Origin of the sequence: Bacillus sp. LJBS06, from assembly GCF_016924995.1 — a bacterium.
In the GTDB taxonomy this organism is placed as follows: domain Bacteria; phylum Bacillota; class Bacilli; order Bacillales; family Bacillaceae; genus Bacillus; species Bacillus stercoris.
The window spans coordinates 2,962,786-3,020,456 of the sequence record NZ_CP070483.1 but is presented as its reverse complement, the minus strand read 5'-3'; the positions used below and the strand labels follow the sequence as shown (position 1 = coordinate 3,020,456).

Below are 57,671 nucleotides of genomic sequence, written 5' to 3'. Positions count from 1 at the left end.
GCAAGGCGACCTGATAAAGGGGATACGCATTAAACAAATGTACAACTTCGGCATTCCGCTGGTTGTCGGCCTCTTCCACAGTTACTTTGCCGTCCAATCCGGCTGGTTCTTATTTGGATCAGAGGTGTGGACGCCTATGATTATGGTGATGGTATTATATACTGCGCTTTATTCCATTTTTGGTTTTCTGTCAGTTCTTTATTATAAGAAGGTCATTAAATCGTCGTTGTGAAACAGAAAAAGCTCCAGACATTCTGGAGCTTTTTGTTTATCGTTTTGGCGCCCGGTAACCGGCGGCTTTAGCCTCTTCAACTGAGCAAAACATTTCCGCCGGATCGGTTGTCCGGTCATAGTATGTACTGCCTGGCGTGTGGTAGATGCCGTTTTTGCTTCCTTTAATATTACAGCCTTCTGCTTTGTCAGCTGTTTTGGTTTCATCACTTTTATTCGTATTGCTTGAAGAACCTCCAGCGTCTTCATGAGAACTGGCAGTTTGGCTATTTGCCTCTTTTAATTGCTTTTCAAGCTTTGTTTTATCTTGTCGGAGTGTTTCATTTTCAGCCTTTACCGTTTTTGTATCTTCTTTGAGCTGCTTTTGATTTTCTTGAAGCTCTTTCAACTCAGTTTTTAATGATTTCTGAGTCTTTTTTAGTTCGCGATTTTCTGTTTCAAGCTTCTCAAGCTTGTCTTGATCTTCTGTATTGTCTTTTAATTTCTTTGCTTCAGAGCTGACAGATTTATATTCTTTTTCAAGTTCCTCATGCTCTTTTGTGAGACTTTTATATTCGGCGTTTAGCGCTGAATATTTTTTCTCAGCATTTGCTGCGGCAGCATCAGGTTCTGACAAGCCTGCACCGGTGAATAGCAGCACCAGGCCCCCTATCAAAAGCGGCCAAAAAAGTTTTTTAGAGAAAAGTTTTTCTTTTTTTAAAACATATCTGGCGAGGTGATACAATCCGTAGCCAAGCGAAATGAGACATGCAAGAAAACCTAAGAATGCTAATACCATTTCCATATTATTACCCCTTTTTCTATTTATTTTACATTTTTTGAACCATATTTGTTAGATTTTTTCACGCTCATCAGTTGAAAAATGTGAGATAGACAGATAGAATGAATGTGCTATGATAACTGGATTCATACGGAGCCGTTTTAGGTTTCGTTTTTTTCATGAGCTTTTTTAGGGAAGAAAGGGGGATGAGTATGCCGCGTGCTCTTAAAATATTAGTTATTGGAATGTTTATCAATGTGACGGGTGCTTCTTTTTTATGGCCGCTGAATACGATTTATATCCATAACCATTTGGGAAAATCGTTAACAGTAGCCGGACTTGTCCTGATGCTGAATTCCGGCGCCAGTGTAGCTGGAAATTTATGCGGCGGTTTTTTGTTTGATAAAATTGGCGGCTTTAAATCGATTATGCTTGGGATTGCGATTACGTTAGCAAGCCTGATGGGCCTTGTCTTTTTTCATGATTGGCCAGCCTATATTGTGCTGCTGACGATTGTGGGCTTTGGCTCCGGTGTTGTTTTTCCGGCCAGCTACGCAATGGCAGGATCGGTATGGCCTGAAGGGGGAAGGAAGGCATTTAATGCGATATACGTCGCGCAAAACGCAGGTGTGGCCGTCGGTTCAGCGCTTGGCGGTGCCGTTGCATCTTTCTCGTTTTCATATGTATTTTTGGCGAATGCCGTATTGTATCTGGTCTTTTTCTTTATCGTATATTTCGGATTTCGAAATATTCAGACGGGAGATGCGTCCCAAACATCTGTGCTTGATTATGATGCTGTGAACAGCAAAGCAAAATTTGCCGCGCTCATCATTTTAAGCGGAGGTTATGTACTCGGATGGCTGGCTTATTCTCAGTGGTCCACCACAATTGCTTCGTACACACAAAGCATTGGAATCTCTCTTTCCTTATACAGTGTGCTCTGGACGGTTAACGGAATTCTCATTGTGCTTGGCCAGCCGCTTGTCGGTTTTGTGGTGAAAAGATTGGCCGAGTCGCTAAAAGCGCAAATGGTCATCGGCTTTATCATTTTTATTGTGTCTTTCAGCATGTTGCTGACAGCAAAGCAATTTCCAATGTTTCTGGCTGCGATGGTGATCCTGACGATCGGAGAAATGCTTGTTTGGCCTGCAGTGCCGACGATTGCCAATCAGCTTGCCCCTAAAGGGAAAGAAGGCTTTTATCAAGGCTTTGTCAACAGTGCGGCGACTGGCGGCAGAATGATTGGCCCTCTGTTCGGAGGAGTGCTTGTCGACCATTACGGCATTAAGGCTCTTGTTTTATCTCTGTTGGTATTGCTGCTGATCAGTATTGCCACAACGCTTTTATATGACAAACGGTTAAAATCAGCTAAAGAAACAAAAAAGCAGGCATCAATCTCTTCATAAATAAAAGATCCCGCCGGATGAGCGGGATCTTTTTACATAATCGGAAGCACTTTAACGGCATCCTTTACATTTGAATATGTCTTCAGCGACGAAAAATTGGCATCCAGTTTATTCATTTTCATGGCCAATTCAGGCTTAATGCCGGTAATGATTAACTCAGTTCCGGTCAATTTCAGCAGATGGCTCAGCTTGAAAATTTGGTCGGCCGTTTGTTCGTTCACTTGGGCCAATCCAGATAAATCAATGATCAAATAATCATCTTTGGATGTTGATAAGATATTCGTCAATGTGCAAACGATGGAATTAAATCGCTCCTCTGTCAGGTTTCCGACTAGCGGAAGAGCCGAAATGCCATTGCGAATCGGGACAATAGGAGTTGAAAGTGCAGTAATTTCTGTGAGGGAATCCTCGAGAAGTTTTTCATACTCTTTTTGCTCGGTGATATCTTTCTGAATTCCGACAAAATACGTTTTGTCCTCTATTTCCATTGGATCAATATTTAATTCATTCCAGAACATCGTTCCGTCTTTTTTATAGTTTTTGATCTGAACGGTGACTGGCTCTTTATTTTGTAAAGCGGTTCTGATGTTGTCTACTTCAGCGGGGTTTGTGTGTTTCCCCTGTAAGAAACGGCAGTTCTTTCCTAAAATTTCCTCGGCCTCATAGCCGGTGATTTGAACAAAGCCTTGATTGACGTAGACAATAGGATTATCTTCAAGTGCGGGATCTGTAATTACCACACCGACTCGCGCGTGATCAAGCGCTTTTTTGATGATTTCCAGCTGTTCTGGTATCCCAAATGATTGAAAACTAGCCATATAAATCCCCCTTAGGCCGTCAGCTTGCTTTGCGAAAGCCTGATATTCCCCTTTTTTAAAATGAATTCTACAGTAACCCTAGCACAACACATGTTCTGATTCAAGCAAGCGCAGTTTGTTGTTTGTCATTAGGGCTTGTCCTCGTATACACTAAAAATAAGAATAGAATTTGAACATATGAACGGAAAGGTTTTTTACATGCTAAATAGGTGACTAGGTCAATGTCACTGGGTGAAAAATGAATCCAATGCATCAAGCTTACCGATCATGTGTTCACATATAATGGAAGAAACAAGCTTTTTTCAGATTTGCCGGTATGTAGATATCGAAAATCATCGGAATCGTTTAAGGGGGCTGGATGGCCTGAAGTCGCTTTACGAAATAAGGGCTTTAGGAAGGTGATGATGAAGATGCTGCATCAGGTACTTATTGCTTGTGTAATTGGAGGAATCATGGGGATTCTCGGTCACGTTAAAAAGAGAGGCAGGCTGGAGAAGCCCAGAATGACGAAGCGGTTTATCTACCTTGGATTTTTGGAAGATTGGTTTATCGGAATGACAGCTTCCATTTTACTTGTACTATCCGCTGACCCCGATTCAGGAATTCAACTTGTCATCTTATCCATTATCTCAGGCTACGGCGGTGAAGCTGTTCTCAGAAGTTTTGACTTTGTGAGAGAAATGAACAGCGGAGGCGAACCGGCCGAGTCCAAACGTCAAACCAAAACTCCACCCGAATAATTGTCCTCAATCTTCGCCCGTTCAGGGTACATTCCCATTGTATACAAACCTGCTTGCACTTATGAACAGAATTCTATAAAATACAGTTAGATTACGGTTGCGATAAGAACAATGAAGAGGAGCAGTAAGAAACAGATATTGTTGCAGAGAGTTGACGGCTGGTGAAAGTCAATCAAGTTTGTTTCCGAACTCACCTCAGAGTTGCAGCGGTGAAAAGCCGCTGACGCATAACTGCGTTAAAAGTATCAAGTGAGTGCGGTGTATGCCGCGCTAACGAGGGTGGTACCGCGGGAAAACGAAAGTCTCTCGTCCCTTTTAGGGATGAGGGAGTTTTTTTTAGTTTGGGAATATTCTGAATATAATCCTCTCCTTCCCGTCAATACTTGAACCATACACGCCGTATTCAATCAGAAGGAGGTTTTTACTTTGAGTTTTCAGCACAAAGAGATAGAAAAGAAATGGCAAACATATTGGCTTGAAAACAAAACATTTGCCACTCTTGATAATAATGAAAAACAAAAATTTTACGCGCTGGACATGTTCCCTTATCCGTCTGGAGCTGGGTTGCACGTCGGCCATCCTGAAGGATACACAGCAACGGATATTCTGTCCCGCATGAAGCGCATGCAGGGCTACGATGTCCTTCATCCAATGGGCTGGGACGCATTCGGCCTGCCGGCTGAACAATACGCGCTTGACACAGGGAACGACCCCGCTGTGTTTACGAAGCAGAATATTGATAATTTCCGCCGCCAAATTCAAGCGCTTGGCTTCTCATATGATTGGGATCGTGAAATCAATACGACTGACCCTGAATACTACAAATGGACGCAATGGATTTTCTTAAAGCTTTATGAAAAAGGCCTTGCTTACGTTGACGAAGTGCCTGTAAACTGGTGCCCTGCACTCGGTACGGTTCTTGCCAACGAAGAAGTCATTGACGGCAAGAGCGAACGCGGCGGCCATCCGGTAGAGAGACGCCCAATGAAGCAGTGGATGCTGAAAATCACAGCCTATGCGGACAGGCTCCTTGAAGACTTGGAAGAGCTTGATTGGCCGGAAAGCATTAAAGATATGCAGCGCAACTGGATCGGCCGTTCGGAAGGCGCTCACGTTCATTTTGCTATAGATGGACATGATGAATCCTTTACGGTGTTTACAACAAGACCAGATACGCTGTTTGGCGCTACATACACTGTCCTAGCTCCGGAACACGCATTGGTGGAAAACATCACAACGGCTGAGCAAAAAGAAGCTGTTGAAGCTTATATCAAAGAAATTCAATCAAAGAGTGACCTTGAGCGTACGGATCTTGCAAAAACAAAGACAGGCGTATTCACAGGAGCGTATGCGATCAATCCTGTAAACGGAGAAAAACTGCCGATTTGGATTGCGGATTATGTGCTTGCATCATACGGAACAGGTGCTGTCATGGCTGTTCCTGGCCACGATGAGCGTGATTTTGAATTCGCCAAAACATTCGGCCTTCCGGTGAAGGAAGTCGTAAAAGGCGGGAACATTGAGGAAGCAGCCTACACTGGCGACGGCGAGCATGTGAACTCTGATTTCCTGAACGGCCTTAACAAACAGGAAGCGATTGAGAAAGTGATCGCGTGGCTGGAAGAAACGAAAAACGGCGAGAAGAAAGTGACGTACCGCCTTCGTGACTGGCTCTTCAGCCGCCAGCGTTATTGGGGCGAGCCGATTCCGGTCATTCACTGGGAAGACGGAACGTCAACAGCTGTCCCGGAAGAGGAGCTGCCGCTGATTTTGCCGAAAACGGATGAAATCAAACCGAGCGGAACGGGCGAATCACCGCTTGCGATCATTAAAGAGTGGGTGGAAGTCACAGACCCTGAGACAGGGAAAAAAGGAAGAAGAGAAACGAATACAATGCCGCAATGGGCGGGAAGCTGCTGGTATTTCTTGCGCTATATTGATCCGCACAATCCGGATCAGCTGGCATCACCAGAAAAATTGGAAAAATGGCTTCCGGTCGATATGTATATCGGCGGTGCAGAACATGCCGTGCTTCACCTTCTGTATGCCCGTTTCTGGCATAAGTTCCTTTATGATATCGGCGTAGTGCCGACGAAAGAACCGTTCCAAAAGCTGTACAACCAAGGAATGATTCTCGGCGAAAACAACGAAAAAATGAGTAAATCTAAAGGGAACGTTGTCAATCCTGACGAAATCGTGGCCTCTCACGGTGCTGATACACTGAGATTGTACGAAATGTTCATGGGACCTCTTGATGCTTCAATCGCCTGGTCTGAATCAGGATTAGACGGTGCGCGCCGTTTCCTTGACCGTGTATGGCGTCTATTTGTTGAAGACAGCGGTGAGCTTAATGGCAAAATCGTTGAAGGCGCTGGTGAAACATTGGAGCGCGTGTATCATGAAACAGTCATGAAAGTCACAGACCATTATGAAGGCCTTCGTTTCAACACGGGTATTTCCCAGCTGATGGTCTTTATTAATGAAGCGTATAAAGCAACAGAACTGCCGAAAGAATATATGGAAGGCTTCGTGAAGCTTCTTTCTCCTGTCGCGCCACATTTAGCGGAAGAGCTTTGGGAGAAGCTTGGCCATTCCGGCACAATTGCCTACGAAGCTTGGCCTGTATATGATGAAACAAAACTTGTGGATGATGAAGTTGAAATCGTTGTTCAGCTGAACGGAAAAGTAAAAGCGAAATTACAGGTTCCTGCCGATGCAACGAGAGAACAGCTGGAACAGCTTGCTCAAGCTGATGAAAAGGTCAAAGAGCAGCTTGAAGGCAAAACGATTCGGAAAATCATCGCGGTGCCTGGCAAGCTTGTCAATATTGTGGCAAACTAAGCCTAGAAAAAATCCCCTTTGCCAAAAGGGGATTTTTTTCATCAGTCTCAGAATAGCAATCGTTCAGCTGACTTTGATATACTGAACATGATCACTGTGAATAGGAGTGTTTTCTTTGGAAATAAAAGAAATCAGCACAGCCGCTTTGAAAGAAAAAATTGAGGCGGACGAAGAATTATATTTAATTGATGTCAGAGAAGATGAAGAGGTAGCGGAAGGCATGATTCCGCAAGCCGTTCATATTCGCATGGGGGATATTCCTGAAAAAATGGACACCCTTGATAAAGACAAAGAATACGTATTTATCTGCCGCTCAGGAATGCGCAGCATGAACGTCTGCAAGTACCTGGATGAGCAAGGCTTTAAAACAGTCAATGTTGAAGGCGGCATGATGGCCTGGGAAGGCGAAACAAAACCAAAAAACTAGGGGAGAGCGATCCCCTAGTTTTTATTTGTATTCCGGAAGCCAATCGCCATGTGCTGCAAATAAATCGTCACACATGGAAATGATGTCCTTCATGGAAAGCTCCGCACTTGTATGCGGATCAAGCATTGCAGCTTGGTAAACCGCTTCTTTTTTCCGTGTGATAGCCGCTTCGATTGTCATCAGCTGTGTATTAATATTCGTCCGGTTTAAGGCTGCAAGCTGCTCAGGAAGTTCTCCGGCGAAGCACGGTGTAATTTTTTTTCTGTCGGCGACGCATGTCACTTCCACAACCGCTTTTGAAGGAAGGTTGGTGATCAGTCCTGTATTCAAGACGTTTCCTCCGAAGGTGAATGGCTCGTTTGTTTCCATTGCTTCTATAATTCTAGAACCATATTCCTTTGAGCGTTCGTGCGTAAGGTTTTTATTGTTGACAATGTCATCCCGCATTTTCTCCCAACTTTCAATCTGCTTGACGCACCTTCTCGGATATTCGTCGAGCGGGATTTGCAGCTCGTTGATCAGTTCAGGGTAATTCCGTTTAATAAAGTACGGGTGATACTCTGCGTTGTGTTCGGATGATTCTGTGACATAATAGCCGAACTTATCCATTAATTCAAACCGCACCATATCATGATGCTTTGTTTTTTGTTTTTCTTTCGCTCTCCTTTTGATTTCTGGATACAAATCCGCGCCGTCTTTTTTGACTTCCAAAAGCCAAGCCATATGATTGATGCCCGCAATGCGTTCCTCAATTCCGTCATGCTCCATTCCGAGAGCTTTACATAAATCCTTTGTGCATACTTGAACACTGTGGCAGAGCCCGATTGTTTTGATATTGGTATAGCGGAGCATGGCGCCTGTAAGAGAAGCCATAGGATTTGTATAGTTTAAAAACCACGCATCCGGGCACATTTCTTCCATATCTTTAGCGATATCAAATAAGACCGGGATGGTTCTGAGTGATCTGAAGATCCCGCCGATGCCGACTGTATCGGCGATCGTCTGGCGCAGCCCATACCGTTTAGGAATCTCGAAATCAATGACTGTGCTTGGTTTGTAACCTCCAACCTGAATCGCATTGATGACATAGCCTGCGTTTTGCAAGGCAAGTTTTCTGTCATCATAGCTGTTGATCGCCACACTCGGGTTATAGCGGTCTCTTAGATTTTCGAGCATGAGCTGGGATTCCTGCAGGCGTTTGGGATCAATGTCGTAAAGCGCGAACTCAAATCCGTTCAGTGCCTCTGTTAACAGGCAGTCTCCCAAAACATTTTTGGCGAAAATCGTGCTTCCTGCGCCGATAAATGTAATCTTTTTCATAATGCTTCCTCCTTTAGTGTTAACCCTTTACCGCTCCGGAAGACAGGCCGGCAATAAAGTATTTTTGCAGCGCCAAAAACAGAACAACCATTGGCAGCATTGCCATAAGCGCCGCTGCGGCAACTAAATGCAGGTTGTTGGCGTTTTCTCCGAAAAAACCTGCCATGGCTACTGTTAATGTCTGAACCTTTTGATCTTGTAAAAAGAAAATGGCAAATTGATAGTCGTTCCATATAAAAACACAAGAAATAATACAGATGGTTGCAGTGATCGGCTTCAGCAGAGGAAACACAATCGTAAAAAAGATTTTCAGCATCCCTGCGCCGTCAATTCTTGCGGCTTCTTCAAGCTCTTTTGGAATGGTCGATCGGATAAAGCCCGAATACAAGAATACGGTTAACGGCATGTAAGCCGCTGTATTGATCAAAATGGCGATGGCGTGTGTATTGACCATTCCGGCGTCCACGACCATTCGGTACAAAGGGACCATGGATGTTAACGGAGGGATGATCATAATGGAAATCAGCAAGGCAAAAACGGCTTTATTCAGTTTTGTTTCCCGCCGGGCAAGCGGGTAGGCGGCAAGTGAGCCGAATATAATTAATAACAAGGCAGAAAAACCTGTGATGATCATGGTGTTCATAAAAGAGTTTTCTAGCGAAGCACGCTCCCACGCCTCTGAAAAATTGTGAAAGGAGATGTCGGCTGGAAATATCCATTTCGAACTGTAGTCTCCTTTTGCTTTCAATGAAGTAGTCAGCAGAATATAAAAGGGAATAAAATGCGCACAGGCTACAATGGCGGCAAGAAGCGTAATGATCCGCATGTTTTTTGAACGGGCGGCTCTCATGACATTTCCGTCTCCTTTCTTTTAAAGTACGCAAGCGCGCAAAAGCTGATGATCAAAATGACAAATGCCATAAATATGCCTTGTGTTGCAGCATAGCCGGCATCCTGTCGCTTGAAATACAAATCATACATAAACGTGGACATGGATTGTGATGCATTTCCGGGACCGCCCGCGGTGAGCGCAATGATGACGTCGAACAGCTTTAAGCCTCCGATAATGTTAATGACCATATTAATGGTAATGGAGGGCATTAACAGCGGCAGCGTGATGGTGAAAAACTGCTGGCCTTTTTTCGCGCCATCCATTTGTGCTGCTTCATAGTAATCTTTCGGAATGCTTTGCAGCCCGGCTAAGTAGACAACCATAGCGATCCCGACATATTGATAGGTGTTAATCATGACAATAATCCATGGATTGAGCGATGGGCTGGCGAGCGCATTAATAGGGCTGATGCCGAAGACACCGAGCAAATCGTTGAGCGCGCCTCCGTCATAGGAGAAGAAAAAGTACCAAATGTAACCCATAATGAGCGGGCTGATCATCACCGGCAAATAGACAATTGTTCTTGTTAGCGCTTTCGTTTTAATGCTTTGGTTCAAGAGGAGAGCGTACAGAAGCCCGACCACATTTTGAAAAAAAGTGCTGCCAAGCCCATAAAGCAGGGTGTTTTTTAAGATGTGCCACGTGTCAGGGTCAGAAAACAGCCTTTCATATTGCGCGAATCCTACCCATTGGTAGACTTGTGAAAAGCCGTTCCAGTTTGTAAAGGTAATCAATGTGCCTTTCACAAACGGGTAAATCATAAAGACCAGAACGGAAAGCAAAGCAGGAATGTACATCCACCAAAGTGAGGACTGCTTTTTTGGCTTAACCTGTTTCACATGAACGTCCCTTGCGATCTCACTCATTGTTTTCAGCCCCCTGTGTTTCCGATTGCTCCCGGAGTCGTTTATATTCTCTTCCCAGCTTCTTCGAAATATCTTGAGGCGCCAGAATGTCAGCCGTAAGCTCCTGTCCGACCGTGCCCAGGACGTCCCACATTCCGTTTGGCAAGTATAAACGGTCGAAGTAAGGCTCAACTTTGACATTTTGATAATGCTCATAATCATTTGCGTAGAAAATATCAGCCTTCACACTGGTCAGCCCTGAAGGAAGCGATGTGGCCTCAGCCATTTGTTTGGCATTGGCCGGGCGGGCCATAAATGTGATAAATTCTTTTGCCTCTTCTAAGTGAGGCGAATCTTTCCATGCTGCAAGCGTGTAGCGTTCACCGCCAATCCATATTGGGTCATCACCGGGATGTATGGCAGGTGTCGGGATAATGCCGACCTTGACGTTCGGATTGATCTGGGCAACGTCTTGGCCGAGTGTGCCGCCTTGCATTGTAAAGGCGATTTTGTTTTGGGCCATTAATTCAATAAGCTGTGATTTTTTTGCCGTGACGGCGTCGATGTTTATCAATTTTTCTTTCTGCATTTGTTTGAGGGTCTCTGATAAATAAGTGAATTTACTCCATTGAAAAGTGCCGTTGATGAGCTGTTTTTTTTCATTATGGGCAGGGTCTGTGATGAGAAGAGGTGTAGCGAATTGGTCGTAATATTGAGCGAATGAGCTTTTGTCATAGCCGGCAAACCAGAAGGGCACAATCTTTCCCTTACTCTTTTCTTTAATCGTTCTCAGCGCTTTGATAAAGTCATCGATGGTTTCCGGCGGGGCAATGCCATAACGGTCTAAAACATTGCGGTTATACGCCAGACCGTCTTTTGCCTGATTGATCGGATAGGCATACACCTTTCCGCTTTTATTTTTGAGGATGCTGTTTAAATTGGGATCGAGATCCTGAGTCCATTCCATCTTCCGGAGATCCGCTGTATATTCTCCGTACCTGATTTTCCCCCAGCCATGTGTATCGAATAGATCAGGCAAATCATTGGCCGCCATTCTGACACGCATCATATTTTCATAGTCATTGCCTGGGAAATGAAGGCTGACATGAATGTCACTGTGTTCCTTTTCGAATGCTGCCGCCAGTTTTCTGAACGTATCTCTTTCACTGTCGGTTGACATTGTGGAATAAATGGTTAACGTCTTTTTTGCGGTATCAGCTGAGCTTTTCTCTGCTGAGCATCCGGGCAGAATAAGCAGAATAAGAGAGAGAAATAAAACAAAAGTGTGTTTCATCTTTTCCTCCTTATCATCGTGATGAATATTTGCTTATGTCACCTCCTTAGCTGTACATCCGCAGCTTTGTCTTACGATTAATGTTGTGGGCAGGGTGACATGGTGGGGAAGGGTTCGTCCCTTAAGACGGTCAAGCAGCAGTTTTACGCCTGTCCGGCCCATTTCCTCTGTGTATACCTTCACCGTCGTTAAAGGCGTGCTGGCAAATTCAGCTTCCTCAATCCCGTTAAAGCTTACGATTGCAGTATCCCGCGGCACTTGCAGCCCGGCTTCCTGGAGCGCTTTCAATGCACCGATCGCCATGGAATCGCTGGCAATAAAGAATGCTTCAGGCAGATGGCCTTGAGCGATTGCTTTTTTCATCAGGCGATAGCCCTCACGCATGCTGTATTCTCCAATCAGCACATGCTCAGGCTGGGGGGCGGCTGACTCCAAAAAAGCGGTGAGGCGTTTGTCTTCAATGGTTCTGCGAATGCTTTGGCCGTCCTTCAGCGTATGCTCTTTTTCCTGTCCGCCAATGTAGCCTAACCGTTTGTAGCCTAAGTCGAAAAGGTGATCAATCGCCTGGCGTGAAGCCGATTCAAAATCGATGCTAATCGAATCGTATGCTTGCGGATCAGGAGAATGATTGATGAATACGGCATGTTCCAGCTTTCCGCTAATATGCTTAACCGCTTCATCATGAACACGGCCGATGACAATGACACCATCCAATTCCCGAAAGATATGTTCCTGAAAGGATCCGAGATGAATCGAGTTTGTAATAAAAATTTCCTGTTCAAAGCATTCCTTTTCAATGCCTTTGCGAATGGAAGAAAAATAAGGGTCCTGCCTTTCCTGATCAGGGGACAGACAGCTCAGCACGCCGATCAGCGGCTGGGCCCGCGGTTTTTGCCCGCGGGCTTTCCGGCGTTTGGCAACGGTTTGATAACCAAGCTCTTCAGCGATATTGATGACTCTTTGTCTCGTTTCGCCCGCAACAGAAAGCGACTCATCTTCATTTAAAATTCTGGAAACAGTTGCACTGGAAACATTAGCTTTCAAAGCGATATCTTTAATACGAACCATGGAAATCCCTCTCATCTATTTAGTAAAATATTAACTCACCTGTTTTTGATAAATTGATACTATCATATAAAAGTAAGCGGTTACAATGATTATTTTCGGAATATTTCGTTATATTTACTAAATATTTAGTAAAAGATGTAATTTGTTTTGGAAAAATAAAGGGGAACCCAGAACTGTCTCGTAAATGTGAAGTAAGCGAATAAGGAAGGGTGATGGGATGAGAGCTGAAAGAAGAGAGCAACTGTTTCGATTGCTTGGTGATTTGCCTGACCGGGGGCCAATAAGTGTTGAGACATTACGTATTGAAGAAAGAGGAGAAAATATCGTTGAAACGCTCCTGCTCGATTTAAATGGACTTGAAAAGGTGCCCGCTTATTTTGTGAAGCCGAGGATAACAGAAGGAGCTTGCCCAGCCGTATTGTTTCAGCATTCACATGGGGGCCGGTATGACAGGGGGAAAAGTGAACTGATAGAGGGAGCGGATTATTTGAAAACGCCTTCTTTTTCTGATGTGCTTACTTCTCTCGGATACGGCGTGCTTGCGATTGATCATTGGGGATTTGGAGATCGGCGGGGAAAAGCGGAAAGCGAGATTTTTAAAGAAATGCTTCTGACCGGAAAAGTGATGTGGGGGATGATGATTTATGACAGTTTAAGAGCGTTAGATTATATGCAGTCACGCTCTGATATTCAGCCTGACAGGATCGGTACCATCGGCATGTCTATGGGAGGGTTGATGGCGTGGTGGACAGCGGCGCTCGATGACCGGATTAAGGTGTGTGTTGATTTGTGCAGCCAGGTAGATCATCACGTGCTGATCAAAACACAGAATCTTGACAGGCACGGCTTTTATTATTACGTCCCATCGCTTGCAAAGCATTTTTCCGCATCGGAGATCCAAAGCCTGATCGCGCCGCGCCCGCACCTTAGTCTTGTTGGAATACACGATCGGTTAACGCCGGCCGAGGGCGTGGACAAAATCGAAAAAGAACTGGCAGATGTCTATGCTGGACAGGGAGCTTCTGATTGCTACCGGGTGGTCCGTTCTGCTTCAGGACATTTCGAAACAGCAGTCATGAGGCATAAAGCAGTCCGTTTTTTGCAAACATGGCTGTGACGGTTACAGGAAACAGGCGGAAAGGCGCAGAATTGAAGCGAGGGAAGTGGAACCAATGGAATGACAAGACATAATGGATTGGGCTTTCCGGCGGCATCTCAATCCATTCAGCTGGTATATTCGACCCCTTTTTTTATTAGTATTGGTTTATGCTGCGTATAAGCGCAGCTGGAAAGGAGTCATCGTCACTTTTGTATTGATGATGAGCAGTATGGTCTGGTTTCCGGAACCTGAGAAGATTGATCTGCAAATGAAAAAAGTGCTGGAATTCGAGCAAATGCTTTTAAGCAGTCCGGTCTCGGCTGTTTTAACAATTGCTTTCATGCTGGTTTTTCTCGGTTTTATTTTGGCTGCTTTCTGGAAGCGGTCACTTGTATTTGGTTTAATCCTATTGAATGTGACACTTGTTGGGAAGGTGGTCCTGTCCTTATTATTCACAGGTGAGAATGGTTGGGCACCGTTAGGCAATACGATTTTTGGGCTGATGATGGTCAATGGAATCGGCCTGTTCATCAAGTATCGAATTCAAAAAAAACGCAGAGGAATAGACATCTAAGGCTAGGACCGTTTTACTGTAAAACGGTCTTTTTTGCTCGTTTCAGGTCCGGCCCCACAATTCCTATATTGACAGAATCGTATGTGAATAATAATATTCTAATTGTTAACTTTAATTTATAAATGGTTAACATTTAGAATAGGATGTGATATACGTTCTTTAGTTATCAGTGAAAGGGCGAGGAAACATGCAAGAAGAAACATTTTATAGTGTCAGAATGAGAGCTTCTATGAATGGATCTCATGAAGACGGCGGAAAGCATATATCCGGCGGAGAACGGCTTATTCCTTTCCATGAGATGAAGCGTACAGTCAATGCCTTATTGGAAAAAGGGTTATCCCATTCAAGAGGAAAGCCTGATTTTATGCAAATTCAATTTGAAGAGGTTCATGAACCGATAAAAACCATTCAGCCATTGCCTGTTCATACGAATGAAGTGAGCTCCCCGGAAGAAGGACAAAAGCTCGCCCGATTGTTATTGGAAAAAGCAGGCGTTTCACGAGACGTGATTGACAAAGCATATGAACAAATGCCTGAATGGTCTGATGTCAGGGGAGCGGTGCTGTTTGATATTCACTCAGGCAGGCGAATGGATCAAACAAAAGAAAAAGGCGTGCGGGTCTCCAGGATGGACTGGCCGGACGCTAATTTTGAAAAATGGGCGCTTTACAGTCACGTGCCGGCACATTCAAGAATAAAAGAGGCCCTTGCGCTTGCTTCAAAGGTAAGCTGGCACCCGGCAGCCATTGCAGAATTATGCTGGTCAGATGATCCGGATTACATAACAGGCTATGTTGCGGGGAAAAAACTGGGCTATCAGCGTATTACAGCAATGAAAGAATATGGAGCTGAAGCGGGCTGCCGAGTCTTTTTTATTGATGGCTCCAAAGATGTAACCACATACATACATGATCTGGAGAAACAGCCTATTTTAATAGAGTGGGAGGAAGATTATGACTCATGATTTGATAGAAAAAAGTAAAAAACATCTCTGGCTGCCATTTACCCAAATGAAAGATTATGATGAAAACCCCTTAATCATCGAAAGCGGCAAGGGAATCAAAGTCAAAGACATAAACGGCAAGGAATACTATGACGGTTTTTCTTCAGTTTGGCTAAATGTCCACGGGCATCGTAAAAAGGAATTAGATGACGCCATAAAAAAGCAGCTCGGAAAAATCGCGCACTCCACGTTATTAGGCATGACCAACGTTCCTGCAACCCAGCTTGCTGAAGCATTAATCAACATCAGCCCAAAAAAGCTTACGCGGGTCTTTTATTCAGACAGCGGTGCAGAAGCGATGGAAATAGCCTTAAAAATGGCGTTTCAGTATTGGAAGAACATCGGGAAGCCCAAGAAACAAAAATTTATCGCCATGAAAAACGGGTATCACGGTGATACGATTGGCGCCGTCAGTGTCGGTTCAATTGAACTGTTCCACCACGTATACGGCCCGTTGATGTTCGAGAGTTACAAGGCTCCGATTCCTTATGTGTATCGCTCTGAAAGCGGTGATCCTGATGAGTGCCGTGATCAGTGCCTTCGAGAGCTTGAACAGCTGCTTAAGGAACATCACGAGGAAATTGCCGCGCTTTCCATTGAATCAATGGTACAAGGGGCTTCCGGTATGATCGTGATGCCGGAAGGATATTTGGCAGGGGTGCGAGAGCTGTGTACAACATACGATGTCTTAATGATTGTTGATGAAGTTGCTACAGGCTTTGGCCGTACAGGAAAAATGTTTGCGTGCGAGCACGAGAATGTCCAGCCTGATCTGATGGCTGCAGGTAAAGGCATTACAGGAGGCTATTTGCCAATTGCCGTTACGTTTGCCACGGAAGACATCTATAAGGCATTCTATGATGATTATGAAAACCTAAAAACCTTTTTCCATGGCCATTCCTATACAGGCAATCAGCTTGGATGTGCGGTTGCGCTTGAAAATCTGGCATTATTTGAATCTGAAAACATTGTGGAACAAGTAGCGAAAAAAAGTGAAAAGCTCCATTTCCTTCTTCAAGATCTGCATGCTCTTCCACACGTGGGGGATATTCGGCAGCTTGGCTTTATGTGCGGTGCAGAGCTTGTTCAGTCGAAGGATACCAAAGAGCCTTATCCGGCTGATCGGCGGGTTGGATACAAAGTTTCCTTAAAAATGCGAGAGCTGGGAATGCTGACAAGGCCGCTTGGGGACGTGATTGCATTTCTGCCTCCTCTCGCCAGTACAGCTGAGGAGCTCGAGGAAATGGTTGCCATTATGAAACAAGCGATCTATGAGGTTACGAGCCTTGAAGATTGATTCATGGCTGAACGAACGGTTAGACAGAATGAAGGAAGCCGGCGTACATCGTAACCTGCGGTCAATGGATGGAGCTCCGGTTCCGGAGAGGGACATTGATGGCAAGAATCAAACGGTCTGGTCCTCAAACAATTATTTAGGACTTGCAAGCGATAGACGTTTGATCGATGCAGCCCAAACAGCATTGCAGCAATTTGGGACAGGAAGCAGCGGCTCACGTTTAACGACAGGCAATTCGATCTGGCATGAAAAGCTAGAAAAGAAGATTGCCTGCTTTAAACGGACAGAAGCGGCGCTATTGTTTTCGAGCGGTTATTTGGCCAATGTCGGTGTCCTTTCATCTTTGCCAGAAAAGGAAGATGTCATTTTAAGTGACCAGCTCAATCATGCAAGTCTGATCGATGGCTGCCGACTTTCTAAGGCTGATACAGTTGTTTATCGGCATATTGATATGAATGATCTTGAAAACAAGCTGAATGAAACGCAGCGTTATCAGCGCCGTTTTATCGTAACAGACGGAGTATTCAGCATGGATGGCACGATTGCTCCTCTAGACCAGATCATCTCGCTTGCGAAACGCTATCATGCCTTCGTGGTCGTTGATGATGCCCACGCAACAGGAGTTTTGGGTGATTCAGGGCGAGGAACGAGTGAATATTTTGGTGTTTGTCCCGACATTGTGATCGGCACCTTAAGCAAGGCTGTTGGCGCGGAAGGAGGTTTTGCGGCAGGATCAGCTGTCTCCATCGACTTTTTGCTGAACCATGCCAGAACATTTATCTTTCAAACCGCTATTCCGCCAGCCAGCTGTGCGGCTGCTCACGAGGCTTTCAACATGATTGAAGCCAGCAGGGAAAAACGGCAGCTTTTATTTTCTTATATCAGCATGATCAGAACCAGTCTGAAGAATATGGGTTATGCCGTGAAAGGAGATCACACGCCGATTATTCCCGTGGTCATCGGCGATGCCCATAAAACGGTCATATTTTCTGAAAAGCTGCAGGGCAAGGGAATTTATGCTCCTGCCATTCGGCCGCCGACCGTTGCGCCAGGTGAAAGCCGGATTCGAATCACAATCACGTCGGATCACAGTACGGGTGATATTGATCATTTGCTGCAAACATTTCATTCAATCGGAAAGGAGCTGCACATCATTTGAGGGGTTTTTTTGTGACAGGAACAGATACAGAAGTGGGGAAAACGGTTATATCCAGCGGAATCGCCGCATTATTGCGAGAACATAACAAAGATGTTGGGGTGTATAAACCATTTTTAAGCGGTATATCACGCCATCATCCAGATAGTGATACAAGTCTGCTGAAAGACATGTCGCAGACCGGTCTCTCTCATGAAGACATTACGCCTTTTGCCTTCAAAGCGCCCCTTGCACCATACGTTGCAGGGAAACTCGAGGGAAAGACTGTCACCATGGAAGAGGTTTTAAGCCATTGGGAGCGGATTAAAGAAAAACATGAATGCTTCATCGTAGAAGGTGCGGGCGGTATTTCTGTGCCATTGGGAGAGGATTATTTGGTCAGTCATGTCATAAAAGCGTTACAGCTTCCCATGATTATTGTGGCGCGTCCAAACCTTGGAACCATTAATCATACCTTTTTAACTGTCAAATATGCAGAAAGCATGGGACTTCCAATCGCCGGAATTATCATCAATGGAATCAGTGATTCTCCCGATCAAGATGAAAAAACCAATCCTGAGATGATTGAACGCTTATGCGGTGTGCCGGTTTTAGGGATTACGCCAAAGCTTGCCAACGTGACGAAAGAAACGGTTCTACATATGGTAAAAGACCATATCAATCTATCATTACTGATGAATCAAGTGGGGGTATGAGAATGAATCAATGGATGGAACTCGCAGACCGGGTGCTGACTGGAGCAGAAGTGACAGACGAAGAGGCGCTTTCAATATTAAATTGTCCGGATGAAGATATTTTGCTATTAATGCACGGGGCTTTTCACATCAGAAAACACTTTTACGGAAAAAAAGTAAAGCTCAATATGATTATGAATGCGAAATCAGGGCTCTGCCCGGAAAACTGCGGCTATTGTTCACAGTCTGCCATTTCGAAAGCACCAATTGAGTCTTACCGGATGGTGAATAAGGAAACGCTGCTTGAAGGCGCAAAGCGGGCGCACGATCTGAATATCGGCACATATTGTATCGTGGCAAGCGGCAGAGGGCCGTCCAACAGAGAAGTAGATCAGGTCGTAGATGCGGTACATGAAATTAAAGAGACGTATGGATTGAAGGTTTGTGCGTGCCTCGGACTGTTAAAGCCAGAGCAGGCGAAGCGGCTCAAAGAGGCAGGAGTAGACCGTTATAATCATAATTTGAATACCTCGCAGAGAAACCATTCAAACATCACGACCTCACATACATACGATGACAGAGTCAATACGGTTGAAATCGCCAAAGAATCTGGACTGTCTCCGTGTTCAGGCGCCATTATCGGAATGAAGGAGACAAAACAGGATGTCATTGACATCGCCAAAAGCTTAAAGGCTCTTGACGCGGATTCCATTCCGGTGAATTTTTTGCATGCGATTGATGGTACGCCATTAGAAGGCGTCAACGAATTAAACCCGCTGTATTGTTTAAAAGTGCTGGCGCTGTTCCGTTTTATCAATCCATCAAAAGAAATTCGCATTTCCGGAGGAAGAGAGGTCAATCTCCGCTCATTGCAGCCATTAGGGCTTTACGCCGCAAACTCCATTTTTGTCGGAGACTACTTAACAACTGCCGGGCAAGAGGAGACCGAGGATCATAAAATGCTGAGTGATTTAGGCTTTGAAGTTGAATCAGTCGAAGAAATGAAGGCCAGTTTAAGCGCGAAAAGCTGAAAGAATCAATAAAAGCAATCGGTGTGATGTCGATTGCTTTTATTTTTGAACAGAAAGGAGAAGATCACATGACAATTGCATCTTTACATGCATCTTCTGAGTTTTTGAAAAATCCATATCCTTTTTACGACACATTGCGAGCTGTTCATCCTATATATAAAGGGAGTTTCTTTAAATATCCGGGCTGGTATGTCACGGGATATGAAGAAACGGCAGCTATTTTGAAAGATGCGAGATTCAAAGTCCGCACACCGCTGCCTGAAAGATCAGCCAAATATCAGGACCTTACACATGTGCAAAATCAAATGATGCTGTTTCAGAATCAGCCTGATCATCGACGATTGCGGACGCTTGCCAGCGGAGCATTTACGCCGCGAACAACAGAGTGTTATCGGCCGTACATCATTGAAGCTGTTCACCAGTTGCTCGATCAGGTGCAAGGTGAAAAAAAGATGGAGGTCATTTCGGACTTTGCTTTTCCGTTAGCAAGCTTCGTCATCGCTAACATTATAGGTGTGCCGGAGGAAGATCGGGAGCAATTAAAGGAATGGGCTGCGAGTCTCATTCAAACGATTGATTTTACCCGGTCAAGAAAGGGATTAACAGAGGGCAATCATATTGCTGTACAGGCTATGGCATATTTCAGAGAGCTGATTCAAAAGAGAAAACACCACCCTCAACAGGATATGATCAGCATGCTCTTGAAGGGAGAAGAAAAGGATAAGCTGACGGAAGAGGAAGCAGCATCTACGTGCATATTGCTGGCGATCGCCGGACATGAGACAACGGTCAATCTCATCAGCAATTCAGTCCTTTGTCTGCTGCAGCACCCAGAACAGCTTTTGAAACTGAGAGAAAATCCAGATCTTATTGGTACAGCAGTCGAGGAATCTCTGCGATATGAAAGCCCCACGCAAATGACAGCCAGAGTTGCGGCAGAGGATATTGACATCAGCGGGGTGACAATCCGTCAACGAGAACAAGTCTATCTTTTGTTAGGGGCGGCTAATCGAGATCCAAGCATATTCACACGCCCCGATGTCTTCGATATTACGAGAAGCCCTAATCCGCATCTTTCATTCGGGCATGGCCATCATGTTTGCTTAGGGTCCTCGTTGGCACGATTAGAAGCGCAAATTGCGATTAACACCCTTCTGCAGCGAATGCCCAGCTTGAAGCTCGCAGATTCTGAATGGCGATATCGGCCGCTTTTTGGATTTCGGGCGCTTGAAGAGCTGCGGGTGATTTTTGAATAAACCAAAGCAGTGAGTGCCAAAAAAAGTGTCAGCCCCGCCGAAAATGGGCAATCTATAAAAAAGGGGAGTGAACACAGTGAAAAAAGTGCTGATTGCCGGCGGAAATGGTGTGATAGGGAGACTGCTTGCTGAAGGGCTTATTTCAGATTATGAAGTGACAGTGCTTGATAAAGATCATTTCGATGGCACAGCCTCTTTCATTCAGGCTGACGCCGCAAATTACGAGGATCTCTTGAAGAAGATTCCGAAAGATGCTGATGTGATCTTAAATTTACTGGCTGTCAAAATCAAATACGATGTCATGGACATCGCTGAGTTTGAAAAAATGACGGATGTTTTCTATAGGGCAAGCTATTATCTGTGCCGCGCAGCAGCAGAGCTCGGCATTCAAAAGCTCGTGTTCGCCAGCAGCAATCATGTCACAGATGTATACGAAAAAGACGGGCACTCGCTCTTAGGACAGGAAATCACAACAAGCGATTATCCGCTGTCAAAAAACTTGTACGGTGTATTAAAGCTGACGTCTGAACAGATCGGCCATTTGTTTTATTTGGAAAAAAAGCTTTCAGTGATCAACCTTCGAATCGGAACAGTCGTCACAGATGAAATGGATACGCTGCATGAAAAAGAACGGACGAAAAAGACACTGCTTTCTCGCCCTGATCTGCTGTCAATTTTTAAAGCCGCCATTGAAACCAATATCCGGTACGGCACTTATTACGCCGTCTCTGATAATCCGGGCCGGCCATGGTCCATTGAATCTGCTGTCAATGAACTTGGTTTTTCGCCGCAAATTAATACGGCCGAACTTCTGAACGGGGAGGAGAACGGAGCATAATCATTTTCTAAGATTATGCTCTTTTTCTTTTGTCATCGGCCTTCATGCGCGGCATTCCCCGCCCGGCCTGGGGCTCTGTTCAAATGATTATAGACATGTCAATCACAGATTTGCTACATTTTAGACACGATATCGTCACATGCTGCAGCTTGTTTAGGAAAGAATGATAACGCTTACAAAAGAGAGGTGGGAGCTATCGCACATTCACTGAAAAGTCGCTTGTTTGATATGTTGATTTACGGGTTTTTGCTGATGTTCGCTTTAATATGCGTACTGCCGTTCATTCATGTCATCGCAGCATCCTTCGCCACAGTAGAAGAAGTTGTGTCGAAAACATTTATTTTAATACCGACCACTTTTTCGCTAGATGCTTATCGCTACATTTTTTCAACAGATATTATTTATAAGAGTTTGCTTGTTTCTGTGTTTGTGACAGTGATAGGTACTGCAGTCAGCATGTTTTTATCTTCACTGATGGCTTACGGGTTATCCCGCCGTGAATTAATCGGACGGCAGCCGCTCATGTTTCTCGTTGTATTTACGATGCTGTTCAGCGGCGGCATGATTCCGACTTTTCTTGTGGTCAAATCGCTTGGATTGCTCGATTCTTACTGGGCGCTCATTTTGCCGACAGCCATTAATGCTTTTAACCTGATCATTCTGAAAAACTTCTTTCAAAATATCCCGGCAAGCCTGGAAGAGTCCGCGAAAATCGATGGGTGCAATGACCTGGGCATTTTCTTTAAAATCGTGCTGCCGCTGTCTCTGCCTGCGATCGCAACGATTTCATTGTTTTATGCGGTCACGTATTGGAACACGTATATGACAGCGATTTTGTACTTAAATGATTCAGCAAAATGGCCGATTCAGGTGCTTCTGCGCCAAATCGTCATTGTATCAAGCGGCATGCAGGGGGATATGTCAGAGATGGGTTCGGGCAGCCCGCCGCCTGAGCAAACGATTAAAATGGCGGTCATAGTGGTGGCGACCATCCCGGTTCTGCTTGTCTATCCGTTTATACAAAAGCATTTTGCAAAAGGAGCTTTACTGGGTTCTGTTAAAGGATAAAAATATGAAACGGAGGGGTACGATGGGAAACAAATGGAGGGTGCTTTTTATGGTGCTTGTACTGGCACTCGGCGGAGTGCTGGCGGGCTGTAAAGGGGCTGAACAGTCTGCGGCTGAAGGCAAAGCTGACTCGGATTCAAAGGTAAAGCTGTCTTGGATGGCGATTTTGTATCACCAGCAGCCGCCGAAAGACAGGGCGATTAAAGAAATTGAAAAGCTGACAAATACAGAACTCGACATCACCTGGGTTCCAGACGCGGTGAAAGAAGATAGGCTGAATGCGGCGCTTGCAGCCGGCAATCTTCCGCAAATCGTGACCATCCAGGATATTAAAAATTCGTCAGTCATGAATGCCTTCCGGTCAGGAATGTTCTGGGAAATCGGCGATTATATCAAGGATTATCCTAACTTAAACAAAATGAACAAACTCATTAATAAAAACGTAACCATCGATGGCAAACTCTACGGGATATACAGAGAGCGTCCGCTTTCAAGACAGGGGATCGTCATTCGGAAGGACTGGCTGGACAATTTGAATTTGAAAACGCCGGAAACGCTAGATGAGCTTTATGAAGTGGCCAAAGCATTTACGGAGGACGACCCGGACAAGGATGGGAAAGATGATACGTTCGGGCTGGCAGACCGTAATGACCTGATTTACGGCGCGTTTAAAACGATTGGCTCGTATGAAGGCATGCCGACAGATTGGAAGGAATCAGGCGGCAAATTCACTCCTGATTTCATGACACAGGAATATAAAGACACGATGAACTATATGAAAAAGCTGCGTGATAAGGGGTATATGAATAAGGATTTTCCCGTCACAAGCAAAACCCAGCAGCAGGAGCTTTTTTCTCAAGGAAAAGCCGGCATTTATATTGGCAATATGGTAGATGCCGTCAATCTGCGCGACCATGCTTCTGATAAATCGATGAAGCTTGAGATCATCAACCGCATAAAAGGCCCAGATGGGAAAGAGCGGGTATGGGCATCAGGAGGCCATAACGGCGTGTTTGCTTTCCCGAAAACGAGTGTGAAAACGGAAGCTGAGCTTAAACGGATCTTGGCATTTTTTGACCGAATTGCCGAAGAAGACGTCTATAGCCTGATGACTTATGGCATCGACGGCGTGCACTACAACAAAGGAGAGGACAAAACGTTCACACGCAAAGAAAGCCAGGTAAAAGACTGGCAGACTGATATTCAGCCGCTGTCCGCCTTAATAGCCATTGATAAAGCCTACTTAAAAAATACTGGAGATCCGCTTCGGACGGCGTATGAGGAGCTGACTGAGGACAATGAAAAGATCATCGTCTCAAATCCTGCTGAAAGCCTGTATTCCGCGGCGGAGTCGGAACGGGGGGACGAACTGAAGAAAATCATTGATGATGCGACCTATAAATATATGATTGGCGACATCACAGAAAGCCAGTTCGATAAAGAAGTAGAAAAATGGGAGTCAAGCGGAGGAAAACAAATTATTCAGGAATACGAAGAAGCGTTTAAACAAACAAAATAACACTGGAAAAACCCAAAACCGCTTGCGTGTTTTGGGTTTTTTACATGCTTTTTTTTTGCTGGCGGTAGTTTCCCGGTGTAATCCCCTCCAGCTTTTTAAATGACCTGATAAAATTTTGCGAGTTTTTATATTTTAGTTTTTCCGCAATGGTCTTGACCGCCATGTCGGTTTCGGCAAGCCAGCTTTTCGCCATATGATGTCGGTAGCTTGAGACATACTCGCTGAATGAAATACCCATTTCTTTTTTGAAAATGCTGCTTAAATAGTTTGGGTTGTAATGGAGCCTGCGTGCGATTTCATCCAGTGTCAACTCAGATTCAAACTCATGGTGGATGATATGAATGATGTTGTCGGAAATATTTTTGTACTGGGCATCCGCGCGGGCGTTCACTTTGTCTGTCATCGGGTCAATAAACTCATTTTTGAGCCAGTTTTCGGTATCCTCGAACGTTTTCAGCTCGAAAATCTGGTCATACAGCATTTTGTTTTCTTCAAGCTCAAACAATTCGATCCCGAGCACATGCATCAGCTCAATCACATGGTTCAAAAAGCGCGCGATGGCGATCTGAAATTGGTACGGGTTAGTGTTCTGGGTGAAAATGGCTTGCAAAATCGCGTGCAGGCATTTGTCCGCTTTCTCCTTGTCTCCTGCTTTGACGGCATCGAACAGCTCATGCTGAAGCTGCTTGGGAAAATGGGTTTTGAAGGTTTTTTTCTGGTCCAGGTCTTCATAAAAGATAATCGATTTGTTTTCTGCTTTGAGCCGGTATTTCAACGCCTCCGAACCTTCAGCGTAGGCTGTTTTCGCCTTTGTCAGCGCATCAAACGGCTGGCTGATGCCGATGCTGACAGACAGCTGCAGCTCAGCTTCCGCTTTTTTCTGAATCATCCTTGCAGTCTCATTCAGCTCAGCCATGAATTCCTCCTTTGTCCCGCTTTGATTGATCAAAATCGTTGCCTGCTGTTTGTCCACCACGGCGGGGGCAAGATGTTTGTCCGTCGGGATGCTGCGCTCAATCAGGCTGTTGACGGCAAACAAAAGCAAATCCATATCTTTTTTCTCATAAGGTGTATGATTCAGTGTGTCAATTTGGAGCACAAGCAGGGCAAGGTGCCGCCAATTTTGCTTTAAGCCGAGGCTTTCAAAGCGGTTATTAACCTCCTCATCCGTCAGTTTTCCGAGCATAAGCCTGACCATAAAATATTGCTGCAGGTGAGTGGCTTGCTGCTTCATCGTTTCTTCAAGATCATCATTTCTGTCCTTCAGCTGCTTAAAGCTCTGTTCAATTAACTCAAATTCATTTTGAGGCGGCTGTTTTTCTTGTATGGCACCATGCCTTGCGAATGATTCGTAAAGCACCCTGATCGGCTTGTAAAAATGGCGGGAACCCAGCCAAGAAAACAGTAATGAAAGCGTTAACAAAATAAGGCATACTGTAAAAGTGATCCAGCCGATTGACTTGGCTTCTTTTTTTAGCTCAGGCAGGGAAACGAGAGAAAAATAAGTCCACGTGTTATAATCGGATTTTTGATAGGTGACTTTATAATGAATCCGGTCAATAACTGTTTCAAACTGACCGCTACTAGCGGTTTGCGCCAGCATTTTTTGGACAAAACCGTCGTTATGAAGAGATTCTCCGACGTCAGACATATTGTTATGCAGGATGATGCGGCCTTTTTCATCCATGATAAACAGGTTGTTGGCGTTAGAATAGTCAGGCATATTTTTGACAAGCGAACAGCTCGGGATGCTTGCGGCGGCTAATCCTTTTGTATTTGTGCTGTTCAAAGGCAGCTGCTTAATTAAATTGATATTGTAACGGCAGTTGTCTGATGTGCCTTCTTTTGTGGAAATCAAATGATTGTTTTCCTCAAGTGTCCAATATGAGCGGCTAGCTTTGTGTTTCGTGTATGCTGAGGCTGCTTCATGAAGAGTGTCTGTGTTTAAGCGGTACAAACCGGAATTGTTCATGTACCATTTTTTCGTATAACTGACTAACGTCAGATTGGACAGGTCGGTATCAAAGCTTTGCAGATAATTGAGCTCTTGGTTCACTTGGTTATAGATTTGAAATTGGTCAGAGTGCAAAGACTCGGACAGAGTGCGAAGGAGAGGCGGCGAACTCACATAGTGGGTCAAAGAGTGATCAACGGTTTTCAAGATATGCTCGATGCTTTGCTGGGTCTGCTGGAGTGTGTCGAATTTTTCCTCCGAAACGTTGGAAATAGCCGTTTTCTGAGAGTGCTCGTACGAAAACAATCCGACCAAAATAACCGGAATGGTGCTGAGCAGGCAGAAAAACGTGATCAGCTTGTAGTAAAACTTGTATTGGCTTCTTTTCATAAAACCCCCCATTTCCTAAATCCACTTCACTTTAATACAATTAATCCAAAGATTGATAGATATTGTCAATAATCATTTTCTAATATCGGTGTCTTTATTTCAGGTGGAACTGCTGAACCATTGATCATAAAGGGATAAAACAGGATGTGATCATATGATTGTAGACGGACTTTTGCCTGCTGAGCTACAGTGAATGCAAGAACCTGTGAAAGGAGGCTTGAAAAAAATGAAAACAGCAGAAGCGCAAGCGCCGGCTGTTGATGCAGTCATTTTTAAAAAAGAAAAAAGAAAGCGCTTACTAAGTAAACTGATCCAGCAAAAATATTTGTACTTGATGATTTTGCCTGGGTGTATTTATTTTTTGCTTTTTAAGTATGTCCCGATGTGGGGGATTGTGATTGCATTTCAGGATTATCAGCCATTCCTCGGCATTTTGGGCAGTGAGTGGGTCGGTCTGAAGCATTTTATCAGGCTGTTTACTGAGCCTACATTTTTTCTCTTGTTAAAAAATACGCTCGTGTTATTTGCGTTGAACCTGGCCATATTTTTCCCGGTGCCGATTTTGCTGGCGCTTCTATTGAACGAAGTGCGGATTGCTCTCTTTAAAAAATTTGTTCAGACGCTGATTTATATCCCGCATTTTATGTCTTGGGTCATTGTTGTATCGCTGTCGTTTGTGCTTTTAACGGTAGACGGAGGCTTGATTAATGAACTGATTGTGTTTTTTGGCGGTGAAAAAATCAATTTTCTGCTGAACGAAGAATGGTTCAGGCCCCTGTATATTCTTCAGGTTATCTGGAGGGAAGCTGGATGGTCGACGATCATTTATCTGGCGGCCATTACAGCGGTTGACCCTCAGCTGTATGAAGCGGCGAAAATGGACGGAGCGGGACGGCTGCGGCAAATGTGGCATATTACGCTGCCCGCCATTAAAAGCGTTATCGTCGTTTTGCTGATTTTGAAAATCGGAGACACGCTGGAGCTTGGCTTCGAGCATGTGTATTTGCTGTTAAATGCAACGAATAGGGAAGTAGCGGAAATTTTTGATACGTATGTTTATACTGCCGGGCTGAAACAGGGGCAATTCAGCTACAGTACAGCAGTCGGTGTATTTAAAGCGGCAGTCGGGCTGATTTTGGTCATGCTTGCGAATCGTTTGGCGAAGAAATTTGGAGAGGAAGGAATTTATTAGGAAAGGGATGGGATCAATGGATCAATCAATCGCTGTAAAATCGCCTCTTACGTACGCGGAGGCATTGGCAAATACGATTATGAACACGTACACAGTCGAGGAGCTGCCGCCTGCAAACCGCTGGCATTACCATCAAGGCGTTTTCTTATGCGGTGTATTGCGGTTATGGAAAGCAACCGGAGAAAAGCGGTATTTTGAGTATGCGAAGGCTTATGCAGATCTCTTAATCGATGATTATGGCAATCTATTATTTAGGAGAGATGAGCTGGACGCTATTCAAGCGGGTCTCATTCTTTTTCCATTATACGAGCAGACGAAGGATGAGCGGTATGTCAAAGCGGCAAAAAGGCTCCGCGGCTTATATGGAACATTGAACCGGACGTCTGAGGATGGTTTTTGGCACAAAGACGGTTATCCTTACCAAATGTGGCTTGACGGCTTATACATGGGGGGGCCGTTCGCACTGAAATACGCGAATCTGAAGCAAGAGCCGGAGCTGTTTGATCAGGTCGTGCTGCAGGAGTCATTGATGAGAAAGCATACGAAGGATTCAAAAACCGGACTCTTTTATCACGCTTGGGATGAAGCGAAAAAAATGCCATGGGCCAATGAAGAGACAGGCTGTTCACCGGAATTTTGGGCACGTTCCATCGGCTGGTATGTCATGTCTCTAGCTGACATGATTGAAGAGCTGCCGAAGAAGCATCCGAACAGTCATGTGTGGAAAAACACGCTGCAGGACATGATGGAAAGCATCTGCCGCTATCAAGACAAGGAGACAGGGCTATGGTATCAGATCGTTGATAAGGGAGACAGGTCTGATAACTGGCTGGAAAGCTCAGGTTCCTGCCTGTACATGTACGCACTTGCGAAAGGAATCAATAAAGGCTATCTAGACAGAGCTTACGAAACAACACTACTAAAAGCGTATCAAGGCTTGATTCAGCATAAAACCGAAACAACAGAAGACGGAGCGTTTCTCGTCAAAGACATATGTGTCGGAACATCAGCCGGCTTCTATGACTATTATGTCAGCCGCGAAAGAAGCACAAACGATCTGCACGGAGCCGGAGCGTTTATTTTAGCTATGACAGAGCTGGAGCCTCTAGTTAGGTCAGCGGGAAAATGACAAAAAGGATACGTACGGCTTTGTGGGTGATCGTCTTAGTGCTCTTTTTGGCATCATGCTCAAGCAGGCCGGACGGAATGCATGTCATTCTCTTTTCTGATATGAAGGCTGGCGTACAGGAAAACATAAAAATGGCCGCTGGGCAGAATGCCGGGAAGGTCGATATCTTTCCAGCTTTTCAGGAAAAACTGCTGACTGAAATTACCGCCCATGAGGGAGATGTTTTCATCGTGCCTGAAGACATGTTTCAAGCTTACGATGATCCGGAAAATTTTCAGCCGTTAAACGGATTGTCTCCTGAAAAAACATCTCCTTATACAACGGTTAATAAAAAAACAGGAGAGAAAACAATCTATGCCGTTCAGATCGAAAAAGGGGAAAAACAGCTGAACGGCTATTCTTTTCGATTGAATCGCGATATGGCAGCGTTTATCCCTGTGTATGCTGAAAAAACAGAGGAAGCGCTGCAGCTGATTTCCCAACTAACTGAAGCCCGATAGAGGTGAGAACATTGAAGAACATCGTCATTTGCGGAGTGAGCAGCAGAGCTCTCAGTATGTTTATCAAGCCGCTGATGGAGCGGTTTTCAACTCATTATGAGATTACCGGATTGCTGGATGCCGATCCGAAACGTTTTGCCGTTTGCAAGAAGAAATTTCCCGAGCTGGCCCACGTGGCCGAGTTTAACGAAGATGCTTTCGACGAGATGATGCGCGTGTCAAAGCCTGATATCGTCATTGTGGCAGGCAGGGACGATACGCATGTCACATATATTGTAAAAAGCCTTCAGTGGAATACAGATGTGATTACTGAAAAACCAATGGTGACGACAGTGCAGGATGCGAATCGGGTGCTTGAAGCGGAGGCCAAAAGCGAAGGAAAAGTCACCGTCGCGTTTAACTATCGCTACAGCCCGTTTCATCGGAAAATAAAAGAAATGATTCTGGAAGGAAAAATAGGCAGGGTCACTTCCGTTGATTTAAATTGGTATATTGATACGTATCATGGCGCCAGCTATTTTAAACGCTGGAACCGGTCGAGACCGCTTTCCGGAGGTCTTTCGATCCATAAATCAACGCATCATTTCGATCTCGTCAATTGGTGGCTCGGGCAAAATCCGAAGGAGGTATTTGCTTATGGCGCTTTGAATTACTATGGGCCGGACAGTGAGTGGAACCCCTTGCCGGAAGAAGACGGGCGTTTTTGCGGGACGTGCCGGGTCAAAGAAAAGTGCCATTACTATTCTAGGTGGCATCCCCGTTCCTCCAAAGCTTCTGTAAAGGATGATCATCTCCAAGCAGGAGACCAGTCCAGCTTATATACTGCATACAGGCCTGACGCGTGTATTTTTGACGAAGAAATTGACATCGAGGATACGTACGTGGCGACAGTCAAATATGATGGCGGTGCACTATTAAGCTATTCAATTTTATTTTCGGCCCCGTATGAAGGCTACCGGCTGACGATCAACGGCACAAAAGGGCGGATCGAATCAAATGAATTTCACGAACCTTCCAGAATTCCGTTTGCTTTTCCTGAGCAGACAATCGAATACTATCCGCTTTTTGAATCAAAGCAGACGATACAAGTGGTCAAAAATGAGGGAGGGCATGGCGGAGGCGATCCGCTTTTGCTTGAGGATCTTTTTTTAGGGAAAGACCCGCTTCGCCGCTATGATATTTTAGCCGGGGCTGAAGCCGGAGCCTACTCCATCGCGGTTGGTGAGGGAATGTGGCGCTCGGTTGCCGAAAAGAGGCCGATCGGGATTAAAGAGCTTTTTCAGATGCAGAATGTATAGTGCAAAAAGGGGGGGACGCCATGGAACATGATCGTTCACTGGGGCGGATGCTGCGCTTTTGCGAATGGATCATGAGATTCGCGTATACAAACCTGCTGTGGCTGTTGTTTGTATTGCTCGGTCTCGGTGTGTTTGGCATCATGCCCGCGACTGCGGCTTTATTCGCGGTCATGCGGAAGTGGGTTCAGGGGCAGGACAACATTTCGGTGCTAAAAACGTTTTGGCGGGAATACAAGGCTGAGTTTTTTCGTTCAAATCTGATTGGCGCTGTATTGGCGATTATCGGATTGATCATTTATATCGATTTGGCCTTTATTTATCCGAGCCATTTCCTTCTGCATGTTCTGCGCTTCGCCATTATGATATTTGGCTTTTTGTTCGTATCCATGCTTTTTTATGTGTTTCCGCTGCTTGTCCATTTTGACTGGAAAAAACGTCTGTATGTGAAGTTTTCGCTCTTGCTCAGTGTAGCGTATTTGCAATATACGCTTGCGATGCTTGCGCTGACTGTGGTTCTCTTTTTCTTGCTTGCGTACTTGCCCGGCATTGTCCCTTTTTTCAGTGTCAGCCTGATCAGCTACTGCCATATGCGAATGGTTTATGCTGTACTGTTGAAAGTGGAGAACCAAGACGGTGTGCCGCAGAAGAAACACCATACAAAGAAAGCTTTTTATCCGGAGATGAGGTGATCATCATTTCTCTATCATAACGCTGTTCCAAACGGAATAGATTGATAGAGAAAGGAGAGCGGATAAGATGCTGAAGGTGGCAGTATTTGATGAAGAACATGAAAAAGACTTACAGACGGAAATCAATTCATTTTTAAAAGGGATATCGGAGGAGCAGCTGATTGATATCAAATATACGGTTTCGGCGGCGTGCGATCCGGACGGTGAGCAGCTTTACTGTTTTTCCGCCCTTATTCTATACCGCAAATAAAAAAAGATCTTCCCGCGTGCGCGGAAAGATCTTTTTTGTTAATATGCCTTTTTCACTCTTGGACTTCTCGGTTTGTCGATTTTCTCCGCTCTTTTGATCTCTCTTCGTTCTTTTGAGAGCGATTTATAGAGAGCGGCAATCATCAGCAGGATGACGATAGAAAACGGCAGCGCTGCCAGAATGGCTGTGTTTTGCAAAGCGGAAAGACCGCCGGAATACAAGAGGACAGCAGCCATGGCAGATTGAATGATGCCCCAGCTGAATTTTACTGAATTGGCTGGGTTCAATGAGCCGTAGGTCGTCTGCATGCCGAGCACAAATGTTGCAGAGTCAGCAGACGTAATAAAGAATACAGCGATCAGGATCAGTGACAAAATAGATGTCACCATCGCCAGCGGATAATGGTCAAGTGTTCCAAACAGCATTGTTTCCGTTGACAGCTTCGCTACATTGAATGTGCCGTTCTGCTGAAGATCCATAGCCGATACGCCAAAGATAGAGAACCATAGGAACGCGAGAATACATGGTGTTACCAAGACGCCGATCAAAAATTCACGGATCGTCCGTCCTCTGGATACCCGGGCGATGAAAATGCCGACAAATGGAGACCAGGAAATCCACCATGCCCAATAGAAAATTGTCCAGCCGTTAATCCATTCGCGTTTTTCAGGATCGTACGGTGTCAGTCTGAAGCTCATTTGCACGATGTTTTGAATATACTGTCCGATAGAATCTGTAAATGAGTTCATAATCAGTACGGTAGGCCCGACAAACAGCACAAACAGCATTAACAGTCCAGCTAATACCATATTGGTGTTGCTCAAATACTTAATGCCTTTTCCGAGTCCGCTCCACGCAGAAATCAAGAAAAGCACAGTAACAATGGCAATCAAAATAAATTGAACGAGAAAGTTATTTGGGATGCCAAATAAGTAACTCAATCCGCCGTTAATTTGAGTCGCCCCGATACCAAGGCTTGTGGCTACTCCGACGACTGTGGCAAAAACAGCAATACAGTCAATTAATTTGCCGATCGGACCGTTAACTTTATCGCCTAGAATCGGTGACAGCGTGCTGCTGATTAATCCTGGAGCGCCTTTTCGGAATTGGAAATAGGCAATGCATAATGCCACGACGGCATAAATGGCCCAAGCGTGCAGACCCCAGTGGAAAAACGTATAGCGGAGTGCATCTCTAAAGGCTTGGGGGGTTTCTGTTTCACCTGATGGAGAGCTAATTGCGTAATGGCTGATCGGTTCAGCCGCACCGTAGAATACCAAGCCGATTCCCATGCCTGCGCTGAACAGCATGGCGAACCATGATAATAACCCGAATTCCGGTTTTTCATCGGGTCTTCCGAGTTTAATTTTGCCGATCGGGCTGAAAATCAAAAAGAGACAGAACCCGACAAACAATGAGACAACTAAAAGATAATACCAACCAAACGTATTGGTGATAAACGCTTGTGCGGATTGGGATACGTTTTGCAGGCTGTCTGGAGAAACAACGCCCCATAATACAGCAGCAGCTGTGATCACAATCACAATCCAAAATACACTAGATATATTTTTCAAATATTCTCACCCTCTAAATTTTTTGTGTACGCCTATATCTGCTCGCAGGCTTAGTATGGTCGTACGCTGGCAGATCATTCCTCTCTTAAAATTACCCCGCAATCAGGTGAAACAAAACAAGTCTCACACTACCATGAATGCGGAGAATTTTCAAATGTTCAGCGTTTTGTAAAAATTTGAAAAGGCTGGTCAGGAGCGGGAAAAGCGACCGGCATTGAGCCCCGCAAGCCTTCCTGTTACTAGGGCGGAGGTGATATTGTATCCTCCTGTGTAGCCGTGGATATCCAGAATTTCTCCGCAAAAGTAAAGCCCCTCCATTTTTTTAGAGGCCATCTTTTTCGGGTCGATTTCTTTTACAGATACCCCGCCTCCCGTGACAAATGCCTTATCAAGCGACAGTGTGCCATTTGCGAGAACAGTAAACTGCTTGCAGTCCTTTACAAATTGTCTGAAAGGGTCCCTTGGCAGCTCAGAAAACGATACGTTCGGAGAGATGCCGTTTTTTTCGAGCAGAAATAGGAGGTAGCGCTCCTGCATCCAGGGTTTCAGTACGTTTTTAATGGCTTTTTTCGGTGCTTCCTTCAGTTCTTTAAACATCTTTTGGAAAAGCGTTTCTTCATTGATATCCGGATATAAGTCAATTCTGATCGGAACTTGGGGCTGTTTTTTCAGCTCTTTCACGACAAATTGGCTGCATCTGAGAATGGCAGGGCCTGAGAGGCCGAAATGGGTAAACAGCATGTCCATTTTATGTGTGATGATTGGTTTGCCTTTTTTATTTAACACACTGACGGCTACATCTCTTAGTGATAAGCCCTGAAGTGTTTTTTGCTTAATGAACGGTTCGCCAGAAGTGACGGGTACCTCTGTCGGAAACAGCTCTGTTATGGTATGGCCTGCGGCTTCAGCCCATTCATAGCCGTCTCCCGTGCTTCCGGTATGAGGCACACTTTTGCCGCCGACAGCGATAATGACAGCTTGGCTATGGATCATTTCGCCATTATTCGTCACAATCCCTGCCGCCTGTCCATCTTTATATATAACAGATTTAATTTTCTCGTTCGTTCTGATTGTTACACGGAGCTGCTTCAGCCTGTTTAACAGCGCGTCAACAACGCTTTGGGCTTTGTCGGTCACAGGAAACATTCTGCCGTGATCCTCTTCCTTTAATTGAATGCCAAGGTTTTCAAAAAACTTGATAATATCTTCATTATTAAATTCAGAAAACGCGCTGTATAAAAAACGCCCGTTGCCGGGGATGTGCTTAATAATTTCTTCCACAGGAAGGCGGTTTGTCACATTGCAGCGGCCGCCCCCGGAAATCGCGAGTTTCCGCCCTAATTTATTTCCTTTATCTATCAGCAAAACGCCAGCGCCCTGCTCCCCTGCTGCAATCGCAGCCATCAAGCCTGAAGGGCCGCCGCCGATTACGATTACGTCATATTGTTTCATCTTTATCATCAACTTTCTTTTCGTTTCGTATGCGGACATCCCGTCCGCAGTACTATTATAGCGAAAGAAAGCTGCTCCTTAAACGTCTTTTGCAGCGGATACGAATGTTCACAGGATTGCTTTTGTATTTATTACCGTCTAAATGCCCAGTTGTGGTAAAATAGAAAAGTTGAATCTTCGTAGAAAATGGTGATGAAGAAACATGTCAAGCAAACTGTTAAGAGGCACGTTTGTGTTAACGCTCGGTACATATATATCGCGAATTCTGGGAATGGTCTATTTAATTCCCTTCAGCATTATGGTCGGGGCGACAGGCGGTGCATTATTTCAATACGGATACAACCAATACACTTTATTTTTGAATATTGCTACGATGGGCTTTCCGGCCGCTGTTTCTAAATTTGTGTCCAAATATAATTCCAAAGGGGATTATGAGACAAGCAGAAAAATGCTCAAGGCGGGCATGTCGGTTATGCTCGTTACAGGAATGATAGCCTTTTTCATTCTGTATCTATCCGCTCCGATGTTTGCGGAAATATCGCTGGGAGGCAAGGATAATAACGGCCTGACAATTGATCATGTCGTTTATGTCATCCGCATGGTCAGCTTAGCGCTTTTGGTCGTACCGATTATGAGTCTTGTTCGCGGATTCTTCCAAGGGCACCAAATGATGGGTCCGACAGCTGTTTCCCAAGTCGTTGAACAGATTGTCCGCATCATCTTTCTATTGAGTGCGACATACCTGATTTTGAAGGTTTTCAACGGCGGTCTTGTCATCGCTGTCGGCTATGCGACCTTCGCAGCGCTGATCGGTGCCTTCGGAGGGCTGGTCGTGCTGTATATTTATTGGAACAAACGGAAGGGCAGCCTGCTGGCGATGATGCCGAATACGGGTCCGACAGCAAACTTAAGCTACAAGAAAATGTTTTTCGAGCTGTTCAGCTATGCTGCTCCGTACGTTTTTGTCGGACTAGCCATCCCTTTGTATAACTATATTGATACAAATACGTTTAACAAAGCGATGATTGAAGCCGGGCATCAAGCCATCAGCCAGGACATGCTGGCAATTCTAACCCTGTATGTGCAGAAGCTCGTGATGATCCCGGTTTCCCTTGCAACAGCTTTCGGACTGACATTAATTCCAACGATTACTGAATCGTTTACAAGCGCAAACTATAAGCTGTTAAATCAGCAGATTAACCAAACGATGCAGACGATCCTGTTTTTAATTATTCCGGCTGTTGTCGGGATCTCTCTATTGTCAGGACCAACGTATACGTTCTTTTACGGGTCAGAGAGCCTTCATCCTGAACTGGGAGCAAACATTCTGCTTTGGTATTCGCCAGTCGCGATTTTGTTCTCTTTGTTTACGGTCAATGCAGCCATTCTGCAGGGCATCAATAAACAAAAATTTGCGGTTGTCAGCCTTGTGATCGGTGTCGTGATTAAGCTTGTGCTGAATGTTCCGCTAATCAAGCTGATGCAGGCTGACGGAGCGATTTTAGCGACGGCTCTTGGATATATCGCTTCACTTTTATATGGATTTATCATGATTAAGCGCCATGCAGGCTATTCGTATAAGATACTGGTTAAACGAACTGTTTTGATGCTGGTCTTATCAGCTATTATGGGTATTGCCGTGAAAATCGTACAGTGGGTATTAAGCTTCTTTATTTCCTATCAGGATGGCCAGCTGCAAGCTGCGATTGTTGTGGTGATTGCGGCCGCTGTTGGCGGTGCTGTTTACCTGTATTGCGGCTACCGGTTAGGATTTTTGCAGAAAATTTTAGGCCGCCGTTTGCCGGGTTTCTTAAAGAAAGGCAGACATGCGGGCTGATGAACAAGATATGATGAAACGGAGGGCTCGCATGCTGCGGGCTTTCTTTTATAAAGGAGAGATGAGGAATGAGACTTGATAAGCTGCTTGCCAACAGCGGGTATGGTTCCAGAAAAGAAGTCAAAGCCGTTGTGAAGGCGGGAGCCGTTATGATCGACGGCAAACCGGCCAAAGATGTAAAGGCGCACGTTGATCCTGATACACAGGAGGTTACCGTATACGGGGAACCGGTTGATTACCGTGAGTTCATTTATCTTATGATGAATAAACCGCAAGGCGTGCTGTCGGCGACCGAGGACAGCCGGCAGCAAACAGTGATCGATCTGCTGACGCCGGAGGAGATGAGATTTGAGCCATTTCCCGCCGGCAGGCTTGATAAAGATACAGAGGGCTTTTTGCTGCTCACAAATGATGGCCAGCTCGCACATCGGCTCCTTTCTCCTAAAAAGCATGTCCCAAAAACGTATGAAGTCCATTTAAAATCACAGATTTCACCGGAAAACATTTCCGATTTGGAAACGGGTGTCTACATAGAAGGCGGCTATAAAACAAAGCCGGCAAAAGCGGAAATCAAAACAAACGACAATGGCAATACTGTGATATATCTGACAATTACCGAAGGAAAATACCATCAGGTCAAGCAGATGGCAAAGGCTGTAGGCAATGAAGTGGTTTATCTGAAGCGGCTTTCGATGGGGCGCGTTTCCCTGGATCCCGCTCTGGCACCCGGAGAATACCGGGAGCTTACGGAGGAAGAACTTCATTGGCTCAATGAACCGCAAGCATGAAAAAACCCCGCATACGAATGCGGGGTTTTATTTATAAGCGCACAAAAACAAGGCTCGGAAGTTTCTTCGCCCTGTATCTATCAGGCCGCTCACAGGCGGCCCTATGTAATTTTTCAATTTATGAGGTAATCTTTACTTTCTTTCTCGTTGTCTCCCACTTGCCACGGCTTGGACTATGAACAAGATCATTATATGCCAACACATTTAAGTCTCTTTGAATCGTTCTAGGTGTAATGCCGAATTCGTCAACCAGTTCCTGCGTTGTCACAAGACCTTTTTCTTGGATAAACATGTAAACTGATTTGATTCGAGTTAGCATACGGTTTGTTGAAGGTTTCAAAAAACCACTCCCTATCATAAGATCGGATGGACTTGACTAACCACAACTCACGACTATCAACTGCGTACGAAATAGCAACAAAGGCAGACATCTGTAATTGTTAAAATAATTCGCCCTCATTATACACGATATTGCAGCAATGAATCTAGGGATAACTCCTATTAATTTTTTCCAATTCTCGTTGGGCAGCCATCCTTGTTGGATTACTATGTATTTCGGCTCAATATTATTATGCTTAAAGAAACTTTTTTTATTCTGTTTCGTAGTAAATTTTGGAGGTGGGTGAGTTTGACAAATTTACTTGAAGCTTCAATAGAACAGGCGGGGTATACAAGCCGTAAAAAAGTGCTCACCGATGTTTTTCTGGAAGTCGGAAAAGGGGAGCTGGTCGGGCTGATCGGAGCTAACGGTGCCGGAAAAAGCACCGCAATGAAGGCGATACTCGGCCTCTCAGAAGATTTTAAAGGGCAAATTGCCTGGAACAACTGTTCATTTGCATACATTCCGGAGCATCCGTCCTTCTACGAAGAACTGACGCTGTGGGAGCATTTGGATCTGATCAGCACACTCCATGGCATTGAAGAGAGTGAATTTGCACAACGGGCCCAAAGCCTTCTGCAGACGTTTTCGCTTGATCATGTCAGGCATGAGCTGCCTGTCACCTTTTCAAAAGGCATGCAGCAAAAACTGATGCTTATCCAGGCTTTTCTCTCTAAGCCTGATATCTATGTGATTGATGAACCGTTTATCGGGCTTGATCCGATATCGACGAAACGTTTTGTGGACATGCTTAAAGCTGAAAAAGAACGGGGAGCTGGCATTCTCATGTGTACACACGTGCTCGATACCGCGGAAAAGATCTGTGACCGGTTTTACATGATTGAGAAAGGTTCTTTATTTCTCCAAGGCACGTTAAAAGATATTCAGGACAAGACCGGATTAGAGGGGCAGTCATTGCTTGACTGTTTTTATAAGGCAGTTCAAGGTGATCGGCCATGAACGGGCGTACGCTCTTTTTTCGGAGGCTGTTTGACTATTACAGGTATCAGTTTAAGGTATTGCATGCGGTCATTGACTGGACAGTCGCTCTCTATATCGTTTTGCCGGCGCTTGCTTTTGTCGTCTATCAGTATATTGATTTGATGAACGGAAGAGGCCTTCTTTATGAGTGGTCTGAAGTGGCGGAATGGAGATGGCTGTATGCTGTGTGTGTGCTGATCATGTTTACAGGCTCGATTCGCACATTTTTAATGGAAGCGGACAAAGTGTTTTTGCTGCAAAAGAAAGAAATAATCTATCAGTTAAAACGGTATGCGCTTTTGTATTCTTTTTTGGTCACGCTGGCCAAATGGCTGCTGCTCTTTTTCATTGTTTTTCCTTTAATCCGTCATTCTGTTCACATCACATTCGCAGAAAGCGCGCTTCTAATATGTTACTTATTTGGCCTTCATATGTTCTTTTTATCTTCAAAGCAAGACAGGATCAGAAAGCCGCGCTCCATTTCGAGATGGATTGGCGATATCTCTGCAAGAGCTATTCTTTTTGCTGGTTCTGCTATCTTGATTGTTTTGACTGAGTGGCACTTGCTTGCGCTTTTAGGCATTTTATTTTTGCTTTTTTCAGCCGTCCGCAGTTTGAAAAAGACAGCCACGTTTACGGGTTTTGAAGCTGAAGTGACTGAAGAGAAAAAAAGAAGGCTTGCCCTTGCAGGACTTGTGATGATGATGAGCCAGGAGGCGGGAATGCCAAAAGTAAAAGACAGGATGAGAAGAAAACCGTTATTATACCGCAATTCAAAAAGGATATTTAAAAGGCGAACGATCTGCACTGGCTATAAGGAATTGTTTTTCAAAGTCATGCTGAGGAATGGCGAGTATATGAGGGAAATGTACATGCTTTTGTCGGCCTTTACGATTTTGATTTTTGTCTCCCCGATTTGGCTGAAGGTGATAGCGCTTCTGGTTTATACAGGTGTTTGCCGTTATATCCTGACGCTTATTTTTGATAAGGTCATGGATGCCCCTTTTTTAATTGGCACCGATATGGAAAGTGATGAATATTACCGGGCCAGAAAAAGCTGTATCAACACTTTGCACTATGCGTTTGCCGCTTGCTGTTTTTTTGCGGCCGCCGTCTCTTTATTATTCATATAAAAAACCCAAACGACTGAGCGTTTGGGTTTTCTTTATGTGTTATAAAATAAACAGCTGGATGAAAAACAGTATGGCGAAAACGATAACGAGCGGATGAATCTCTCTCCATTTTCCCCGTGCCGCTTTTACAATCGGATACGAAATAAAGCCAAGGGCGATTCCTGTAGAAATGCTTGATGTCAAAGGCATAGCCAAAATGACGAGAAACGCTGGGAATGCTTCGTCCATCTCTTTCCAGTTCATATTGGAAACTGAGCCCATCATCAGACTGCCTACAATAATCAAAGCAGGCGAGGTGATGGCAGCTATGCCGGACAAGGCGCTGACAAGCGGACTGAAAAACATTGATGCCGCAAACATCACCGCCACAGTCAAAGCTGTAAGCCCCGTTCTTCCCCCGGCTGCGACGCCTGCGGAAGATTCGATAAATGCCGTCGTCGGGCTTGTGCCGAACACAGCTCCTACTGTCGTCGCGGTTGAATCAGCAAGCAGCGCTTTTCGCACGTTCGGCAGCTTATTGTTTTTCATGAGCCCTGCTTGCTCTGCTACTCCGATCATTGTGCCTGTCGTATCAAAAATGGTGACCAATAGAAAAGAAAAGACGACAGCGTACAGGCCGTGATGAATGACGTCGCCAAAAGCGGTAAATGGATTTGAGATCATCAATCCTTCCGGCAAATGAGGAAACGACATAAATCCCTTTGAAAAATGAAGCTGTCCGGTAAAAAAGGCGATCAAAGCGGTAGCTGCCATTCCGATAAATAAAGCGCCGCTTACATTCAGCACCATCAGGACCACGCTGATCAAAAGGCCGACGAGTGTTAAAATGACACCCGGTGAATGCAGATTGCCGAGAGTAACCAGGTTTGATTCATCAGCTGCCACAATTCCCGCTTGACGCAAACCGATAAAAGCAATAAACAGCCCGATCCCTGTTGTGATCCCGTATTTTAAATTGTTTGGAATCGCTTCTATAAGTTGTTTTCTTAAAGGCGTTAACGATAAAATAATGAAGAGAACCCCTGCTGTAAATACTGCACTGAAAGCTGTTGCGTATGTGATGCCGCCATCGCTTGCGCTTACGACATGAAAGGCTAAATATGCGTTCAAGCCCATGCCGGGCGCAATAGCAATCGGATAATTTGCTGCCAGGGCCATCCACAGCGTTCCGACAATGGAGGCAATGATCGTTGCGGTGAAAACCTGGTCGAAAGGAACCCCGGCGTTAGCCAAAATGACCGGATTAACCACGACGATATAGACCATTGTGAAAAAGGTCGTCAGCCCTGCTATGATTTCTTGCTTTATGGATGTTTGCTGCTCTTTTAGATGAAACATAGTATCCTCCAATTACGAACGTTTTAACAAAACACCATTAATATTATTCGTTTAATTTGGTTTTTGCAAGACATTTCTTGCGGAAAGGGGATCATTATGAACTGGGAAGTTGAAGTGATCAGAAGAAAAGAGGATTTAATTCGTGATACGCAGGAATTTTTGAGAATCAACAGTGTCATGGACGAAACAACCGCCGTACCCGGCAAACCGTTTGGAGAAGGGGTAAACGCCAGCCTGACTTCACTGCTGGAGCTTGGAGAAAAAGAAGGCTTTACAACAAAAAATCTTGATGGCTTCGCAGGTCATATTGAATGGGGCGAGGGCGATGACATTGTCGGCGTACTTTGCCATGTTGACGTCGTGCCGCCGGGAGACGATTGGACGAGTGATCCGTTTTCAGCTGAAATCCGTAATGGGCGGATTTATGCAAGAGGCGCCATTGATGACAAAGGCCCGACAATGGCAGCATTCTATGCGCTGAAAATCGTAAAAGACATGAATTTGCCGCTGTCCAAGCGAGTCAGAATGATTATCGGAACAGATGAAGAAAGCGATTGGAGATGCGTAGAGCATTACTTCAAGCATGAAGAAATGCCAACACTTGGCTTTGCGCCTGACGCCGATTTTCCGATTATTAACGCGGAAAAAGGGATTATCGATGCTTCTTTACTTATCCCGCATGTCGCAAATCAAGCCGAGCCAAAGGCAGTGCTTGTTTCGTTTCAGTCAGGCCTCCGTTTGAACATGGTGCCTGACGCTGCTGAAGCCGTCATTGAAGGGCAGAAAAAAGAAGAGATTCTGTCTTCATTTAAAGACATGCTCCGCACGACGGATCAAAAAGGAGAAGCTGAAATAGAGAACGGACAGCTCATTTTGCGTATGTACGGGCTTTCCTGCCATGCGATGGAACCGAACAATGGGATCAATGCCGGCATTTTATTGTGCGAATTTCTGCAGCAGACTGAGCTTGACGATGCAGGACTGCGGTTTGTGCAAGTGGTGACAGACAAATTCTCAGGTGATACAAGAGGAAAGAAACTGAACATCGACTGTGAGGATGAAATTAGCGGTGAGCTGACATTAAACGTCGGAACACTGCGCTATAAAGAAGGGCAAGGAGGCGAGCTCGGGATCAATATCCGCTATCCTGTGACAGCAGAAAGCAAAACGATCCGCGATGCATTCGAAAGCGCATCTGAATTTGAGCTGGGCGAATTCAAAGACAGCAAGCCGCATCACGTGTCAGCAGATCATCCGCTAGTCAAAACCCTGCAAAAGGTTTATGAAGGCCAGCTGGGTAAAAAAGCTGACTTAATCTCAATCGGCGGAGGGACGTATGCCAGATCGCTAAAAGCCGGTGTCGCCTTCGGCCCACTGTTCCCCGGACGCCCTGACAGCGCACATCAAAAGGATGAATATATTGAAATTGATGACCTTCTTAGATCGACAGCATTATATGCGCAGGCCATTTACGAGCTTGCAAAATAAAAGGACCGGCTTCTGCTGAAGCCAGTCCTTTTTTTAAATAAATGACCATAAATCAGTTGATAAGTACCGTTCTCCTGTATCGGCTGTCATGCAGACGACAACTTTGTCAGGAGAGAGGCGTTTCGCTGTTTCGATTGCCGCGAAGCAGGCAGCGCCTGATGAAGGGCCGACAAGAATTCCTTCTTCAGCAGCAAGCCGTCTTGTCGTTGTATATGCGTCTTCATCAGAGATTTTGATAATTTCATCATAAACGTTTTCATTTAAAATCGGCGGTATAAAGCCTGGGCTCGTTCCTACAAGTTTATGCGCTCCGGGTTTTCCGCCGGATAATACAGGCGAACCCGCTGGCTCAACAACATGAACCGTGATATCCGGAAAAAGCTCTTTGAGCGCCTCACCTGTTCCGGTAATGGTTCCGCCCGTTCCCGATGAGGCTACAAAAGCGCCGAGCGGTTTTCCGATTTCCTCTATTGCCCGGGCAATTTCAGGCGCCGTTGTTTTCCGGTGTGCATCAGGATTGGCAGTGTTATCGAACTGCATTGGAATATAGCTGTTCGGAATTTGTTCGGCAAGCTCCTTCGCTTTTTTAATGCTGCCCGGCATTCTTTCCTCTCCGGGAGTTAATACAACCTCTGCACCGTAAGCTTTAAGCAGGTTGATCCGTTCCTTCGTCATCGTATCAGGCATCACTAAGATTGCTTTATATCCGCGTGCTGCCGCATTCATAGCGAGCCCGATTCCGGTATTTCCGCTTGTCGGCTCTATAATAACTGATCCCGGCTTGAGCAAACCGTTTTGTTCAGCTTCTATGATCATTTGATAAGCTGCTCTGTCTTTCACACTGCCGCTCGGATTGAAAAATTCAAGCTTTAAATAGACTTGTGCCGCATTTTTCGGCTGAAGCCGGTTCAATCTCACTAGCGGTGTATCTCCTATCAGATCAGCTGTGTTTTCAACGATTTTCAACATTGTCATTCCTTTCTGAATAAAACAAGTGTCATATAATATCCTAACATAATAAACGTTTGTGCGAGAGTGTTTTCATACACTGTTCCTCTATCCGCACAGCCTCTTTATTGATAAAATAATAGCTGTTAAAGAAGGGAGTGTCAGACGGATGCCAGATATACGGCCTCATTATTTCATCGGCGTTCCCATACCTGAGGGAATTGCAAACCCGATTTACCAGGCTGCGAAAAACGAGCCGGTATTGACGTTTCAAAAATGGGTGCACCCGCTTGACTATCATATCACGTTAATTTTTCTCGGAGCGGCGGATGAGACACAAATAAAGAAGCTTGAAGGTTCGCTAGCCGAGATTGCTTCAGAAATCGATCCATTTTCAATTGAGTTTGGCAAGATAGATGTATTCGGCGACCGCAAAAGGCCGCGCGTTTTACACCTGGAGCCTAAGAAAAACAAAACGCTTGAAAGGCTGAGGGAACATACAAAGCAGGCTGTGCTTCAGGCTGGTTTTCAAGTGGAAAAAAGACCGTATCATCCTCATATGACGCTGGCGAGAAAATGGACAGGCGAAGAAGGATTTCCGGCTCATGTTCCGTTTGAAAGCGGCGAGGTTTCGATGAGGGCTGAGCGGTTTTCGCTCTTTCAAATACACTTGAACCAATCACCAAAATACGAGGAAATATTCAAATTTCATTTATCTTAATTCATTGCGGAGTGGAGAAACAAACATGGCACAAATCATCAAAATTCATGATTATATATCGAGATATGAGCTTGATCCGTACCATTATATCAACCAGTTTGTACGGCTGAAAAAAGAGCGCTGGCTTTCACTGGTAGAAGCGGCGGAACGCCAGCAAGAAGAAAGGCAAGCCAGTGCTGGAGAACCGGAACCGGCGCAAAAACGAAAAAAATTTTCATTGAAAAGAAGAAAAGAAGAGATAAAAGCCGATATACAAGAAGAGAGACACCAATGGTTTGAGGATGAAGAAGATATTCATGTAAGGCTCCCAAAGAGCAGGATGGCGCTTGCTTCTTTTTATAAAAGACATTTATATGATTTTCAGCTCAAATGGGCAAGCTCTACTCTTTCAGAAATATCTCAACTCTCAAACCAGGTGAAGCAGGACCGCATTTTGCGTTATCTGACCCAACAGCTGCCCGATTCTTATTTCATTATGTATAAGCCTGTGCTGAGAATTCAGCAGGCGGCGGTTGAATTAAGCATTGTGATTATTTCTCCTCTGGAAATTTATTGCGTTTCTATTTTAGAGGGCGAGGAAGACAGTGTCTACATAGGGTCTAAAAATCGTTTTTGGGACAAGAAAACAGCCTCTCAGACTGCATCAGTGTTAAATCCAGGGCTGAGCCTGTTTCGAACGGACTCTGTTGTGTCAAAGATCGTAAAGGAAAAACAGGCCGAGATTCCGGTTCGAAAATTGCTTCTGAGCAGAACGTCGTACATCGATTACCCTGAGCCGCCATACGGCTTAGAAATTGCGGATAAGCGGAGCGCGGAAGAATGGATTGAGCGGCAGAAGAAAAACACTGCTCCGATCAAACACCATCAGATAAAGGCTGCGAAGGCTCTATTGTCTTACTGCATGTCTGACTCCCATCGCAGACAAGAGTGGCTGGAGTAAAAGAGAACGATTTGAGCGGTTTTCTCATAACATAAGCAGGTGAGAAAGATGAGCCATTGGTTTTTTATTATTAATCCGACAGCAGGACATCGAAACGGCCTGCGTGTTTGGAAGTCCATTCAAAAGGAATTGATCAAACGAAAGGTTGAGCACCGTTCGTTTTTAACTGAACATCCGGGACACGCCGAGGTGCTCGCCAGACAGATTTCAACGATACAGGAATATAAGCTGAAGCGCCTGATCGTCATTGGCGGAGACGGAACCATGCATGAAGTTGTCAACGGCCTGAAGGATGTAGACGATATTGAACTGAGCTTTGTGCCAGCGGGCGCGTATAATGATTTCTCACGGGGATTTTCTATTAAAAAAATCGACCTGATACAGGAAATTAAGAAGGTAAAGCGTCCGCTAACAAGAACCTTTCATTTAGGGAGCGTCAATTTCCTTCAGGATAAATCACAAATTCTTTATTTTATGAATCATATCGGGATCGGGTTTGACGCATATGTCAATAAAAAGGCGATGGAATTTCCGTTGAGACGGGTTTTTCTTTTTCTCCGCCTTCGATTTCTGGTGTATCCGCTTTCTCATTTGCACGCCTCAGCAACCTTTAAGCCGTTTACGTTAGCTTGTACAACGGAAGGCGAGACGCATGAATTTCATGATGTCTGGTTTGCGGTTGTATCCAACCATCCGTTTTACGGGGGAGGCATGAAGGCGGCGCCGCTAGCAAATCCCCGCGAGAAGACATTTGACATTGTAATCGTTGAAAACCAGCCGTTTTTGAAAAAATATTGGCTTTTATGTCTGATGGCATTTGGAAAACATACAAAGATGGATGGCGTTACGATGTTTAAAGCAAAAGACATTACGTTTTACACGAAGGACAAAATCCCGTTTCATGCTGACGGAGAAATCATGGGCACTACCCCGTTTCGTCTGGCATCTAGTCCTGCACCCCTCAGGATCAAAACATAAACGTGTTTGGAGGAGAGAGCTTCCGATGGTCAGCATCCGCCGCAGCTTCGAAGCGTATGTCGATGACATGAATATCATTACCGTCCTGATTCCTGCTGAACAAAAAGAAATCATGACACCGCCGTTTCGGCTTGAGACAGAAACAACAGATTTTCCTCTGGCTGTCAGGGAGGAATACTCCCTTGAAGCGAAATACAAGTACATCTGCGTATCCGACCATCCTGTGACATATGGAAAAATCCATTTCGTCAGTGCATCCAGCGGCCACAAAACCGATCTCCAAATCGGCGCGGTCATCCGGACAGCTGCATTTGATGACGAATTTTATTATGACGGAGAGCTCGGCGCCGTTTATACTGCGGATCATACCGTATTTAAAGTATGGGCGCCTGTTGCAACCTCAGCTGCAGTCAAGCTTTCACACCCCAATAAAGGCGGGCGCACATTCCAAATGACTCGCTTGGAAAAGGGCGTCTATGCTGTTACGGTCATGGGTGACCTTCACGGGTACGAGTATGTGTTCTGCATCTGCAACAATTCAGAGTGGGCGGAAACCGTTGACCCGTATGCAAAGGCCGTGACAGTAAATGGAGAGAAGGGCGTCGTCTTGCGCCCGGATCAAATGAAATGGACTGCTTCGCTTAAGCCATTCTCAAACCCTGTGGATGCCGTCATCTATGAGACGCACCTTCGCGACTTCTCCATCCATGAAAACAGCGGCATGATCAACAAGGGAAAATACTTAGCATTAACGGAAACTGATACACAGACCGCCAATGGCAGTTCTTCTGGACTGGCGTATATAAGAGAGCTTGGTGTTACACACGTCGAGCTACTGCCGGTGAACGATTTTGCCGGAGTTGATGAAGAGAAGCCGCTTGATGCTTATAATTGGGGATATAACCCGCTTCATTTCTTTGCCCCGGAGGGAAGCTATGCCTCAAACCCTCATGATCCTCAAACGAGAAAAACAGAGCTGAAACAAATGATCAATACCCTGCATCAGCACGGTCTGCGAGTCATTCTGGATGTTGTTTTTAACCATGTGTATCATCGCGAGAATTCACCCTTTGAAAAAACAGTGCCCGGTTATTTTTTCCGGCATGACGAATTTGGGATGCCGTCAAACGGCACTGGCGTTGGCAATGATATTGCATCAGAAAGAAGAATGGCGAGAAAGTTCATTGCGGATTGCGTGGTCTATTGGCTTGAAGAATACAATGCCGACGGCTTCCGCTTCGATCTGCTCGGCATTTTAGATATTGACACCGTGCTTTATATGAAAGAGAAAGCAATTAAGGCAAAGCCCGGAATCCTGCTTTTTGGAGAAGGATGGGATCTGGCTACACCGCTGCCGCATGAACAGAAAGCTACTTTGGCGAACGCACCAAGAATGCCCGGTATCGGTTTTTTTAATGATGTGTTTCGTGACGCTGTAAAAGGGAACACCTTTCACCTCATGGCAGCAGGGTTTGCGCTCGGCAGCGGTGAATCAGCGCAAGCTGTTATGCACGGGATTGCCGGCTCTTCCGGATGGAAGGCATTCGCCCCGATTGTTCCGGAACCAAGCCAGTCCATCAATTATGTTGAATCACATGACAATCACACCTTTTGGGATAAAATGAGCTTCGCGCTTCCTCAAGAAAATGACAGCCGAAAGAGAAGCAGGCAAAGGCTTGCCGCCGCGATTATTTTGCTAGCCCAAGGGGTGCCGTTTATTCATAGCGGCCAGGAATTTTTCCGGACGAAGCAGGGAGTGGAAAACAGCTATCAATCCAGTGACAGCATTAACGAGCTGGACTGGGATCGGCGTGAAACGTTCAAAGAAGATGTTGACTATATCCGCAGGCTGATCTCGCTGAGAAAAGCGCATCCCGCATTCCGTCTCAGGTCCGCTGCAGACATCCGGCGCCATCTTGAATGTTTGACGCTAAAAGAACATTTTATCGCATACAGGCTTTATGATCTCGACAAGGTTGACGAATGGAAAGATATCATTGTTATCCATCATGCGAGTCCGGACTCTGTCGAGTGGAGGCTGTCAAACGATAAACCATATCGGCTTTTATGTGATCCATCAGGATTTCAGCAAGACCCGGCAGAAATTAAGAAAACGGTTGCAGTAAACGGCATCGGAACAGTTATCTTATATTTAGCATCAGATCTTAAGAGTTTTGCTTGACGAAGTTTGTGCTATAGCGCTAAAATTTAAAGGACGGCTATTGATTAGCATATGAGACTCTCAATAGCTGTCTTTTTTATTTTCATACGATTCGTACGAAAAAGGCGCTCGCTGGATAGACTAGAGACGATTCGCCTTTATTCTAAAATATTTTAAGAAATGATGGGTTGAACATTGATATGAACTGGTTGGGACAATTACTAGGTAGCGATTGGGAGATCTTCCCCGCCGGAGGAGCTACAGGAGATGCATATTATGCGAAACATAACGGGCAGCAGCTTTTTTTAAAACGTAATAGCTCACCTTTTTTAGCTGTTTTATCCGCCGAAGGCATTGTTCCGAAGCTGGTTTGGACAAAACGGATGGAAAATGGGGACGTCATTACGGCCCAGCACTGGATGACCGGCAGAGAGCTGAAGCCTAAAGACATGAGCGGACGGCCCGTTGCTGAATTGCTTCGTAAAATACACACATCAAAAGCCTTGCTGGACATGCTGAAGAGACTTGGAAAAGAACCGCTGAACCCGGGGGCTCTTTTGTCTCAGCTGAAGCAGGCTGTATTTGCTGTGCAGCAATCTTCGCCGCTGATTCAAGAAGGGATCAAGTATTTGGAAGAACACCTGCATGAAGTGCATTTCGGTGAGAAAGTCGTTTGCCATTGTGATGTCAATCATAATAACTGGCTATTGTCTGAAGACAACCAGCTGTATTTAATTGACTGGGACGGCGCCATGATTGCTGATCCGGCGATGGACCTCGGACCTTTGCTGTACCACTATGTCGAAAAGCCAGCTTGGGAGAGCTGGCTGAGCATGTACGGCATAGAGTTGACAGAAAGCCTTCGATTGCGAATGGCTTGGTATGTGTTATCTGAAACAATCACTTTCATTGCCTGGCATAAAGCAAAAGGCAATGACAAGGAATTTCATGATGCAATGGAAGAACTGCATATCCTCATGAAACGAATTGTTGACTAATCAGGAATACGAATCCATTTGCTCTACCCATTGAGACAGGCTGTTCTGATGCTCTTGTATGTGTGAGTCGATGGATTTGGACGATATTCCTGATTGGCTGTAGCGGTAAACATCCTCAAGCACGTTTTTAAAATTTGAATCAAGCTCGGTGTTTGCCATCAGTGATTTAATCACACGCTCAAGCTGCTCGTACTCTGCGACTGTTCCGCAGCAGTCCAATTGATGGTCAGTCAAGATATCCTTCAATAAATGAACTTGATGCTCATAATGTAAACCCATAACGGTACACATCCCTTCAGTATCATACGGGTTAAATTGTTCAAAACAGAGCGTTTTTATACATGTGAATGGAGTGTTCCAGCAGACGGGACCCTCTTTTTTTATGCACTCGGCCTTAAGAGAGATACACTGGAAAAACGAGCTTGCGGGTCTTTTTAATTCATGGTATGTTGTTAGTCGAAATAATAGATAGAGGTGTCAATCATATGAGAATGCGCCACAAGCCTTGGGCTGATGACTTTTTGGCTGAAAACGCAGATATTGCCATCAGCAACCCTGCTGATTATAAAGGGAAATGGAACACAGTGTTTGGCAACGACAATCCGATCCATATCGAGGTTGGTACAGGAAAAGGTCAATTTATTTCTGGGATGGCCAAACAAAATCCCGACATCAATTATATTGGTATTGAGTTATTTAAAAGCGTCATCGTGACAGCCGTCCAAAAAGTAAAAGACAGCGAAGCGCAGAATGTAAGGCTTCTGAATATAGATGCGGACACGCTGACGGATGTGTTTGAGCCGGGTGAAGTGAAACGGGTCTACTTGAACTTTTCTGATCCTTGGCCAAAGAAACGGCATGAAAAACGCCGCTTGACATACTCCCACTTTCTCAAAAAATATGAAGAAGTAATGGGAAAAGGCGGAGCGATTCATTTTAAAACCGACAACCGAGGTTTGTTTGAGTACTCTTTGAAGAGCTTCTCTGAGTACGGCCTGCTGCTGACATACGTCAGTCTCGATTTGCATAACAGCAATCTGGAAGGCAATATTATGACAGAATATGAAGAAAAATTCTCTGCACTCGGCCAGCCGATCTATCGGGCTGAGGTTGAATGGAGAACGTAAAGACAGACTCTGACAGGAGTCTGTTTTTTTTATGGCCCGTTTGCTACCATGATGACAGGGGGGATGAAAATGGAAACAATGAAAATTGGAAACATCACGTTGACCTGGCTTGACGGAGGCGTGACGCATATGGATGGAGGGGCGATGTTCGGCGTCGTTCCAAAGCCGCTTTGGTCTAAAAAATACCCAGTCAATGAAAAAAACCAGATTGAACTAAGGACAGACCCCATTTTGATTCAAAAGGATGGGCTTAATATCATCGTTGACGCCGGAATTGGATCAGGCAAGCTGACTGATAAACAAAAACGAAACTATGGCGTGACACAAGAGTCGAATGTGAAACCATCATTAGCTGCACTCGGGTTAAACGTTGCCGATATAGATGTGATCGCAATGACACACCTTCATTTTGATCATGCATGCGGTTTAACGGAATATGAAGGTGAACGGCTCGTCTCTGTCTTTCCGAATGCGGTGATTTATACATCAGCTGTCGAATGGGATGAAATGCGCCATCCGAATATCCGGTCGAAAAATACGTATTGGAAGGAAAATTGGGAGGCTGTAGCCGGCCAAGTCAAAACCTTTGAGGATTCTTTAACCATCACAGAGGGGATTACCATGCATCACACCGGAGGCCATAGCGACGGACACAGTGTCCTGATATGCGAGGATGCGGGTGAAACTGCTGTACATATGGCAGATCTAATGCCAACGCATGCCCACCGCAATCCGCTTTGGGTGCTGGCTTACGATGATTACCCGATGACCTCTATCCCGCAAAAGCAGAAATGGCAGGCGTTCGCAGCAGAAAAAGACGCTTGGTTTATTTTTTATCATGATGCCGAGTATCGCGCCCTTCAATGGGAGGAGGACGGAAGCATCAAAGAGTCAGTCAAGCGAATGAAGCAATAGCATATTTTTATGTTTACCCTGCATGTTTTCCGGCTAATAATGCAAACCTAGTACTAATTATGCTCAGAAAGGAAGAGGCAGGGTGAAACAATTCAAAGTAACAAACGAAGGAGACATTCAAACAACATTAAGAGGCCTTGAAGTGCTCTCTGTTCCTTTTTTGAACAAAGGTGTCGCTTTTACTGAGGAAGAAAGAAAAGAACTTGGTTTAAAAGGCTTTCTGCCGCCTAAGGTATTAACAATTGATGATCAGGCGAAAAGAGCGTATGAGCAATATTCCGCACAGCCAGACGATTTAAGCAAAAATGTTTATTTAACGGCGCTGCACGATCGGAATGAAACGCTGTTTTACCGCCTGTTAAATGACCATTTAGGGGAAATGCTTCCGATTGTCTACACACCGACAGTTGGAACGGCCATCCAGAGATACAGCCATGAATATAGAAAACCACGAGGGCTCTATCTTTCAATCGATGACCCGGACGGTATGAAAGAAGCCTTTAAACAGTATAAAGATCAAAGCGATACGATCGATTTAATAGTTGCAACTGATGCGGAAGGAATTTTAGGAATCGGTGACTGGGGCGTCGGAGGAATCGCGATTTCTATCGGCAAGCTGGCGGTTTATACGGCGGCTGCGGGCATTGATCCGAGCAGAGTGCTTGCTGTTGTTTTAGATGCGGGGACAAATCAGGAGAGCCTCCTGAACGATCCGCTTTATGTCGGCAACCAGCATTCCAGAGTGCGCGGGGAACGCTATGACCAATTTATTGACGACTACGTTGCGCTGGCGAGAGAGACATTTCCGAATGCATTGCTGCATTGGGAGGATTTCGGAGCGAAAAACGCGCGAAGCATTTTGAAACGCTATAAAGATAAAGTTTGTACGTTTAATGATGATATCCAAGGGACAGGCGCTGTTTCTTTGGCGGCAGTCTTATCCTGTGCAAAAGCGTCTAAAGTTCCGCTGAGGGATCACAGAGTTGTTATATTCGGAGCAGGAACGGCTGGAATCGGAATTGCCGAACAGCTGCGGGAAGCATTGGTGCGTGAGGGGCTGAGTGAGGAAGAATCATATCAGCGCTTCTGGTGCATAGACAGAAACGGACTGTTGACAGATGATATGGATCAGCTTCTTGATTTCCAAAAGCCGTATGCCCGTTCGGCTGATGAAGTGAAGGATTATCAGCGGAACGGAGATGGCGGAGGCATTGATCTCCTTGAAGTGGTCCGTCAGGCGAAACCGACAATCCTGATCGGGACGTCTACGGTTTCAGGTGCTTTTACTGAAGAAATTGTCAAAGAAATGGCGTCACATGTGAAACGGCCGGCGATTTTGCCAATGTCAAATCCGACAACTCTTTCTGAAGCAAAGCCGGAGGATTTAATCGAATGGACAGAAGGCCGTGCGCTGATCACGACAGGAAGCCCGTTCCCGCCAGTGGAGTATAATGGCGTAACGTATCATATCGGCCAAGCGAACAACGCGCTTGTCTTCCCGGGGCTTGGTCTTGGAACGATTGTCACCAAATCAAAATTAATTACAGACAGCATGTTTGAAGCATGCGCCCGTGCGATCGCAAGTATGGTCAATGTCGGGGTGCCTGGCGCGCCGATGCTTCCGAAAGTAGAGGATTTGCGGACTGTATCGGCAACCGTTGCGGTTGAAGTTGCAAAAACCGCAATGAAGGAAGGCGTCGCGACAGAAGAGCCTGAAGACATTATACAGGCTGTGCAGGATGCGATGTGGTATCCGGTATACAAACCGATTCGCGCGATATAATAAAAAAGAGCCGCTGCGTAAGCAGCGGCTTCTATTTTATGCTTGTCCGGTGTTAAGAAGCGATTGTATCAATGACATCTACAATTTCCCCCGTTTTCGCATCCACCATGACTTCATACTGTTCTAATTCTCCGAAAGCTGATCGTGTAATGCCGGTTTTGTATACCTGTACCGTTTCTCCGTTAATATTGTAAGGCTCCGGCTGGGTGTAAATCCATGATCCGTCAATCGGGCCCCGCTGCTTAAAAGCGGATTTTACAATTCGAAGCGCTTTTTCTGAAGAAATATAAGGCTTCATCACATATTGTTTCACAACGACAGCCGTACAAATTCCAAGTCCTGCTCCTAAAAGAAGATGACGCAATTTCAAAATAAAGCACCTCCTGGTTGATCGTACTTTTCATTATACAGAAACAGCCAAAACCTGTTAAGCAATACGCGGCTGATTGAGCAGATTCGGTCAGGGTGCTTGGAAAACTTGATTGTTTCTAATAAAATAAAAGGACTACATAGAAATGAGGGGAAAACATGAATCAAGAAACGAAAGCGCTTTTCCAAACACTGACGCAGCTTCCCGGAGCGCCGGGCAACGAGCATCAGGTTCGTGCTTTTATGAAGCAGGAGCTAGCCAAATATGCCGATGACATCGTTCAGGACAGACTGGGAAGTGTTTTCGGAGTCAGACAAGGCGCAGAGGGTGCACCGAGAATTATGGTAGCCGGGCACATGGACGAAGTCGGCTTCATGGTGACATCCATCACAGACAACGGGCTGCTCAGATTCCAGACGCTCGGAGGCTGGTGGAGTCAGGTTTTGCTTGCGCAGCGGGTTGAAGTTCAAACAGATAACGGGCCGGTTCCGGGTGTGATTTCAAGCATACCGCCGCATTTATTGACAGATGCACAGCGAAACCGCCCGATGGATATCAAAAACATGATGATCGATATTGGAGCGGACGATAAGGAAGACGCCATCAAAATCGGCATAAAACCGGGACAGCAGATCGTGCCTATCTGTCCGTTTACGACGATGGCGAATGAAAAGAAAATTTTATCAAAAGCATGGGATAACAGATATGGATGCGGTTTGAGCATTGAACTTTTGAAGGAATTACACGGCAAAGAGCTTCCAAACACGCTCTATGCGGGTGCAACGGTTCAGGAAGAAGTTGGGCTAAGGGGGGCACAGACGGCTTCTCACATGATTAAACCGGACTTATTTTTCGCCCTTGATGCCAGTCCGGCAAACGATATGAGCGGAGACAAAAATGAATTTGGCCAGCTTGGAAAAGGCTTTTTGCTCCGTATTCTTGACAGAACGACAGTTATGCATCGCGGAATGAGGGAATTCGTTCTTGATATGGCTGAAACGCATGATATTCCATATCAATATTTTGTATCCGGCGGGGGAACAGATGCAGGCAAGGTTCATATTTCGAACAGCGGCGTTCCGTCAGCGGTTATCGGAATTTGTTCCCGCTACATTCATACAAACGCTTCTATCATTCATATTGATGATTATGCTGCTGCTAAGGAAATGCTCATCAAACTTGTAACAGCCTGCGATAGACAGACGGTAGATGCAATTAAGAAGAATATGTAGAATTTATATAAAAGCTTGTTGAACGAGCAGTGAGCCCGGTTCGACAAGCTTTTTTCTTATTCTGTTTCAAATAGATAGGAAAGGGCCTTGATGGCTTGGTTGACAGTTTCCACCGTAATATTCGCTTTATTGGAAAGCTCTTTTAATGGATGGTGGAGTGATTCCGGCCGGATGATAATCAGAGGTTTTCCTTTTGCGATCGCATATGATGCATCCATTGCCGTGTTCCACTGTTTGTATTTTTCGCCAAACAGGGCGATCACAAAGTCTGCTTTATTCATCAGGACGGCGGTTCTGAAGTTGTTGATGTCAGAGGCTTTGTCATCCTTCAAAACGGCATTTGGCTGTACGCCCATAATGTCTTCACCAATATTGTCTGAGCGGTCATGATTCTCCATCGGGCCGACAAACGTAATCGGCAGCTTCAGCGATTTTGTTTTCTCTTTGATTTCCTCGCGCCAATTGCTGTGGATTTCTCCTGCTAAATAGACGATAAACTCCATACTAAAATCCCTCCTTATGTATGTCCAGCTGTAAATTTCACCCTCATGTACACGATGTTAAACGAAACGAGCTTGATAATGCAAATAAAATATGATAATGATAATGGGAAAGCCAATCTTACATATTCATTCGTTGCATATAAGTGGTTTTGCCTCAAGCAGTTTGGTATGATCCAAATGGACGAGTATCGATAAACAAACATGTAAGAACATAAACAACTGGAGGGATATGAAATGAAAAAAATTGAATCAACTCAAGAGCTGGAAAAAGCGGTACAGGATGACTGGGCTGTATTTATGTTTTCTGCCGACTGGTGCCCGGATTGCCGTTTTGTAGAGCCTTTCCTGCCTGAATTGGAAGCGGATTTCCCTGAATTCACTTACTACTACGTAGACCGTGACAAATTCATTGATACATGTGCAGAGTGGGAAATTTACGGAATCCCAAGCTTTGTTGTTTTTAATGAAGGAAAAGAAGTAAATCGTTTTGTGAGCAAAGACCGCAAAACAAAAGAAGAAATCGAACAGTTTTTAACAGATTCTCTCGCTAAAGCGTAAAGGAGGACATCGGTTTGAAAATGACCTCAAGGAAGCTGTCAGATATACTGAAACAGCGCCTTCAGCACGAGAATCGCTCCTTTCTGTTTGACAGAGAAAAAGACACTCTCCGTGTTGAGGATCAAACGACAAAAAAAGGGATTACGCTCGATTTGCCGCCGATTATTGCGAAATGGGAACTGAAAAAAGACGAAGCCATTGATGAGATCGTGTACTATGTTTCCGAAGCAATGACGGCAATGGAAGGGAAGGCTCAGGAAATGACCGGGAAAGAAACTCGCATTTATCCGGTCATCCGCTCGACTTCCTTCCCGGACAAGTCCAGCGAAGATATCCCGCTCATTTATGATGATCATACCGCAGAGACAAGAATTTATTACGCGCTCGATCTCGGGAAAACATACCGTTTAATTGACCAGCGCATGCTTGAGAAAGAAAACTGGACAAAAGAGCGGATCAGAGAGACGGCCGCATTTAATCTCCGTTCTCTGCCGACGGTTGTCAAAGAGGATACGGTTGCCGGCAATTACTTCTATTTCTTCAGGGCAAACGATGGATACGACGCCAGCCGGATTCTGAACGAGGCGATTTTAAATGAGTACAAGCAGCGTGCAGAAGGGGAGCTGGCGATCTCTGTTCCGCATCAGGACGTTCTGATTCTTGCTGACATCCGGAATGAATCAGGGTATGATATTCTAGGACAAATGTCGATGAGCTTCTTTGCAGGCGGCACCGTTCCGATTACCGCTCTTTCATTTTTGTACAATGAAGGAAAGCTGGAACCGGTGTTTATCCTGGCGAAAAGCCGTCCGAAAAAGGATTAGAAAGGATTTTTACTTATGAACGCTTTTTATAATAAAGAAGGTGTGGGAGACACGCTCCTGATCTCTCTTCAAGATGTGACACGCGAACAATTAGGCTATGAAAAACATGGCGACGTCGTCAAAATTTTCAATAACGAAACAAAAGAAACAACGGGCTTCAACATTTTCAATGCGTCTACATACTTAACCATTGATGAAAACGGCCCGGTTGCGCTCTCAGAAACATTCGTGCAAGATGTGAATGAGATTTTAAACAGAAACGGCGTTGAAGAAACATTAGTCGTTGATTTATCTCCGAAGTTTGTTGTGGGTTATGTAGAATCAAAAGAAAAACATCCGAATGCCGATAAATTAAGCGTATGTAAAGTCAATGTAGGAGAAGAAACGCTTCAAATCGTCTGCGGCGCGCCTAACGTTGACCAAGGACAAAAAGTTGTCGTTGCCAAAGTCGGCGCTGTGATGCCTAGCGGACTTGTCATTAAGGATGCAGAGCTTCGCGGCGTTCCGTCAAGCGGAATGATCTGCTCAGCGAAAGAGCTTGATTTGCCTGACGCCCCTGCTGAAAAAGGCATCCTTGTGTTAGAAGGAGATTATGAGGCGGGAGAGGCATTTCAGTTTTAGACTCCCATAAATCCGCCCAAAAAAACGAATCATGTGAAAAGCCGCTAAGCCCCTGTTTAGCGGCTTTGTTTCTGCTGATAGCTTAATCTTTTCTGGGCCGACCAGCAGTGGTATACTAAAAACCGTCCCAGAAAACTATAAGGGAGTTAGAGATAAATTATGAGTTGGCTTCATAAATTTTTTGATTTGTTTTTAGGCGAGAGCGAAGAGGATGCTGAACGGGAGACAAAACCCGCTCAAATTCCGCAGCAACAAGAGGTGCATCATCCTGAAGGACAATTAAAAAGATTGGAAGATCCTAAAATATATTATGAATATCCAAAAGGCAAGTTCCGTTTTCCAGTCGTGCCTGATGGATACAAAAATCATGACCTGAGAAGGCGCCGCGCACCATCGGTCGAACCGAAATCCGCGCCTCGTCCAAGCGCTGCACCTTACAGAGAGCGTCCCAGCAATGAAAAAG

Annotated in this window: 57 protein-coding genes and 1 other annotated feature (2 of these 58 only partly in view); of the genes, 41 read left to right on the top strand and 16 right to left on the bottom strand. The window is 45.1% G+C overall.

Translation table 11 applies throughout. The annotated features are described in order from the left end of the window. Positions 1 to 232, top strand: the end of a protein-coding gene (gene bceB / locus JQX68_RS15335; RefSeq protein WP_147772395.1) for a bacitracin ABC transporter permease BceB. 1,709 nt of this gene lie to the left of the window's left edge; 232 of the gene's 1,941 nt are visible here — the last part of the coding sequence; its start codon lies off the left edge, out of view; its stop codon occupies positions 230 to 232. A 36-nt stretch (positions 233 to 268) separates the two neighbouring features. Here bceB and JQX68_RS15330 read toward each other — a convergent pair whose 3' ends face one another. Next, the gene (locus JQX68_RS15330; RefSeq protein WP_147772394.1) at positions 269 to 1,015 is read right to left on the bottom strand and encodes an LMBR1 domain-containing protein; all 747 of its coding nucleotides are present in this window, start codon (positions 1,013 to 1,015) and stop codon (positions 269 to 271) included. Positions 1,016 to 1,203: 188 nt separating this feature from the next. On the opposite strand from JQX68_RS15330, the gene JQX68_RS15325 reads away from it, so the two are divergent. Next, complete coding sequence (locus JQX68_RS15325; protein WP_147772393.1) at positions 1,204 to 2,397, top strand: MDR family MFS transporter; 1,194 nt, start codon at positions 1,204 to 1,206, stop codon at positions 2,395 to 2,397. 32 nt (positions 2,398 to 2,429) lie between these two features. Here JQX68_RS15325 and ytvA read toward each other — a convergent pair whose 3' ends face one another. After that, complete coding sequence (ytvA, locus tag JQX68_RS15320; RefSeq protein ID WP_205440339.1) at positions 2,430 to 3,215, bottom strand: YtvA family blue-light photoreceptor; 786 nt, start codon at positions 3,213 to 3,215, stop codon at positions 2,430 to 2,432. Between the two features lie 404 nt (positions 3,216 to 3,619). Between ytvA and JQX68_RS15315 the strand changes: the two genes are divergently transcribed. The 3 genes from JQX68_RS15315 (at position 3,620) to JQX68_RS15305 (ending at position 7,223) form a co-directional block, all read left to right on the top strand. Beyond that, complete coding sequence (locus JQX68_RS15315; RefSeq protein ID WP_003223352.1) at positions 3,620 to 3,955, top strand: DUF4257 domain-containing protein; 336 nt, start codon at positions 3,620 to 3,622, stop codon at positions 3,953 to 3,955. A gap of 102 nt (positions 3,956 to 4,057) precedes the next feature. Continuing rightward, positions 4,058 to 4,272 (top strand) — a binding site (T-box leader). Positions 4,273 to 4,381: 109 nt separating this feature from the next. After that, the gene (gene leuS, locus JQX68_RS15310; RefSeq protein ID WP_147772391.1) at positions 4,382 to 6,796 is read left to right on the top strand and encodes a leucine--tRNA ligase; all 2,415 of its coding nucleotides are present in this window, start codon (positions 4,382 to 4,384) and stop codon (positions 6,794 to 6,796) included. Between the two features lie 115 nt (positions 6,797 to 6,911). Further along, positions 6,912 to 7,223, top strand: coding sequence for a rhodanese-like domain-containing protein (locus tag JQX68_RS15305; RefSeq protein WP_014665058.1), 312 nt, complete (start codon positions 6,912 to 6,914; stop codon positions 7,221 to 7,223). Between the two features lie 21 nt (positions 7,224 to 7,244). Here JQX68_RS15305 and melA read toward each other — a convergent pair whose 3' ends face one another. The 5 genes from melA to JQX68_RS15280 are packed head-to-tail and all read right to left on the bottom strand — an operon-like array spanning position 7,245 to position 12,642. Beyond that, complete coding sequence (gene melA / locus JQX68_RS15300; protein WP_147772390.1) at positions 7,245 to 8,543, bottom strand: alpha-galactosidase MelA; 1,299 nt, start codon at positions 8,541 to 8,543, stop codon at positions 7,245 to 7,247. Between the two features lie 19 nt (positions 8,544 to 8,562). After that, positions 8,563 to 9,393 (bottom strand): carbohydrate ABC transporter permease, encoded by an 831-nt coding sequence (locus JQX68_RS15295; protein ID WP_147772389.1) that lies wholly within the window; start codon positions 9,391 to 9,393, stop codon positions 8,563 to 8,565. Next, the gene (locus tag JQX68_RS15290) at positions 9,390 to 10,301 is read right to left on the bottom strand and encodes a carbohydrate ABC transporter permease (protein ID WP_071576982.1); all 912 of its coding nucleotides are present in this window, start codon (positions 10,299 to 10,301) and stop codon (positions 9,390 to 9,392) included. The genes JQX68_RS15295 and JQX68_RS15290 overlap by 4 nt, the downstream gene beginning before the upstream one ends. Beyond that, entirely contained in the window at positions 10,294 to 11,574 is a 1,281-nt protein-coding gene (locus tag JQX68_RS15285; RefSeq protein WP_147772388.1) for an ABC transporter substrate-binding protein, read from the bottom strand. The genes JQX68_RS15290 and JQX68_RS15285 overlap by 8 nt, the downstream gene beginning before the upstream one ends. A gap of 33 nt (positions 11,575 to 11,607) precedes the next feature. Continuing rightward, on the bottom strand, positions 11,608 to 12,642 hold the full coding sequence (locus tag JQX68_RS15280; RefSeq protein WP_147772387.1) for a LacI family DNA-binding transcriptional regulator: 1,035 nt from the start codon (positions 12,640 to 12,642) through the stop codon (positions 11,608 to 11,610). Between the two features lie 217 nt (positions 12,643 to 12,859). On the opposite strand from JQX68_RS15280, the gene JQX68_RS15275 reads away from it, so the two are divergent. The 11 genes from JQX68_RS15275 (at position 12,860) to JQX68_RS15225 (ending at position 24,157) form a co-directional block, all read left to right on the top strand. After that, the gene (locus JQX68_RS15275) at positions 12,860 to 13,759 is read left to right on the top strand and encodes a dienelactone hydrolase family protein (protein ID WP_136654368.1); all 900 of its coding nucleotides are present in this window, start codon (positions 12,860 to 12,862) and stop codon (positions 13,757 to 13,759) included. A 73-nt stretch (positions 13,760 to 13,832) separates the two neighbouring features. Next, on the top strand, positions 13,833 to 14,315 hold the full coding sequence (locus JQX68_RS15270; protein WP_252400775.1) for a hypothetical protein: 483 nt from the start codon (positions 13,833 to 13,835) through the stop codon (positions 14,313 to 14,315). A gap of 187 nt (positions 14,316 to 14,502) precedes the next feature. After that, a complete protein-coding gene (bioW, locus tag JQX68_RS15265) occupies positions 14,503 to 15,279 on the top strand; it encodes a 6-carboxyhexanoate--CoA ligase (protein ID WP_040082082.1) in 777 nt (258 codons plus the stop codon). Further along, a complete protein-coding gene (gene bioA, locus JQX68_RS15260; protein ID WP_147772386.1) occupies positions 15,269 to 16,615 on the top strand; it encodes an adenosylmethionine--8-amino-7-oxononanoate transaminase in 1,347 nt (448 codons plus the stop codon). The genes bioW and bioA overlap by 11 nt, the downstream gene beginning before the upstream one ends. Beyond that, positions 16,605 to 17,774, top strand: coding sequence for an 8-amino-7-oxononanoate synthase (gene bioF / locus JQX68_RS15255; protein ID WP_147772385.1), 1,170 nt, complete (start codon positions 16,605 to 16,607; stop codon positions 17,772 to 17,774). The genes bioA and bioF overlap by 11 nt, the downstream gene beginning before the upstream one ends. Next, positions 17,771 to 18,466, top strand: coding sequence for a dethiobiotin synthase (gene bioD / locus JQX68_RS15250; RefSeq protein WP_040082086.1), 696 nt, complete (start codon positions 17,771 to 17,773; stop codon positions 18,464 to 18,466). Before bioF ends, bioD begins: the two co-directional genes overlap by 4 nt. Positions 18,467 to 18,468: 2 nt before the next feature. Next, on the top strand, positions 18,469 to 19,476 hold the full coding sequence (bioB, locus tag JQX68_RS15245) for a biotin synthase BioB (protein ID WP_205440338.1): 1,008 nt from the start codon (positions 18,469 to 18,471) through the stop codon (positions 19,474 to 19,476). A 68-nt stretch (positions 19,477 to 19,544) separates the two neighbouring features. Further along, entirely contained in the window at positions 19,545 to 20,732 is a 1,188-nt protein-coding gene (gene bioI, locus JQX68_RS15240) for a biotin biosynthesis cytochrome P450 (RefSeq protein ID WP_205440337.1), read from the top strand. A 76-nt stretch (positions 20,733 to 20,808) separates the two neighbouring features. Then, positions 20,809 to 21,570: an NAD-dependent epimerase/dehydratase family protein gene (locus JQX68_RS15235; protein WP_205440336.1), complete on the top strand. Its 762-nt coding sequence runs from the start codon at positions 20,809 to 20,811 to the stop codon at positions 21,568 to 21,570. 207 nt (positions 21,571 to 21,777) lie between these two features. Beyond that, positions 21,778 to 22,638 carry a carbohydrate ABC transporter permease gene (locus JQX68_RS15230; protein WP_080478349.1) on the top strand — a complete coding sequence of 287 codons (861 nt, stop codon included), beginning with the start codon at positions 21,778 to 21,780 and terminating at the stop codon, positions 22,636 to 22,638. A 22-nt stretch (positions 22,639 to 22,660) separates the two neighbouring features. Next, positions 22,661 to 24,157 (top strand): extracellular solute-binding protein, encoded by a 1,497-nt coding sequence (locus tag JQX68_RS15225; protein WP_069150098.1) that lies wholly within the window; start codon positions 22,661 to 22,663, stop codon positions 24,155 to 24,157. A 40-nt stretch (positions 24,158 to 24,197) separates the two neighbouring features. Here the strand turns inward: JQX68_RS15225 and JQX68_RS15220 are convergent, their stop codons facing one another. After that, positions 24,198 to 26,513 (bottom strand): helix-turn-helix domain-containing protein, encoded by a 2,316-nt coding sequence (locus JQX68_RS15220; RefSeq protein WP_205440335.1) that lies wholly within the window; start codon positions 26,511 to 26,513, stop codon positions 24,198 to 24,200. A gap of 214 nt (positions 26,514 to 26,727) precedes the next feature. Here JQX68_RS15220 and rmgP point away from each other — a divergent pair, with 214 nt between their 5' ends. From rmgP to JQX68_RS15190, 6 genes are all read left to right on the top strand, one after another. Next, complete coding sequence (gene rmgP / locus JQX68_RS15215; protein WP_014665041.1) at positions 26,728 to 27,693, top strand: polygalacturonan/rhamnogalacturonan ABC transporter permease; 966 nt, start codon at positions 26,728 to 26,730, stop codon at positions 27,691 to 27,693. Positions 27,694 to 27,700: 7 nt separating this feature from the next. Continuing rightward, on the top strand, positions 27,701 to 28,822 hold the full coding sequence (gene rmgQ / locus JQX68_RS15210) for an unsaturated rhamnogalacturonyl hydrolase (RefSeq protein ID WP_205440334.1): 1,122 nt from the start codon (positions 27,701 to 27,703) through the stop codon (positions 28,820 to 28,822). Next, entirely contained in the window at positions 28,819 to 29,322 is a 504-nt protein-coding gene (gene rmgS, locus JQX68_RS15205) for a rhamnogalaturonan transport/degradation protein RmgS (protein ID WP_082032953.1), read from the top strand. The genes rmgQ and rmgS overlap by 4 nt, the downstream gene beginning before the upstream one ends. Before the next feature lie 11 nt (positions 29,323 to 29,333). Continuing rightward, the gene (locus JQX68_RS15200; protein ID WP_205440333.1) at positions 29,334 to 30,620 is read left to right on the top strand and encodes a Gfo/Idh/MocA family protein; all 1,287 of its coding nucleotides are present in this window, start codon (positions 29,334 to 29,336) and stop codon (positions 30,618 to 30,620) included. A 20-nt stretch (positions 30,621 to 30,640) separates the two neighbouring features. Continuing rightward, a complete protein-coding gene (locus tag JQX68_RS15195; RefSeq protein WP_205440332.1) occupies positions 30,641 to 31,309 on the top strand; it encodes a YesL family protein in 669 nt (222 codons plus the stop codon). A 67-nt stretch (positions 31,310 to 31,376) separates the two neighbouring features. Next, positions 31,377 to 31,559, top strand: coding sequence for a sporulation protein Cse60 (locus JQX68_RS15190; protein WP_003223398.1), 183 nt, complete (start codon positions 31,377 to 31,379; stop codon positions 31,557 to 31,559). Positions 31,560 to 31,597: 38 nt separating this feature from the next. Here the strand turns inward: JQX68_RS15190 and opuD are convergent, their stop codons facing one another. After that, complete coding sequence (gene opuD, locus JQX68_RS15185) at positions 31,598 to 33,133, bottom strand: glycine betaine transporter OpuD (protein ID WP_014665036.1); 1,536 nt, start codon at positions 33,131 to 33,133, stop codon at positions 31,598 to 31,600. Between the two features lie 189 nt (positions 33,134 to 33,322). After that, entirely contained in the window at positions 33,323 to 34,585 is a 1,263-nt protein-coding gene (locus JQX68_RS15180; protein WP_040082530.1) for a BaiN/RdsA family NAD(P)/FAD-dependent oxidoreductase, read from the bottom strand. A gap of 202 nt (positions 34,586 to 34,787) precedes the next feature. Here JQX68_RS15180 and murJ point away from each other — a divergent pair, with 202 nt between their 5' ends. Both murJ and JQX68_RS15170 read left to right on the top strand, forming a co-directional pair. After that, a complete protein-coding gene (murJ, locus tag JQX68_RS15175) occupies positions 34,788 to 36,422 on the top strand; it encodes a lipid II flippase MurJ (RefSeq protein WP_040082102.1) in 1,635 nt (544 codons plus the stop codon). Positions 36,423 to 36,490: 68 nt separating this feature from the next. Continuing rightward, entirely contained in the window at positions 36,491 to 37,210 is a 720-nt protein-coding gene (locus JQX68_RS15170; protein WP_014665033.1) for a pseudouridine synthase, read from the top strand. Positions 37,211 to 37,328: 118 nt separating this feature from the next. On the opposite strand, the gene JQX68_RS15165 is transcribed toward JQX68_RS15170, so the two are convergent. Further along, entirely contained in the window at positions 37,329 to 37,550 is a 222-nt protein-coding gene (locus tag JQX68_RS15165) for a DeoR family transcriptional regulator (RefSeq protein WP_003152337.1), read from the bottom strand. Between the two features lie 288 nt (positions 37,551 to 37,838). Here JQX68_RS15165 and JQX68_RS15160 point away from each other — a divergent pair, with 288 nt between their 5' ends. Together JQX68_RS15160 and JQX68_RS15155 are read left to right on the top strand one after the other, a co-directional pair. Next, positions 37,839 to 38,549 carry an ABC transporter ATP-binding protein gene (locus tag JQX68_RS15160; RefSeq protein WP_014665032.1) on the top strand — a complete coding sequence of 237 codons (711 nt, stop codon included), beginning with the start codon at positions 37,839 to 37,841 and terminating at the stop codon, positions 38,547 to 38,549. Further along, positions 38,546 to 39,703: an ABC transporter permease gene (locus tag JQX68_RS15155; RefSeq protein WP_014665031.1), complete on the top strand. Its 1,158-nt coding sequence runs from the start codon at positions 38,546 to 38,548 to the stop codon at positions 39,701 to 39,703. Before JQX68_RS15160 ends, JQX68_RS15155 begins: the two co-directional genes overlap by 4 nt. Before the next feature lie 39 nt (positions 39,704 to 39,742). Here JQX68_RS15155 and pbuO read toward each other — a convergent pair whose 3' ends face one another. Next, positions 39,743 to 41,041, bottom strand: coding sequence for a hypoxanthine/guanine permease PbuO (gene pbuO / locus JQX68_RS15150; RefSeq protein ID WP_014665030.1), 1,299 nt, complete (start codon positions 41,039 to 41,041; stop codon positions 39,743 to 39,745). Between the two features lie 96 nt (positions 41,042 to 41,137). Here pbuO and pepV point away from each other — a divergent pair, with 96 nt between their 5' ends. After that, the gene (pepV, locus tag JQX68_RS15145; protein ID WP_147772373.1) at positions 41,138 to 42,529 is read left to right on the top strand and encodes a dipeptidase PepV; all 1,392 of its coding nucleotides are present in this window, start codon (positions 41,138 to 41,140) and stop codon (positions 42,527 to 42,529) included. Positions 42,530 to 42,562: 33 nt separating this feature from the next. Here the strand turns inward: pepV and cysK are convergent, their stop codons facing one another. Then, entirely contained in the window at positions 42,563 to 43,498 is a 936-nt protein-coding gene (cysK, locus tag JQX68_RS15140) for a cysteine synthase A (protein ID WP_147772372.1), read from the bottom strand. A gap of 148 nt (positions 43,499 to 43,646) precedes the next feature. Here cysK and thpR point away from each other — a divergent pair, with 148 nt between their 5' ends. From thpR to JQX68_RS15115, 5 genes are all read left to right on the top strand, one after another. Continuing rightward, positions 43,647 to 44,198: an RNA 2',3'-cyclic phosphodiesterase gene (gene thpR / locus JQX68_RS15135; protein ID WP_147772371.1), complete on the top strand. Its 552-nt coding sequence runs from the start codon at positions 43,647 to 43,649 to the stop codon at positions 44,196 to 44,198. A 25-nt stretch (positions 44,199 to 44,223) separates the two neighbouring features. Next, positions 44,224 to 45,138 carry a hypothetical protein gene (locus JQX68_RS15130; protein ID WP_147772370.1) on the top strand — a complete coding sequence of 305 codons (915 nt, stop codon included), beginning with the start codon at positions 44,224 to 44,226 and terminating at the stop codon, positions 45,136 to 45,138. Positions 45,139 to 45,186: 48 nt separating this feature from the next. After that, positions 45,187 to 46,116 carry a YegS/Rv2252/BmrU family lipid kinase gene (locus JQX68_RS15125; RefSeq protein ID WP_014665025.1) on the top strand — a complete coding sequence of 310 codons (930 nt, stop codon included), beginning with the start codon at positions 45,187 to 45,189 and terminating at the stop codon, positions 46,114 to 46,116. Positions 46,117 to 46,141: 25 nt separating this feature from the next. Further along, positions 46,142 to 48,298 (top strand): type I pullulanase, encoded by a 2,157-nt coding sequence (pulA, locus tag JQX68_RS15120; protein ID WP_147772369.1) that lies wholly within the window; start codon positions 46,142 to 46,144, stop codon positions 48,296 to 48,298. Positions 48,299 to 48,477: 179 nt separating this feature from the next. Then, positions 48,478 to 49,275 carry a phosphotransferase family protein gene (locus JQX68_RS15115; protein ID WP_009967993.1) on the top strand — a complete coding sequence of 266 codons (798 nt, stop codon included), beginning with the start codon at positions 48,478 to 48,480 and terminating at the stop codon, positions 49,273 to 49,275. Here JQX68_RS15115 and JQX68_RS15110 read toward each other — a convergent pair whose 3' ends face one another. Beyond that, complete coding sequence (locus tag JQX68_RS15110) at positions 49,276 to 49,554, bottom strand: YtzH-like family protein (protein ID WP_003237926.1); 279 nt, start codon at positions 49,552 to 49,554, stop codon at positions 49,276 to 49,278. 206 nt (positions 49,555 to 49,760) lie between these two features. On the opposite strand from JQX68_RS15110, the gene trmB reads away from it, so the two are divergent. The 3 genes from trmB to JQX68_RS15095 all read left to right on the top strand — a co-directional run bounded on the left by trmB (position 49,761) and on the right by JQX68_RS15095 (position 53,100). Further along, positions 49,761 to 50,402: a tRNA (guanosine(46)-N7)-methyltransferase TrmB gene (gene trmB / locus JQX68_RS15105; protein WP_014665023.1), complete on the top strand. Its 642-nt coding sequence runs from the start codon at positions 49,761 to 49,763 to the stop codon at positions 50,400 to 50,402. A gap of 69 nt (positions 50,403 to 50,471) precedes the next feature. Continuing rightward, a complete protein-coding gene (locus JQX68_RS15100) occupies positions 50,472 to 51,317 on the top strand; it encodes a YtnP family quorum-quenching lactonase (RefSeq protein ID WP_014665022.1) in 846 nt (281 codons plus the stop codon). Positions 51,318 to 51,399: 82 nt separating this feature from the next. Beyond that, positions 51,400 to 53,100: an NAD-dependent malic enzyme gene (locus tag JQX68_RS15095; protein ID WP_040082118.1), complete on the top strand. Its 1,701-nt coding sequence runs from the start codon at positions 51,400 to 51,402 to the stop codon at positions 53,098 to 53,100. Positions 53,101 to 53,152: 52 nt separating this feature from the next. On the opposite strand, the gene JQX68_RS15090 is transcribed toward JQX68_RS15095, so the two are convergent. Continuing rightward, the gene (locus JQX68_RS15090; protein ID WP_014477682.1) at positions 53,153 to 53,470 is read right to left on the bottom strand and encodes a PepSY domain-containing protein; all 318 of its coding nucleotides are present in this window, start codon (positions 53,468 to 53,470) and stop codon (positions 53,153 to 53,155) included. Positions 53,471 to 53,628: 158 nt separating this feature from the next. On the opposite strand from JQX68_RS15090, the gene JQX68_RS15085 reads away from it, so the two are divergent. Then, the gene (locus tag JQX68_RS15085; protein ID WP_147772368.1) at positions 53,629 to 54,702 is read left to right on the top strand and encodes a M42 family metallopeptidase; all 1,074 of its coding nucleotides are present in this window, start codon (positions 53,629 to 53,631) and stop codon (positions 54,700 to 54,702) included. A gap of 56 nt (positions 54,703 to 54,758) precedes the next feature. On the opposite strand, the gene JQX68_RS15080 is transcribed toward JQX68_RS15085, so the two are convergent. After that, a complete protein-coding gene (locus JQX68_RS15080) occupies positions 54,759 to 55,205 on the bottom strand; it encodes a YtoQ family protein (RefSeq protein WP_014665018.1) in 447 nt (148 codons plus the stop codon). Between the two features lie 78 nt (positions 55,206 to 55,283). Here JQX68_RS15080 and JQX68_RS15075 point away from each other — a divergent pair, with 78 nt between their 5' ends. From JQX68_RS15075 to JQX68_RS15055, 5 genes are all read left to right on the top strand, one after another. Beyond that, positions 55,284 to 55,400, top strand: coding sequence for a hypothetical protein (locus JQX68_RS15075; protein ID WP_004399150.1), 117 nt, complete (start codon positions 55,284 to 55,286; stop codon positions 55,398 to 55,400). A 39-nt stretch (positions 55,401 to 55,439) separates the two neighbouring features. Then, complete coding sequence (locus tag JQX68_RS15070; protein WP_014665016.1) at positions 55,440 to 55,763, top strand: thioredoxin family protein; 324 nt, start codon at positions 55,440 to 55,442, stop codon at positions 55,761 to 55,763. Positions 55,764 to 55,777: 14 nt separating this feature from the next. After that, positions 55,778 to 56,587, top strand: a complete 810-nt coding sequence (locus JQX68_RS15065) for a DUF1444 domain-containing protein (RefSeq protein ID WP_080478262.1) — start codon at positions 55,778 to 55,780, stop codon at positions 56,585 to 56,587. 15 nt (positions 56,588 to 56,602) lie between these two features. Further along, the gene (gene ytpR / locus JQX68_RS15060; protein ID WP_014665014.1) at positions 56,603 to 57,208 is read left to right on the top strand and encodes a YtpR family tRNA-binding protein; all 606 of its coding nucleotides are present in this window, start codon (positions 56,603 to 56,605) and stop codon (positions 57,206 to 57,208) included. A 159-nt stretch (positions 57,209 to 57,367) separates the two neighbouring features. Then, a protein-coding gene (locus JQX68_RS15055; RefSeq protein ID WP_147772367.1) for a DNA translocase FtsK crosses the window boundary here: on the top strand, positions 57,368 to 57,671 show its 5' end (the start). Its footprint extends 2,540 nt past the window's final position; the window shows 304 of its 2,844 coding nt (coding positions 1–304); it begins with the start codon at positions 57,368 to 57,370; its stop codon lies beyond the right edge, outside the window.

What these genes read in the sequence shown, in the direction of transcription:
- JQX68_RS15155 (WP_014665031.1), top strand. Translation starts at nt 38,546, where the DNA reads ATGAACGGGCGTACGCTCTTTTTTCGGAGGCTGTTTGACTATTACAGG.
- JQX68_RS15180 (WP_040082530.1), bottom strand. Translation starts at nt 34,585, where the DNA reads ATGAAACAATATGACGTAATCGTAATCGGCGGCGGCCCTTCAGGCTTG.
- rmgS (WP_082032953.1), top strand. Translation starts at nt 28,819, where the DNA reads ATGACAAAAAGGATACGTACGGCTTTGTGGGTGATCGTCTTAGTGCTC.
- JQX68_RS15225 (WP_069150098.1), top strand. Translation starts at nt 22,661, where the DNA reads ATGGGAAACAAATGGAGGGTGCTTTTTATGGTGCTTGTACTGGCACTC.
- JQX68_RS15080 (WP_014665018.1), bottom strand. Translation starts at nt 55,205, where the DNA reads ATGGAGTTTATCGTCTATTTAGCAGGAGAAATCCACAGCAATTGGCGC.
- JQX68_RS15125 (WP_014665025.1), top strand. Translation starts at nt 45,187, where the DNA reads ATGAGCCATTGGTTTTTTATTATTAATCCGACAGCAGGACATCGAAAC.
- trmB (WP_014665023.1), top strand. Translation starts at nt 49,761, where the DNA reads ATGAGAATGCGCCACAAGCCTTGGGCTGATGACTTTTTGGCTGAAAAC.
- JQX68_RS15100 (WP_014665022.1), top strand. Translation starts at nt 50,472, where the DNA reads ATGGAAACAATGAAAATTGGAAACATCACGTTGACCTGGCTTGACGGA.
- JQX68_RS15285 (WP_147772388.1), bottom strand. Translation starts at nt 11,574, where the DNA reads ATGAAACACACTTTTGTTTTATTTCTCTCTCTTATTCTGCTTATTCTG.
- pulA (WP_147772369.1), top strand. Translation starts at nt 46,142, where the DNA reads ATGGTCAGCATCCGCCGCAGCTTCGAAGCGTATGTCGATGACATGAAT.
- JQX68_RS15130 (WP_147772370.1), top strand. Translation starts at nt 44,224, where the DNA reads ATGGCACAAATCATCAAAATTCATGATTATATATCGAGATATGAGCTT.
- bioB (WP_205440338.1), top strand. Translation starts at nt 18,469, where the DNA reads ATGAATCAATGGATGGAACTCGCAGACCGGGTGCTGACTGGAGCAGAA.
- cysK (WP_147772372.1), bottom strand. Translation starts at nt 43,498, where the DNA reads ATGTTGAAAATCGTTGAAAACACAGCTGATCTGATAGGAGATACACCG.
- JQX68_RS15110 (WP_003237926.1), bottom strand. Translation starts at nt 49,554, where the DNA reads ATGGGTTTACATTATGAGCATCAAGTTCATTTATTGAAGGATATCTTG.
- JQX68_RS15115 (WP_009967993.1), top strand. Translation starts at nt 48,478, where the DNA reads ATGAACTGGTTGGGACAATTACTAGGTAGCGATTGGGAGATCTTCCCC.
- JQX68_RS15290 (WP_071576982.1), bottom strand. Translation starts at nt 10,301, where the DNA reads ATGAGTGAGATCGCAAGGGACGTTCATGTGAAACAGGTTAAGCCAAAA.
- JQX68_RS15190 (WP_003223398.1), top strand. Translation starts at nt 31,377, where the DNA reads ATGCTGAAGGTGGCAGTATTTGATGAAGAACATGAAAAAGACTTACAG.
- bioA (WP_147772386.1), top strand. Translation starts at nt 15,269, where the DNA reads ATGACTCATGATTTGATAGAAAAAAGTAAAAAACATCTCTGGCTGCCA.
- JQX68_RS15325 (WP_147772393.1), top strand. Translation starts at nt 1,204, where the DNA reads ATGCCGCGTGCTCTTAAAATATTAGTTATTGGAATGTTTATCAATGTG.
- JQX68_RS15280 (WP_147772387.1), bottom strand. Translation starts at nt 12,642, where the DNA reads ATGGTTCGTATTAAAGATATCGCTTTGAAAGCTAATGTTTCCAGTGCA.
- rmgQ (WP_205440334.1), top strand. Translation starts at nt 27,701, where the DNA reads ATGGGATCAATGGATCAATCAATCGCTGTAAAATCGCCTCTTACGTAC.
- JQX68_RS15170 (WP_014665033.1), top strand. Translation starts at nt 36,491, where the DNA reads ATGAGACTTGATAAGCTGCTTGCCAACAGCGGGTATGGTTCCAGAAAA.
- JQX68_RS15195 (WP_205440332.1), top strand. Translation starts at nt 30,641, where the DNA reads ATGGAACATGATCGTTCACTGGGGCGGATGCTGCGCTTTTGCGAATGG.
- JQX68_RS15315 (WP_003223352.1), top strand. Translation starts at nt 3,620, where the DNA reads ATGAAGATGCTGCATCAGGTACTTATTGCTTGTGTAATTGGAGGAATC.
- pepV (WP_147772373.1), top strand. Translation starts at nt 41,138, where the DNA reads ATGAACTGGGAAGTTGAAGTGATCAGAAGAAAAGAGGATTTAATTCGT.
- JQX68_RS15275 (WP_136654368.1), top strand. Translation starts at nt 12,860, where the DNA reads ATGAGAGCTGAAAGAAGAGAGCAACTGTTTCGATTGCTTGGTGATTTG.
- JQX68_RS15070 (WP_014665016.1), top strand. Translation starts at nt 55,440, where the DNA reads ATGAAAAAAATTGAATCAACTCAAGAGCTGGAAAAAGCGGTACAGGAT.
- murJ (WP_040082102.1), top strand. Translation starts at nt 34,788, where the DNA reads ATGTCAAGCAAACTGTTAAGAGGCACGTTTGTGTTAACGCTCGGTACA.
- thpR (WP_147772371.1), top strand. Translation starts at nt 43,647, where the DNA reads ATGCCAGATATACGGCCTCATTATTTCATCGGCGTTCCCATACCTGAG.
- JQX68_RS15295 (WP_147772389.1), bottom strand. Translation starts at nt 9,393, where the DNA reads ATGAGAGCCGCCCGTTCAAAAAACATGCGGATCATTACGCTTCTTGCC.
- bioW (WP_040082082.1), top strand. Translation starts at nt 14,503, where the DNA reads ATGCAAGAAGAAACATTTTATAGTGTCAGAATGAGAGCTTCTATGAAT.
- rmgP (WP_014665041.1), top strand. Translation starts at nt 26,728, where the DNA reads ATGAAAACAGCAGAAGCGCAAGCGCCGGCTGTTGATGCAGTCATTTTT.
- JQX68_RS15075 (WP_004399150.1), top strand. Translation starts at nt 55,284, where the DNA reads ATGCAAATAAAATATGATAATGATAATGGGAAAGCCAATCTTACATAT.
- melA (WP_147772390.1), bottom strand. Translation starts at nt 8,543, where the DNA reads ATGAAAAAGATTACATTTATCGGCGCAGGAAGCACGATTTTCGCCAAA.
- JQX68_RS15220 (WP_205440335.1), bottom strand. Translation starts at nt 26,513, where the DNA reads ATGGGGGGTTTTATGAAAAGAAGCCAATACAAGTTTTACTACAAGCTG.
- bioI (WP_205440337.1), top strand. Translation starts at nt 19,545, where the DNA reads ATGACAATTGCATCTTTACATGCATCTTCTGAGTTTTTGAAAAATCCA.
- ytvA (WP_205440339.1), bottom strand. Translation starts at nt 3,215, where the DNA reads ATGGCTAGTTTTCAATCATTTGGGATACCAGAACAGCTGGAAATCATC.
- JQX68_RS15270 (WP_252400775.1), top strand. Translation starts at nt 13,833, where the DNA reads ATGGATTGGGCTTTCCGGCGGCATCTCAATCCATTCAGCTGGTATATT.
- pbuO (WP_014665030.1), bottom strand. Translation starts at nt 41,041, where the DNA reads ATGTTTCATCTAAAAGAGCAGCAAACATCCATAAAGCAAGAAATCATA.
- ytpR (WP_014665014.1), top strand. Translation starts at nt 56,603, where the DNA reads ATGAACGCTTTTTATAATAAAGAAGGTGTGGGAGACACGCTCCTGATC.
- JQX68_RS15085 (WP_147772368.1), top strand. Translation starts at nt 53,629, where the DNA reads ATGAATCAAGAAACGAAAGCGCTTTTCCAAACACTGACGCAGCTTCCC.
- JQX68_RS15330 (WP_147772394.1), bottom strand. Translation starts at nt 1,015, where the DNA reads ATGGAAATGGTATTAGCATTCTTAGGTTTTCTTGCATGTCTCATTTCG.